This window comes from Undibacterium sp. TC4M20W (assembly GCF_049340245.1).
Classification (GTDB): domain Bacteria; phylum Pseudomonadota; class Gammaproteobacteria; order Burkholderiales; family Burkholderiaceae_D; genus Undibacterium.
In genome coordinates this window covers 221,542-279,212 of the sequence record NZ_JBMPPI010000005.1, presented here as the reverse complement: position 1 = coordinate 279,212, position 57,671 = coordinate 221,542, and the positions used below count along the sequence as shown (strand labels likewise).

The 57,671-nt window shown below is 51.5% G+C and carries 44 protein-coding genes and 2 riboswitches (2 of these 46 only partly in view); of the genes, 24 read left to right on the top strand and 20 right to left on the bottom strand.

Annotation, left to right across the window (positions count from 1 at the left end; all coding sequences use genetic code 11):
• From ACO0LL_RS09335 to ACO0LL_RS09310, 6 genes are all read left to right on the top strand, one after another.
• Positions 1-2,684 carry the 3' portion of an efflux RND transporter permease subunit gene (locus tag ACO0LL_RS09335; RefSeq protein ID WP_422950575.1) on the top strand. 457 nt of this gene lie to the left of the window's left edge, so only the last 2,684 of its 3,141 coding nucleotides appear in the window; its start codon lies beyond the left edge, outside the window; its stop codon occupies positions 2,682-2,684.
• A gap of 313 nt (positions 2,685-2,997) precedes the next feature.
• Positions 2,998-4,524, top strand: a complete 1,527-nt coding sequence (locus tag ACO0LL_RS09330) for an alpha/beta hydrolase (RefSeq protein ID WP_422950574.1) — start codon at positions 2,998-3,000, stop codon at positions 4,522-4,524.
• 14 nt (positions 4,525-4,538) lie between these two features.
• Entirely contained in the window at positions 4,539-5,213 is a 675-nt protein-coding gene (locus ACO0LL_RS09325; protein WP_422950573.1) for an OmpW/AlkL family protein, read from the top strand.
• A 262-nt stretch (positions 5,214-5,475) separates the two neighbouring features.
• Positions 5,476-6,084, top strand: coding sequence for a TetR/AcrR family transcriptional regulator (locus ACO0LL_RS09320; protein WP_422950572.1), 609 nt, complete (start codon positions 5,476-5,478; stop codon positions 6,082-6,084).
• Between the two features lie 119 nt (positions 6,085-6,203).
• Positions 6,204-7,013, top strand: a complete 810-nt coding sequence (locus ACO0LL_RS09315; protein WP_422950571.1) for an oxidoreductase — start codon at positions 6,204-6,206, stop codon at positions 7,011-7,013.
• Between the two features lie 120 nt (positions 7,014-7,133).
• On the top strand, positions 7,134-8,135 hold the full coding sequence (locus ACO0LL_RS09310) for an NADP-dependent oxidoreductase (protein WP_422950652.1): 1,002 nt from the start codon (positions 7,134-7,136) through the stop codon (positions 8,133-8,135).
• Positions 8,136-8,357: 222 nt separating this feature from the next.
• Here the strand turns inward: ACO0LL_RS09310 and ACO0LL_RS09305 are convergent, their stop codons facing one another.
• On the bottom strand, positions 8,358-9,914 hold the full coding sequence (locus ACO0LL_RS09305) for a transglycosylase SLT domain-containing protein (RefSeq protein ID WP_422950570.1): 1,557 nt from the start codon (positions 9,912-9,914) through the stop codon (positions 8,358-8,360).
• Between the two features lie 367 nt (positions 9,915-10,281).
• Between ACO0LL_RS09305 and ACO0LL_RS09300 the strand changes: the two genes are divergently transcribed.
• Positions 10,282-11,946: an amidohydrolase gene (locus ACO0LL_RS09300; protein WP_422950569.1), complete on the top strand. Its 1,665-nt coding sequence runs from the start codon at positions 10,282-10,284 to the stop codon at positions 11,944-11,946.
• 48 nt (positions 11,947-11,994) lie between these two features.
• Here the strand turns inward: ACO0LL_RS09300 and ACO0LL_RS09295 are convergent, their stop codons facing one another.
• Positions 11,995-13,215 (bottom strand): MFS transporter, encoded by a 1,221-nt coding sequence (locus ACO0LL_RS09295; RefSeq protein ID WP_422950568.1) that lies wholly within the window; start codon positions 13,213-13,215, stop codon positions 11,995-11,997.
• Positions 13,216-13,327: 112 nt separating this feature from the next.
• On the opposite strand from ACO0LL_RS09295, the gene ACO0LL_RS09290 reads away from it, so the two are divergent.
• Positions 13,328-13,903, top strand: a complete 576-nt coding sequence (locus ACO0LL_RS09290) for a TetR/AcrR family transcriptional regulator (RefSeq protein ID WP_422950567.1) — start codon at positions 13,328-13,330, stop codon at positions 13,901-13,903.
• Between the two features lie 58 nt (positions 13,904-13,961).
• On the opposite strand, the gene ACO0LL_RS09285 is transcribed toward ACO0LL_RS09290, so the two are convergent.
• Entirely contained in the window at positions 13,962-15,785 is a 1,824-nt protein-coding gene (locus tag ACO0LL_RS09285; RefSeq protein ID WP_422950566.1) for an ABC transporter transmembrane domain-containing protein, read from the bottom strand.
• A gap of 201 nt (positions 15,786-15,986) precedes the next feature.
• Between ACO0LL_RS09285 and ACO0LL_RS09280 the strand changes: the two genes are divergently transcribed.
• Positions 15,987-18,392, top strand: a complete 2,406-nt coding sequence (locus tag ACO0LL_RS09280; protein WP_422950565.1) for a penicillin acylase family protein — start codon at positions 15,987-15,989, stop codon at positions 18,390-18,392.
• 62 nt (positions 18,393-18,454) lie between these two features.
• Entirely contained in the window at positions 18,455-18,727 is a 273-nt protein-coding gene (locus tag ACO0LL_RS09275; RefSeq protein ID WP_422950564.1) for a hypothetical protein, read from the top strand.
• Positions 18,728-18,820: 93 nt separating this feature from the next.
• Here ACO0LL_RS09275 and ACO0LL_RS09270 read toward each other — a convergent pair whose 3' ends face one another.
• On the bottom strand, positions 18,821-20,191 hold the full coding sequence (locus ACO0LL_RS09270; protein WP_422950563.1) for a pectate lyase family protein: 1,371 nt from the start codon (positions 20,189-20,191) through the stop codon (positions 18,821-18,823).
• Positions 20,192-20,639: 448 nt separating this feature from the next.
• Positions 20,640-20,728, top strand: a riboswitch (glycine riboswitch).
• Positions 20,729-20,739: 11 nt separating this feature from the next.
• Positions 20,740-20,878: riboswitch (glycine riboswitch) on the top strand.
• Positions 20,879-20,958: 80 nt separating this feature from the next.
• Between ACO0LL_RS09270 and gcvT the strand changes: the two genes are divergently transcribed.
• The 3 genes from gcvT (at position 20,959) to gcvP (ending at position 25,568) form a co-directional block, all read left to right on the top strand.
• Entirely contained in the window at positions 20,959-22,089 is a 1,131-nt protein-coding gene (gene gcvT / locus ACO0LL_RS09265) for a glycine cleavage system aminomethyltransferase GcvT (RefSeq protein ID WP_422950651.1), read from the top strand.
• 93 nt (positions 22,090-22,182) lie between these two features.
• Complete coding sequence (gene gcvH, locus ACO0LL_RS09260; protein WP_211324161.1) at positions 22,183-22,560, top strand: glycine cleavage system protein GcvH; 378 nt, start codon at positions 22,183-22,185, stop codon at positions 22,558-22,560.
• A 119-nt stretch (positions 22,561-22,679) separates the two neighbouring features.
• Entirely contained in the window at positions 22,680-25,568 is a 2,889-nt protein-coding gene (gene gcvP, locus ACO0LL_RS09255) for an aminomethyl-transferring glycine dehydrogenase (protein WP_422950562.1), read from the top strand.
• Between the two features lie 67 nt (positions 25,569-25,635).
• On the opposite strand, the gene ACO0LL_RS09250 is transcribed toward gcvP, so the two are convergent.
• The 4 genes from ACO0LL_RS09250 to ACO0LL_RS09235 form a co-directional block, all read right to left on the bottom strand.
• Complete coding sequence (locus ACO0LL_RS09250) at positions 25,636-25,881, bottom strand: Imm32 family immunity protein (RefSeq protein ID WP_422950561.1); 246 nt, start codon at positions 25,879-25,881, stop codon at positions 25,636-25,638.
• Between the two features lie 62 nt (positions 25,882-25,943).
• Complete coding sequence (locus tag ACO0LL_RS09245) at positions 25,944-28,067, bottom strand: EAL domain-containing protein (protein WP_422950560.1); 2,124 nt, start codon at positions 28,065-28,067, stop codon at positions 25,944-25,946.
• A 306-nt stretch (positions 28,068-28,373) separates the two neighbouring features.
• Positions 28,374-28,826 (bottom strand): cache domain-containing protein, encoded by a 453-nt coding sequence (locus ACO0LL_RS09240; protein WP_422950559.1) that lies wholly within the window; start codon positions 28,824-28,826, stop codon positions 28,374-28,376.
• Positions 28,827-28,960: 134 nt separating this feature from the next.
• Complete coding sequence (locus ACO0LL_RS09235; RefSeq protein WP_422950558.1) at positions 28,961-29,137, bottom strand: hypothetical protein; 177 nt, start codon at positions 29,135-29,137, stop codon at positions 28,961-28,963.
• On the opposite strand from ACO0LL_RS09235, the gene ACO0LL_RS09230 reads away from it, so the two are divergent.
• Together ACO0LL_RS09230 and ACO0LL_RS09225 are read left to right on the top strand one after the other, a co-directional pair.
• On the top strand, positions 29,136-29,471 hold the full coding sequence (locus ACO0LL_RS09230) for an energy transducer TonB (RefSeq protein WP_422950557.1): 336 nt from the start codon (positions 29,136-29,138) through the stop codon (positions 29,469-29,471). The two genes, ACO0LL_RS09235 and ACO0LL_RS09230, sit on opposite strands and share 2 nt — an antisense overlap.
• A gap of 184 nt (positions 29,472-29,655) precedes the next feature.
• The gene (locus ACO0LL_RS09225) at positions 29,656-31,248 is read left to right on the top strand and encodes a hypothetical protein (protein ID WP_422950556.1); all 1,593 of its coding nucleotides are present in this window, start codon (positions 29,656-29,658) and stop codon (positions 31,246-31,248) included.
• Positions 31,249-31,259: 11 nt separating this feature from the next.
• Here ACO0LL_RS09225 and ACO0LL_RS09220 read toward each other — a convergent pair whose 3' ends face one another.
• The 4 genes from ACO0LL_RS09220 to ACO0LL_RS09205 form a co-directional block, all read right to left on the bottom strand.
• Entirely contained in the window at positions 31,260-32,873 is a 1,614-nt protein-coding gene (locus tag ACO0LL_RS09220) for a methyl-accepting chemotaxis protein (protein WP_422950555.1), read from the bottom strand.
• A gap of 310 nt (positions 32,874-33,183) precedes the next feature.
• Complete coding sequence (locus ACO0LL_RS09215) at positions 33,184-34,434, bottom strand: cyanophycinase (RefSeq protein WP_422950554.1); 1,251 nt, start codon at positions 34,432-34,434, stop codon at positions 33,184-33,186.
• Between the two features lie 129 nt (positions 34,435-34,563).
• Positions 34,564-37,278 (bottom strand): TonB-dependent receptor, encoded by a 2,715-nt coding sequence (locus ACO0LL_RS09210; protein WP_422950553.1) that lies wholly within the window; start codon positions 37,276-37,278, stop codon positions 34,564-34,566.
• A gap of 92 nt (positions 37,279-37,370) precedes the next feature.
• A complete protein-coding gene (locus tag ACO0LL_RS09205; protein ID WP_422950552.1) occupies positions 37,371-38,324 on the bottom strand; it encodes a MurR/RpiR family transcriptional regulator in 954 nt (317 codons plus the stop codon).
• Between the two features lie 318 nt (positions 38,325-38,642).
• On the opposite strand from ACO0LL_RS09205, the gene ACO0LL_RS09200 reads away from it, so the two are divergent.
• Positions 38,643-39,761, top strand: a complete 1,119-nt coding sequence (locus ACO0LL_RS09200) for a succinylglutamate desuccinylase/aspartoacylase family protein (RefSeq protein WP_422950551.1) — start codon at positions 38,643-38,645, stop codon at positions 39,759-39,761.
• Between the two features lie 13 nt (positions 39,762-39,774).
• Entirely contained in the window at positions 39,775-41,166 is a 1,392-nt protein-coding gene (locus ACO0LL_RS09195; RefSeq protein WP_422950550.1) for a YfcC family protein, read from the top strand.
• A gap of 41 nt (positions 41,167-41,207) precedes the next feature.
• Here the strand turns inward: ACO0LL_RS09195 and phnE are convergent, their stop codons facing one another.
• From phnE to prpR, 8 genes are all read right to left on the bottom strand, one after another.
• The gene (phnE, locus tag ACO0LL_RS09190) at positions 41,208-42,011 is read right to left on the bottom strand and encodes a phosphonate ABC transporter, permease protein PhnE (protein ID WP_422950549.1); all 804 of its coding nucleotides are present in this window, start codon (positions 42,009-42,011) and stop codon (positions 41,208-41,210) included.
• Positions 42,008-42,847 (bottom strand): PhnE/PtxC family ABC transporter permease, encoded by an 840-nt coding sequence (locus tag ACO0LL_RS09185; protein WP_422950548.1) that lies wholly within the window; start codon positions 42,845-42,847, stop codon positions 42,008-42,010. The genes phnE and ACO0LL_RS09185 overlap by 4 nt, the downstream gene beginning before the upstream one ends.
• Positions 42,848-42,852: 5 nt before the next feature.
• A complete protein-coding gene (locus ACO0LL_RS09180; protein ID WP_422950547.1) occupies positions 42,853-43,719 on the bottom strand; it encodes a phosphonate ABC transporter ATP-binding protein in 867 nt (288 codons plus the stop codon).
• Positions 43,719-44,552, bottom strand: a complete 834-nt coding sequence (locus ACO0LL_RS09175; protein WP_422950650.1) for a putative selenate ABC transporter substrate-binding protein — start codon at positions 44,550-44,552, stop codon at positions 43,719-43,721. Before ACO0LL_RS09175 ends, ACO0LL_RS09180 begins: the two co-directional genes overlap by 1 nt.
• 122 nt (positions 44,553-44,674) lie before the next feature.
• Positions 44,675-45,697, bottom strand: coding sequence for a diguanylate cyclase (locus ACO0LL_RS09170; RefSeq protein WP_422950546.1), 1,023 nt, complete (start codon positions 45,695-45,697; stop codon positions 44,675-44,677).
• Positions 45,698-46,309 (bottom strand): chemotaxis protein CheX, encoded by a 612-nt coding sequence (locus ACO0LL_RS09165; protein ID WP_422950545.1) that lies wholly within the window; start codon positions 46,307-46,309, stop codon positions 45,698-45,700.
• On the bottom strand, positions 46,306-46,671 hold the full coding sequence (locus ACO0LL_RS09160) for a response regulator transcription factor (RefSeq protein ID WP_422950544.1): 366 nt from the start codon (positions 46,669-46,671) through the stop codon (positions 46,306-46,308). Before ACO0LL_RS09160 ends, ACO0LL_RS09165 begins: the two co-directional genes overlap by 4 nt.
• A 116-nt stretch (positions 46,672-46,787) precedes the next feature.
• The gene (prpR, locus tag ACO0LL_RS09155) at positions 46,788-48,437 is read right to left on the bottom strand and encodes a propionate catabolism operon regulatory protein PrpR (protein WP_422950543.1); all 1,650 of its coding nucleotides are present in this window, start codon (positions 48,435-48,437) and stop codon (positions 46,788-46,790) included.
• A gap of 207 nt (positions 48,438-48,644) precedes the next feature.
• On the opposite strand from prpR, the gene prpB reads away from it, so the two are divergent.
• The 7 genes from prpB to ACO0LL_RS09120 all read left to right on the top strand — a co-directional run.
• The gene (gene prpB / locus ACO0LL_RS09150; protein WP_422950542.1) at positions 48,645-49,535 is read left to right on the top strand and encodes a methylisocitrate lyase; all 891 of its coding nucleotides are present in this window, start codon (positions 48,645-48,647) and stop codon (positions 49,533-49,535) included.
• Between the two features lie 85 nt (positions 49,536-49,620).
• On the top strand, positions 49,621-50,769 hold the full coding sequence (prpC, locus tag ACO0LL_RS09145) for a bifunctional 2-methylcitrate synthase/citrate synthase (RefSeq protein WP_422950541.1): 1,149 nt from the start codon (positions 49,621-49,623) through the stop codon (positions 50,767-50,769).
• A 71-nt stretch (positions 50,770-50,840) separates the two neighbouring features.
• Entirely contained in the window at positions 50,841-51,314 is a 474-nt protein-coding gene (locus tag ACO0LL_RS09140; protein ID WP_422950540.1) for a GNAT family N-acetyltransferase, read from the top strand.
• Between the two features lie 66 nt (positions 51,315-51,380).
• The gene (acnD, locus tag ACO0LL_RS09135) at positions 51,381-53,975 is read left to right on the top strand and encodes a Fe/S-dependent 2-methylisocitrate dehydratase AcnD (protein ID WP_422950539.1); all 2,595 of its coding nucleotides are present in this window, start codon (positions 51,381-51,383) and stop codon (positions 53,973-53,975) included.
• Positions 53,976-54,053: 78 nt separating this feature from the next.
• Positions 54,054-55,244, top strand: a complete 1,191-nt coding sequence (gene prpF / locus ACO0LL_RS09130; RefSeq protein WP_422950538.1) for a 2-methylaconitate cis-trans isomerase PrpF — start codon at positions 54,054-54,056, stop codon at positions 55,242-55,244.
• A gap of 146 nt (positions 55,245-55,390) precedes the next feature.
• Complete coding sequence (locus ACO0LL_RS09125; protein WP_422950537.1) at positions 55,391-56,104, top strand: hypothetical protein; 714 nt, start codon at positions 55,391-55,393, stop codon at positions 56,102-56,104.
• Between the two features lie 52 nt (positions 56,105-56,156).
• Positions 56,157-57,671: the 5' portion of a propionate--CoA ligase gene (locus ACO0LL_RS09120; RefSeq protein WP_422950536.1), read on the top strand. Its footprint extends 375 nt past the window's final position; the window shows 1,515 of its 1,890 coding nt (coding positions 1-1,515); its start codon is at positions 56,157-56,159; its stop codon lies beyond the right edge, outside the window.

Genomic DNA, 57,671 nt, shown 5'->3' with positions numbered 1-57,671 from the left:
ATTTGTCGAATATAACTGACCAGATCATCGTCAAGAAATTGCAAAGCGTGCCAGGTGTGGGCAGGGTCGATGTGCGTGGTGCTGTCGTGCGCCAGGTGCAGGTCAAGCTTTTGCCTGACCGCATGGCAGCAAACCATATAGGCGTCAATGAAGTATTGGCTGCGATACAAAGCACCAATCAAAACATGCCGGCAGGTTTGATCACGCGTGGTTCGCAAGATCAACTGGTCAGGCTGGAAGCCAAGATAGCGGACACCCGTGGCTTCAATAAAGTCATCGTCGCCCGCCGTGCTGGCGCACCTGTCTATCTGGAGCAGATTGCAGAAGTGCAGGATGGTGAGAAGGAAGAATATTCCATCTCACGCGTGAATGGACAAAGGTCCGTTGCGGTCGCGATCAGCCGCATACAGGATGCCAATATTGTTGAGGTAGGCGATGGCATTATGGAGGCGATTGCCGATCTCAAGACGCGCCTGCCCAAAGACGTGCAAATGACCATCAGCGAAAACAATGCTGACTTTGTCAGGCATTCCCTCGACGGCGTCAAAGAAACCATACTCGAAGGTGCGGGTCTGACGGTGTTGATTGTTTTCCTGTTCCTGCATTCCTGGCGCAGTACCATCATCACTGGCCTGACCCTGCCTATCTCGGTGATTGCGACTTTTATTGCACTCAAGGCCTTTGGCTTTACCCTGAATTTTTTGACCATGATGGCGCTGTCACTCTGCATAGGTTTGCTGATTGATGATGCGATAGTCGTGCGGGAAAACATAGTCCGACACCTGGGCATGGGTAAGGGGCACAAGCAGGCGGCAGAAGATGGCACCAATGAAATTGGCCTGGCGGTCATGGCGACTACCTTTGCCATCGTCGCCGTGTTCGTGCCCGTGGCTTTCATGCAGGGCATGATAGGCAAGTTCTTTTTCCAGTTCGGCATTACCGTGACCGTGGCCGTGCTGGTATCGCTGTTTGTCAGTTTTACGCTAGACCCCATGTTGTCATCAGTATGGCGTGATCCTGAGCAAGACCGTTTCAAACGTCTGCCATGGCTGGCCAAATTCATGAATGCCATAGAACATGGCATAGAAAAACTGCACGTCATTTATGGCAAGTTGCTGCAACTGGTTTTGCGCAAACGTAAAACCACCTTGCTGCTGGCGACTTCTTTATTTGCAGGCAGTTTTTTTCTGGTGCCCATGATAGGTACTGAATTTGTACCTGAGGCAGATGAAGGCCAGATCACGATCAATCTGAAAACTCCGGTCGGCTCCAGTCTGCAATATACCGACGATAAAACTCACCAGGTTGAGGCTGTTTTGAAGGAAATGAAGGACATCCAGACTATCAACACCTCAGTCGGTATTGAGAATGAAAGAAATACTGCACAAATCAATATGAAGCTCAGTGAAAAGCGCATCAGCCATCGCAAATCACAAAAGCAGATGGAGATGCAAATACGTGAGCGTCTGAAAAGCATACCCGGCATAGAAATGGCAGTAGGTTTCGACAAGCCTATCTATGTTGCGATACTCGGCCCCGATGCGGACAAGTTGCAGGACGTTATCGATAGTGTCATGAAAAAAATGGCGGGCATCAAAGGTATTGCCGATCTGGAGAGCAGCCTGACAGGCGCTAACCCTACTGTCCTGGTGAAGGTCAATAATGAGCTGGCAAACGACCTGGGCTTGTCAGTGCAGCAGATAGGCGCCGCACTACGCCCCTTTGTTGCGGGCGACACGCTGGGCCAATGGCTGGCGCCGGATGGCCAGAATTATGAAATCAATGTGCAATTGCCCAAATCAGGCAGGCAAAAAATTTCTGACCTGGGTGACCTGTCGCTCGCGAGTAGCAAGATCGATGCAAACGGCAAACCCATGATGGTGCCTTTGCGTCAGGTGGTGCAATTTATTCCCAGCACCAGCCCGCGCGTCATCAAGCGTCAGGACTTGCAACGCCGGGCAGCGATCTATGCCAACGTCGAAGGCCGTCCAGCCGGTGACGTAGGTGCTGAAGTGCAAAAACTGGTGAAGACCATAGAGCTGCCGCCAGGCTACCGCTTTGATATCGGTGGGCAGACCAGGGAAATGCAAGAGTCTTTCCAGGCTGCCGTGGCAGCGCTGGGTATCGCGGTGATCTTTATTTACCTGATTCTGGCTTCGCAATTCGGCAGCTTCCTGCAACCACTGGCGATCATGACGGCCTTGCCGTTTTCATTGATCGGTGTGTTGCTGGCTTTGCTGATTACTGGCAGCACCCTGAATATTTTCTCCATCATCGGCTTCATCATGCTCATGGGCCTGGTGACCAAGAATGCGATCTTGCTGGTTGATTTTATCAACCAGGCGCAAAAGCAAGGCATGAGCCAGTTTGATGCCGTGTTGGCTGCCGGGCAGGTGCGCTTGCGCCCCATCATGATGACAACGCTGGCGATGATATTTGGTATGCTGCCCATGGCCATGGGGATTAGCGATGGTGCAGAAACCCAGGCGCCAATGGGCCGGGCAGTGATAGGCGGCATCATTACATCGACGCTGCTGACTTTGCTGGTAGTGCCTATCGCCTATACTTATCTGGATAATCTCGGCAAAAAGGCGAAAGCTTATTTTGCTTATCGTGAACCAGCGCTTGAACCAGCACGTGAACCAGCACCAGTGACCGCAGCTGTGCCCGTGGTGCAGGATTAAAGCAAAAAAATTCTATCTTGAAGCAGGTATTTGCGTATCGAAAAAGGTATACTTGCCGCCCGGAAAAAGAGAAGCCTGCGAGATCTCTTTTTCACTGATTTTTTAAGAGTGTTGTATTTGCCCCGCATGGAAAATCTTTGGGGCAAGTTCAGGCTAAATTTTTAAGAGTGTTTACTCTAGATGTGAAATTTTCGCTATTCACCAAATTGCGTAAATGACATACTGTTTGCTAAGTTTTAGAACGCTCGTTCCATTTTATGTGGTACTGGTTAAATCTACTGACTTGCAAAAAAATACTTAACAGGAGACAACAATGCGTCAAACTCACATAGCACTGGGTCTGCTTTCTGCTGCCGTTTTAACGGCTTGCGGTGGCGGCGGTAGTGCTGGTCCAGTCATCGATAACACACCTGCCCGCGGCACTCTGGTCGCTAACCCACCTGTACTGGTGCCTATTCCTCAGGCAAGTGGCCCGGCATTGACCAAGCTTGATCCGGTCGTTTTCAAAGCTTCTCTGGATGCTGCCAAACCAGGTTTGACACAAATCACTGGTGCTCCCAAGTGCGAAATCAGCACTTACTACATGAAATACACCACAGTCGGTGGCGCTAATGAAGCGACTGACGCAACTGGCGCCATCATGGTTCCATCTGGCAGCGATCCTGCATGTACAGGCCCACGCCCAGTTATTCTGTATGCCCACGGCACGACAGTAGAAAAATCCTTCAACATGGCCAACCTGCGTGACAACTCGGAAGCCATTTTGATGGCAGCCATGTATGCCGCACAAGGTTTTATCGTGGTTGCACCTAACTATGCTGGCTACGACACTTCTGCACTGACTTACCATCCTTACCTGAACGCTGAACAGCAAGCCAATGACATGGTTGATTCCCTGCGTGCTGCACGCAAGGCTTTCGCGACTATCGGCGCGCAGGATTCTGGCAAGCTGGTCATCAGTGGCTATTCTCAAGGTGGTCACGTTGCCATGGCAACGCAACGCGCGATGCAGACAACTTACGCATCCGAATTCAAGGTAAGCGCATTGGCTGGTATGTCCGGTCCGTATGCTATGTCCTTGCTGGGTGATGCCACTTTTGCTGGTAGCCCGAATGCAGGTGGCACGGTATTTATCCCGCTGATCACCACTAGCTGGCAAAAATCCTACGGTGGTTTGTATTCCAGCCCGAACGAAATCTATGAAGACAAATACGCTACCGGCATAGAAACACTGTTGCCAGGCGCATTGACTTTCAATGACCTGTTCACGACTGGTAAATTGCCAGCGTATGCGATGTTTGCCAAAGACTCTTTGCCAGGTCCATCATCTCCTGCATTTGCAGCCTTCTTTGGTGACGGTAACCTGGTGAAAACCAGCTATCGCAATACCTATCTGGCTGATGCACAGAAAAATCCTTGCAACGTCAATCCTGCGGATCCTTTGAACTGTACTCCTGCCAATCCTTTCCGTAAGGCTGGCGTAAAAAACGACTTGCGTAACTATGTACCTAACGTACCAGTGTTCCTGTGCGGTGGTAACGGCGATCCTACCGTGTTCTTCGCAAGCACACAGGCAACAGCAGGCTTCTTCCAGGCTAAAGGCTTGCCAGCAGCAGCGCTGACAGTATTGGACGTCGATTCTTCCCCAACCAGCGCAGCTGATCCATTTGCTGCAGCTAAAGTTGGCTTTGCACAAAGCAAGCAGGCAGCAATCAATGCTGCGATTGCTGCCAAAGTAGATCCAACGACAGCAGTTGCCAGCCAGTACCACGGTACTCTGGTGCCACCGTTCTGTAACGCTGCATCCCGCGCGTTCTTCCAACAAGTTTTGGCTAAATAAGAAAGGACGACTCCATGAAAAAAATTCATTTCGCCGTCAGCGCACTGTTTGGTCTGGCTTGCGTTTCTTCTGCTCATGCCTATGAAAATTCTGTGCGTGCAGGTGTTCTCAATGTTCAGGTGCATTCTGAATCACCGGACTTTACCAGCAATGGCCCGGCATTTCTGACACCACAGCCAGCAGGCCTGGTCGTCCAGAATGCAACTACGGTCGTATTTGGTTACACCCGCCGTATCAATGATCATCTGGATTTTGATTTCGTTGCTGGTATCCCGCCTGAGCATGAAGTGACAGGTCGTGGCACGTTGGCACCTTATGGTGTGATTTCCAAGGTCAAACAACGCGCACCTACTTTCTTCCTCAATTACAATTTTGGCGCACCGACTGATGCATTCCGTCCGTTCGTTGGTCTTGGTTTGAATTACACGCAGTTCTTTGATGCCAAATCAACTGCTGTAGGTAATATCGCTACTGGCGGGCCAACAAAAATTGAATTGAAAGATTCCGTTGGTTTGGCGGGGCAGGTAGGTGTCAATTACCATTTCAATGACCGCTGGTTTGTCAGTGCTTCTATTGCAGCTGCCAAAGTCAAATCCGATATGACAGCAACGACAGGCAGTATCGAGCGCAAAACGTCGATCGATTTCCGTCCGGTTGTATTCGGTGTAGCTCTGGGTTACAGTTTCTAATCAGGTACTGATCACTTAATCTGCCTGGTTTGACAGGGGGTTCCAGCGAAAGCTGGAGCCCTTTTTTGTATGTCATTGATAAGCAGCTATAAGCAGCTATAAGCAGTTATTAGCAATTCTTCAAGCGTGATGCATCTGGCCTTGTCAATCTGATTGCTTGAGGCTGTGCATCGCCAGGCAAGGTGCGCAGGCCGCACGCCTTGTGCGAGTTAACGTTCAGGCCTTTCTAAGGGCAGTTCAGCATCTTGCTCCAAAATGGTATATGATGACCATCATGGGAAATAATTCATCAAAACTAAAAGGCGCGAGTCGCAAAGAAATAACGCACGATCGTATCGTTGAAGTTGCTGCGCGTGCAATACGGCGCAGTGGTTATGATGGCACTGGTGTCGCTGACCTCATGAAAGAAGCCGGTTTGACGCACGGCGGTTTTTATAGTCACTTTGCATCACGCGAAGCATTGCTGGCAGAGGCTGCAGATAGAGCGGGTGCAGAGGCAGTAGCTGCTTCTACCCGCATTGCTGCTGCCGCGCCGCCTGAGCAGGCACTGCAGGCTCTGGTGCAGGCTTATTTGTCGCAAGAGCATTTCGATAGCATAGAGACCGGCTGCCCTGTGAGTGCTCTGGGTTCAGAGATGCCCAGGCAGGCACCGGAGGTGCGGCGTGCGGCTACCCGTCGAATCAAGGAAATGATAGACGTAGTTGCACGCCAGCTGCCAGACTGGGGGCAGCCAGGTGCACACGAGAAGGCGCTGATGATGGTTGCTACCATGGTCGGCACCATGCTGATGGCGCGGGCTGTTGATGACCCCAGGTTGTCTGAAAGCTTTCTTGCGGCCGCGCGGGAAAAACTCGCCCCGTCTGGAAATTGAATCCCGTGGATGTCCACGGGTTTTTTGTTTTTATAAAATATGATGATTATCATATTTTAATGTTAAATCTAAGCATTGCCGTTCATTAAATGCTTGCCCCATATAGATTGGAGAATATGATGAATATCAAAATAGCACTTGTGACAGGCGCTTCGCAGGGTATAGGCGCAGCTACTGCCGAGAGACTGGTTAAAGCTGGTTACAAGGTTTACGGTACCAGCAGGCGCGGGGCAGCAAAAGGTGAACGATCCTTTGAGATGCTGTCACTGGATGTGACCAGCGATGAGTCTGTCACGGCAGCTGTCAATGAAGTCGTGCGTTTGAGTGGACGTATAGACTTGCTTGTCAATAATGCCGGAATAGGCATAGCTCCTGCCGGGGCAGAAGAGGTCTCGATCGCGCAGGCCCAGGCAATTTTCGATACCAATTTTTTCGGGCTACTGCGGGTAACGCAGGCAGTCGTGCCGCACATGCGACGCCAGGGAGTGGGTCGCATTATTAACATAGGCTCGGTGCTTGGTTTTTTGCCTATGCCTTACGGGGCTTTGTATGCTGCGACCAAGCATGCGGTCGAAGCTTACTCCGAATCCCTGGACCATGAACTACGCACCAGAGGTATTCGCGTCACAGTGATAGAGCCTGCATACACCAGGACCGCATTCGACGCGAACATGCTGGAGCCCGACACCAAGATGGAGGAGTATCGTGAAATTCGCGCTACAGTGAATAAGAGAATTAAAGAAGTAATGGAAACAGCTGAGGGATCCGGGGTCGTGGCGGAGGCTGTATTGAGGGCTGCCAGTGTGCAGCATCCCAAATTGCGTTACACCGCAGGCAATCTGGCGAAACGCTTGCGCTTGCTGCGCACATTTGCACCGGACGGCATGATGGATGCAGGGATACGGAAAGATCTGAGGCTAGAAGCATAGTTGCGGTTTTTATGTCTTGTTTCTTGCGCAGGAATTGCATGAAGCTGCCAGATCACATCAACAGTTAGCAAGCAGATTTTTCCCGATAATTATTGTAAACAAATTGGAGGCACAATCATGATGAAGGCTGTCATTGTCGATCGCTACCAAAAAAAGAGTGCGCTGCGAATTGGCCAGATGCCAGTTCCTGAGACAGGGGAAAATGAAGTCCTGGTGCAGGTTCATGCAGCAGCAGTCAACCTGCTGGATGCGAAGATACGGGATGGTGAATTTAAGCTCATCCTGCCTTATCGCTTGCCACTCATCCTGGGTCATGATGTTGCCGGAGTCGTCGTTAAAGTGGGTTCCAAAGTGCGGCAGTTCAAGCTGGGTGATGAGGTTTCCGCCAGGCCAGATGACTTCAGGATCGGCGCCTTTGCAGAATTTATCGCTATCAAGGAAGATTCGCTGGCGATGAAGCCGGCATCACTGAGCATGGAAGAAGCTGCATCCATCCCGCTGGTAGGTTTGACGGCATGGCAGGCGCTGGTTGAAAAAGCCAATGTGAAACCAGGGCAAAAGGTATTCATCCAGGCTGGTTCAGGTGGCGTAGGGACATTTGCAATTCAATTGGCGAAACACCTTGGAGCATTCGTCGCCACCACAACCAGTGCTGCGAATATTGATCTGGTGAAAAGCTTGGGCGCAGATGTCGTGATCGATTACAGGAAAGACGATTTCGAAAAAATCTTGCACGATTACGATGTGGTATTGAATAGCCAGGATGCAAAGACGCTGGAAAAATCATTGCAGATACTAAAACCTGGTGGGAAACTCATTTCAATTTCCGGGCCGCCAGATGTAGCGTTTGCAGAAGAAATTGGTGCTCCCTGGTTCGTGAAATTAATCATGCGCCTGCTAAGCTTTGGTGTGCGGAGAAAATCTGGATGGCGCGATATAAGTTACTCTTTCCTGTTCATGAGAGCGCATGGCAGGCAATTGCGTGAAATTACTACTCTCATCGATGCCGGGGCAATACGTCCAGTCATAGACAAGGTTTTTCCATTTGAAGCCAGTAATGAAGCGGTGGCTTATGTCGAAAGTGGACGGGCAAAAGGCAAGGTTGTCATCAAGATTCTATAGGTTGTGCAAGAGCTGATTGCAGGTGGTGCAAAGTATGGTGCTGGCTATTACTGGCACTTGCAGCCAGATCTACTTGCCTGCGATATTGTATGGAAGTCTGTAGAAATGAGCAGCCCCCACATTCACATGTGAGGGCTGCTCATTTTACGTTGGAAATATCAGCTTGAACTGCTCACCCGATTTGGGTGAGCCTGTTCGGGCGACCCTATCCAGGGGACCTGATTAACTATGTTTTTTCTTGCCCAGTTTCAGGTTGGCAAGCAAAGTCTTGCCATGACGTGCAGGTGCTGCTGTGTGATGGGTGACTTTAGGTGTTGGTGCAGTGCGGCGGCTACCTGCTGCTGCCAGCAAATTGGTCTGGTTGACTTGAGTGACGATAGGAGTCTGTATGTGCAGAGTCTGGCCGTGGGCGACATTTTCACGTTTCAGGTGATTCCAGGTCTTCAATTCTGCAACGCTGACGCGGAAGCGTTTGGCGATTGCTGCCAGATTGTCGTGCTTGCTGACCTTGTAACTGACCTGGCGGGTAGAAGTTTTTTCTATAACCAGTTGCGCTTTTTCTGCAATTTCCAGAGAGATGTCATTATCTGGTGCCTTGGTTGACTTTGGTACCAGTAAGGTCGAGCCCGCCTTGACCATCATTTTTGCGGGAATGAAATTCACTTCGCGCACCACTTCCGGCTTGAGCCCCAGTTTGCTCGCCAGCGCTTCTACACGTTCGGTTTTTTGTACGGTGTGAGCAGACCAACTGGATAAAGGACCTTGCCACTTGTTCAGATTTTCTTTGAACAGGGCAGCATTATCCGTAGGCAGCAAAATTTTTGTGCCTGTACCGCCGGTAATAACAGGGCGGCTGAATTGCGGGTTCAGTGCCGTGAACTCATCCAGTGGCAGCTCTGCCAGTTGGGCAGCAACGCGCACGTCGATATCGCGGGTTTTTTCAACTGAAACAAAGTAGGGCTGGTTGTCCAGTTTTGGCAGTGCAAGATTGAATTGCTCAGGATGGCCAATGATGTTTTTAACTGCCTGCAGTTTTGGCAGGTAATTTTTAGTCTCATTTGGCATATGCACTGACAGACTCTGGAAGTCTATCGGCAAGCCTTGCGCCTGTTGTTTCTTGATGGCGCGCTGGACTGAGCCTTCGCCCCAGTTATAAGCTGCCAGCGCTAGTTGCCAGTCGCCGAACATGCCATACAGTTTTTCCAGGTAATTCAGGGCGGCATCGGTAGAGTCGATGACGCCGCGCCTGTCATCCTTGAACATGGTTTGCTTCAGGTTGAAGTCGCGGCCTGTCGCTGCCATGAACTGCCACATGCCAGTTGCTTTGGCAGTGGAAATGGCTTGAGGATTAAAAGCGGATTCTATGAAGGGCAGCAGGGCCAGTTCAGTGGGCATGCCGCGTTTTTCCAGCTCTTCGACCACATGATACAGATAGCGTGAACCACGCTGTACAGTACGCAAGATATATTCAGTACGGGTGCCATACCAGGCCAGTTGATTGGTGACCAACTGGTTTTCAAGATCAGGGATGGCGTAACCTGCACGTACCCGTTCCCATAAATCTGCGGCTTTGTCATCGATGGGAATGACGGCTGCTTCAGGAGGCAATTCCTGCGGAATGACTGGATTGGTGGCGGCTTGTACTGCGTTGGTGGTTTCTGGTGCTGACACCAGGGAAAAAACCGGGGGAATTGCGTCTGCAAGACATATTTGTGGTGCCAGGCCAGCTAACAGAGCTGCTGTCAATATGCTTGGAGAGTGAAGTCGGAATCGTTTCATAGGCAATGAATTGTCTAATCGACCATAGTCGACGTGGATTGCAGAATCGTGTGAGTGTACGCAAGTGCGGTTTGCAGCGTCAAGAAAAATGTCAGCTGAATGACATGTTTTACATCTGTTACATGGGGGCTCCTTCAGATTTTACTTTTTCCTCAGTGGAAAATCTGTAAATACCATCTAATGTCGCTTTACATGCATTTATATATCTCTAATTCCGTCTTTTATCATAATTTTACTGGCGCTGATTTCCGGTTTTAATTTATATGACAAGGAAATATAGGGGCGGCGTTAAAACCCTTGTTGCCAAAGAATATTGAAATACAATACACATCCTCATCGACGTATCTATTCAATCTGGACGTGGTCTATGCAAAGCACATTGAAACCCTTGATATTGGCAATTGCCAACATGAGCGCAGGTCTCGCAGCGGCCGACACGATTATCGATAACGTCCGGGGCTACACTCTGAATCAAGAGGGAAAGCTACAGCACTTTGAATCGCTGGCTTTTGATGATGCAGGCAAAGTGACAGGGGTTGGTAAAGCGAAAGAGCTGGTCACCAGATTACCCGGGGCCAGGCATATCGATGGCGGTGGTAAAACCTTGTTGCCAGGCATGATAGATGCACATGGTCATGTATTGAGTCTGGGGGCAAGCCAGATGCAACTCAGTTTGCGCACTACCGCCAATCTCGCAGATGCGCAAAAGACTATTGCTGATTATGCAAGCCGCTTTCCTTTGAGCCAGTGGATCATGGGTGGTGAGTGGAATCAGGCGAACTGGAAGCTGGGTCGCTTTCCCACTGCGCAAGAGATAGATGCAGTCGTCAAAGACCGCCCGGTCTGGTTGTCACGGGTAGATGGTCATGCCGGTTGGGCCAATAGCAAAGCCTTGCAACTGGCAGGCATTACAGAAAATACGCCTGACCCTGCTGGTGGCAAGATAGAAAAAGATGCCCAGGGAAAGCCTACCGGCATACTCGTTGATGCGGCCATGCGCCTGGTCGATAAGGTGGTACCGCCTGCGTCGAATGCCGAGCAAAGAGCGGCCCTGGACCTGGCTTTGCAGGAGTTGGCCAAGGTCGGCGTCACCAGCGTGCATGATGCGGGGGTTTCGGAATCTGCCGATCAATTATTCCGAGAATATGCAGATCAGGGCAAATTGACGACGCGCATCTATGGCATGGTGCGTGGTACCGATGGTTTTTTCGATAAAGTGTCGCAACAAGGTCCTTTGCTGACCTATGGACGTGATTTTTACTCCCTGCGAGCGGTAAAACTGTTTGCTGATGGCGCACTCGGCAGCCGTGGCGCGGCCTTGATGGCGCCGTATTCAGATGCACCGCATACCCATGGTCTGCTGTTCAAGACTGCTGACGAGATGTACGCGATGATAGAAAAAGCCGCTAGCAAAGGTTATCAGGTGAATGTGCATGCGATAGGCGATGCCGGTAACCGCCAGATACTGGATGGCTTTGCCCGCTTGCCAGCATCAGCATCTGCCAGCCTGCGTCACCGCATAGAGCATGCCCAGGTCGTCGCTTTGGATGATATTCCACGCTTCAAGCAACTGAGTATCTTGCCTTCCATGCAACCCACCCATGCGACATCTGATATGAATATGGCTGAGGACAGGGTAGGGTCTGAGCGCATCAAGGGCGCTTATGCCTGGCGCAGCTTCTTGCAGCAGGGTTCACGTATAGCCTGTGGTTCTGATTTCCCTATAGAATCGCCCAATCCATTCTGGGGTGTGCATGCAGCGGTTACGCGTCAGGACATGGCAGGCAAACCTGCGCAAGGCTGGTACGCCAACCAAGCAATGACGGTGCAGGAAGCCTTACGCTGCTTTACTGTTGATGCTGCCTACGCCGCGCACCAGGAAAATACGCTGGGCACGCTGGAGGCAGGCAAGTGGGCAGACTTTATCCTTATCGATCAGGATATGTTGAACATGCCTGCCACCGATATTTACAAGATCAAGGTCTTGCAAACCTGGGTGGCAGGCAAGCAGGTTTATTCAGCTACTAAATAAACTAAGTAAACTAAATAAGGCCTGCTTTCATGATGGCTGCAGTGCGGTTCAAGCCGCCTGCAGTCGCAATTGTTTTTCCTGTATGGGCAAATGTATCAGGGCTGCGCCCACTGCCAGCGTGATATCGATATACCATAGCAAATTGAAGTTGCCATTTGCCTCCAGCACTTTCCCGCCCAGCCAGACACCGAGGAATCCACCGATCTGATGCGTCAGCATGACGATGCCAAACAGGCTGGCCATATTGGCAGGTCCAAACAACTTGGCAACCAGGCCAGCAGTCGGCGGCACAGTGGACAAGAAAGTCAGCCCCATCACTGCAGCAAACACCAGTACAACGGCACCAGTTTTAGGTGCCAGCAAAAACAGGATGACGGCCAGTGCACGTGTCGCATATAGCAAGGACAGTAGTGACTTCATGCGCCACTTGCCAACGGCCCAGCCCATGGAGATGCTGCCTATGATGTTGAACAGGCCCAGCATGGCCAGCGCCCAGCCACCAAACTCTGCAGGCAAGCCACACAGGCTGATCACGCCAGGCAAATGGGTGGCAAGAAAAGCCACATGGAAGCCGCACACAAAAAAGCCTGCCGCCAGCATCAGGTAACTGGGGTTTTTCAGGGCGATAGCGATTGCTTTGGATGTGCTGACCGGTGCCTGTCCTGTACTGGCGGCCTGTACAGGTTTGCCGCGCAACAGATAGGCCGCGGGCAGGGCCAGCAAAACCAGAATGCCCATGATCTGCATTGCATTATTCCAGCCATACAAACCCATGAGCGTGATGGCGATTGGTGCCATCAAAAACTGGCCAAAAGATCCACCCGCATTGACGATGCCGGTAGCGATGCCACGCTTTTCTGCCGGGATCATGCGGGTGGCAGTTGCCATCAACACCGCTGGCCCGGCCATGCCTGCACCACCTGCCGCCAGCATGCCTATGGCAAAGATCAGGCCAGCCGTTGTTGTCATCAGCGGCGTGATGAAAGTGCCCACGGCCACCAGAATGATACCTACACACAAGACACGGCCAGCGCCCATTTTGTCAGCAAAGGCCCCCGCAAATGGCTGCGTCAGACCCCACCACAATTGCCCAAAGGCGAAAGCCAGGCTGATATTGCCTACACCCAGGCCAGTGGCAGTATTCATGGGGCTTAAAAACAGCCCCATGCTTTGCCGTGCCCCCATGGTCAGAGCAAAAGTGCCAGCAGTACCCAATAGCACCAGCCAGATGGCTGGATATTTGTGCAATAGATTGTTCCTGGTATCCATATTGTTTTCCGTGAATGAAAGGGCGGACTTAATTTAAATGATGATCATCATGATTGTATATATTACGTTTATAATCTATGATGTCAAGAGAAATTATTAATGGAGTGGTGCCATGAAAGTGAGCAGAGAGCAGGCTAATGAAAATCGCCAGCGCATCCTTGATGTAGCTTCACAGCTATTCCGCGAGCACGGCTATGACGGTGTCAGTGTAGTTGATCTGATGAAAGGGGCAGGCTTGACCCATGGTGGTTTTTATGGAAATTTTTCTTCCAAAGAAGACCTGATTGCGCAAACTTGCGCATTGAGTCTGGGGCGTTCGGCAGAGCGGTGGAAGAAGTGGCAGACAGAATCCCCAGACACTGCCTTGTCGCGCATCGCCAATGATTATCTGTCTCCTGCGCACAGGGATAAGCCAGGCAGGGGTTGTGCCCTGGCGGCTCTCGGGTCAGATATGGCCAGGCAAAACGACACTGTACGCAAAGTTGCCGACAAAGGCGCGCGGGATTTAATGGCAGTGTTGACGGATTTACTGCCTGGTGACACGAAAGAAAAAAGAGAAGACAAGGCCATGCTGGCTTTAGCCAGTATGGTGGGGGCAGTTGTGCTGGCGCGCGTGGCGGAAGATGAAGGATTTTCTCAGCGTATTTTGCAGGCGGTTGCTGCTAGCCTGGAACAAACATCTGCCTGATATATATAATCTACAGGACAGGGCTGTTGTAAAGCCATGCAACAGCCTGCCTGGATTTTTAGTCTTCGTTTCTATGCAGATCAAATTGCAATGCCGCCAGTTTTGCATAAACCCCACCTTGCTCTACCAGCGAAGAATGAGTGCCGGTTTCCACAATACGGCCATGCTCCATGACGATAATACGGTTGGCACGCTGTACCGTGGCCAACCTGTGCGCAATGATCAGGGTAGTGCGTCCCTGCATGGCCACTTCCAGTGCGCCTTGCACCAGGCGTTCTGACTCTGCATCCAGCGCGCTGGTGGCTTCATCCAGCAATAGCAATGGCGGGTTTTTCAGCAGGGCGCGGGCAATGGCTATCCTTTGCTTTTGTCCACCGGACAGGCGTACACCACGCTCACCAAGGAAGGACTGATAGCCTTCAGGTAGTCTTTCTATGAACTCATGCGCTGCTGCCATTTTTGCTGCTGCTATCACTTCTGCATCACTGGCATCGGCGCGGCCATAGCGTATGTTTTCCATGGCATTGGCTGAGAAGATGACGGTATCCTGAGGTACTACACCTATCGCGCCACGCAGTTCATGCAAATTCAGTTCGCGGATATTAATACCGTCAAGAGTGATCCGGCCTTGTTGAGGGTCATAAAAACGCAACAACATCTGGAACAAGGTGGTCTTGCCCGCGCCGGAAGAGCCAACGATAGCGACAGTTTCACCAGGTTGTATATCCAGGTTCAGATTCAGCAAGGCGGCAGTATTGGGGCGCGAAGGATAGTGAAATTCTAGGCCCTGCAATGACAGTGCGGCACCCCTTGGGTCATGCTCGGCGCGGGTAGGCAAGCTCAGTGCCTGTGCTGGATTTTGTATCGGTGATTTGACCTCGATCAATTCCAGCAGGCGCTCGGTTGCACCGGCGGCACGCTGGGCATCGCCCATGACTTCAGACAGTGCCCCAACAGCACCCGCGACGATGGAGGCATACAAAATAAACTGACCCAGTTCACCGCCACTCATACGGCCTTGCATGACTGCATGCGCACCCAGCCACAATACAAACACGATAGCTCCAAAGATCAACAGGATGGCCATGACAGTCAGTAGCGAGCGGGCACGTATGCGGCGCATGGCAGTGCTGAACGCGCCTTCCACCGTACCAGAGAAACGTTTCGCTTCTATGTGCTCATGGGTGAATGCCTGTACAGTCGGCATGGCATTCAAGATTTCACCAGCGATTGCCGATGCATCAGCAATCCTGTCTTGCGAATCGCGCGACAACGTACGTACACGACGTCCAAACAGGATGATGGGCAAGACCACCACCGCCAGCATGACAATGATGATGGATGACAGTTTAGGGCTGGTGATAAACAACATCACCAGGCCGCCCAGGAAAAGCAGAAAGTTACGCAAAGCCATGGAGATGCTGGTCCCTACGACGGTTTGTATCAGCGTGGTATCCGTAGTCAGGCGCGACAGTACTTCACCGGTTTGCGTGGTTTCAAAAAATTCCGGGCTTTGCGTGACCACATGCGAATACACCGCATTGCGTATATCTGCCGTCACTCTTTCACCCAGCCACGACACCATGTAAAACCTGGCTGCCGTCGCGATGCCCAGCACACAGGCTACGCCAAACAAGGCAATGAAGGTCAGATCTACATGTTTGATATTGCGGTCGCCAGCACCAAAACCCAGGTCTATCATCTGGCGAAAAGCATAAGGTATTGCCAATGTGGCACCGGCAGCGACAAGCAAGGCAATACCTGCCAAGACAAATTGCATCTTGTATGGTGTGAGAAAGGGCAGCAAGCCTTTAAGCGTCTGGAAACTGCTACGCTGGGAAATATCAGCAGTGGAGGTGGGTGTTGGTGGGGAAGTGGTCATGCGCAGTCCAGAATAGTGGGCAAGCGTGGGCTAAGCAAATAGCAAAACGTATAGATGATGATAGGTGAGCCAAAATCAATAGTCTATGAGGCTCTTTTTCTGATGATAAATTATTGATAATATTAATGGCAGCCCGCTCTCAGCGTGATTCTTGCGACTGAGTGTAGAATCTGATTACTATGCCACATTGAAAGCGAACGAATGAAACGCCTGCTGAAATGGAGTCTGCTTGTATTGTTTGGCCTGCTGTTGATCACTATCACCGCAGCCGCTGTCCATCTGTATGGCAAGCGTGTGCAGCGTTCAGGCAATCAGGTGATCACGGGTTTGCAAGCCGAAGTGACGGTGCAATATGACGAGCGCGGTGTGCCGCATATAGAAGCGAAAAACGAAGCAGATTTATATCGTGCCCTGGGTTATGTGCATGCGCAGGACCGGCTGTTTCAAATGGAAATGGTGCGCCGCCTCGCTAAAGGGGAGCTCTCTGAAATACTTGGCCCCAAACTGCTGGATACTGACCGCCTGTTCCGCACCCTGGGTTTGCGCAACCATGCAGCTGATTATGCGGCCAGACTCGACAAAAATTCCCCCGCAGTCAAAGCCCTGAATGCCTATCTCGATGGTATCAACCAGTATCAGGCTACCCACGCAGTGCCACTGGAATTTGAATTGCTGGGCATACCCAAGCGGCCATTCACTGCAGAAGATACAGTTGCTGTATCCGGTTACATGGCCTATAGCTTTGCAGCGGCTTTTCGCTCTGAACCAGTATTGACGCAGATACGTGACAAGCTGGGTGCAGATTATTTGCGCATTTTTGATTTTTCCTGGCATCCCGAAGGTGTCATCAAACCCTTGCAATTGAGCGCGACAGACTGGAACAGGATGAACCGCATCGCAACGACGAGCCAGCAAGTCATGGAAGAATTTGGCTTGCCACAGTTCGAGGGCAGCAATGCCTGGGTAGTCGCTGGCAAAAATACTGCCAGTGGCAAACCCCTGCTCGCAGGTGATCCGCACATCGCTTACTCGGCACCCGCAGTCTGGTATGAAGCCCATCTCAAAATGCCGGGCTTTGAATTATATGGTCACCATCAGGCGCTCAATCCCTTCGCTTTACTCGGCCATAACCAGAACTTTGGATGGACGTTGACCATGTTCCAGAATGATGATGTTGATTTTATCGCTGAAAAAATCAACCCGCAAAATCCCAATCAAATCTGGATCAAAGGGCAATGGGTGGATATGCAAAGCCGCGAAGAAGTTATCAAGGTCAAAGGCGCAACAGCAGTTAAGCTGCAATTACGGACATCTCCTCATGGCCCCATCATCAGCGATGCCTTCCGTCAGGCCTGGGGTGACGATATGACGGCCAAACCCATCGCCATGTGGTGGGCATTTCTGGAAACTGAAAACCCTGTGCTCGATGCATTTTATGAATTGAACCGTGCTGGCACCAAAGACATTGCAGCCCATGCTGCCAGCAATATCCATGCACCTGGTTTGAATGTGGTGTGGGCGAATGCGCAAGGCGATATCGCCTGGTGGGCGGCGGCGAAGCTGGTCAATCGGCCAGCTGATGTGAATCCGGCTTTCATCCTTGATGGCAGCACTGCAGAAGCTGACAAGCCTGGCTTTACTGATTTTGCTGATAACCCGCATGAAGTCAATCCTGCCCGTGGTTACATCGTGTCAGCCAATCAGCAACCTTTGCCATCCGCTGATTTTGCCATCCCCGGTTATTACAACTTGAACGAACGCGCCCGCAGGCTGGAAGCCTTGTTGTCGCAACCTGGTATCAAGTGGAATACCAAAAACAGCCAGGCGCTGCAGCTTGATAACAAGACAGCTTATGCCGCGCAGATTTTGCCATCCATATTGCCGATTTTGCGCAAGCAAGTAAAGGATGCAGATGGCAAGCGACTGCTGGAACAACTGGAGAAATGGGATGGCAGTTACCAGGCGAATAGCATAGCACCCACCATCTTCAGCCAATTGCTGTACCAGATCATTTATGCGGCAATGGCCGATGAAGTGGGCGAAGTGCAATTCAAAAATCTCTTGCGCACCCGCGCCCTCGATGATGCTTTGCCACGCCTGCTTGCAGACGCGAATTCTCCTTGGTGGGATAATCGCTCAACAGCATCGGTAGAAACTCGCGACGATATCCTGGCACTGGCCTGGCGCGACAGCATTGCACATTTACAAAAAACTTTTGGCGCAGATAGCAAGCAATGGACCTGGGCCAAGGCACACACCCTGACACACAAACATCCGCTTTCTCAACAAAAACCGCTGGACAAAATATTCAACATCGGCCCGTTTGAAGTTGCTGGCGGGCGTGAAGTGCCGAATAACCTGGCGGCAGCAATAGGCCCTGCACCATGGGATGTGGTATATGGCCCATCTACACGGCGCCTGATCGATTTTGCCGATGCCTCAAAAGCTTTAGGTATCAACCCGGTAGGGCAGAGCGGGGTGTTGTTTGATGTGCATTACAATGATCAGGCCAAAGGCTTTGCGGCTGGGACTTATGTGCCGCAGTATTTGAGTGAGAAGGATGTTGCTGCTCACGCTACTAGTACGCTGACATTAAGAGCGAAATAATGAAGGAAATCAAAAACCTCAACAATACTATTTGAAATCTTTTTTGACGGGTTTTTAAAATAATGAGTAATAGTATTTTTGCCTGTCTTGACTGTAAGAAGTTGCAGCGCAAGGATCAAAATATCCCGGCCTTTTTTTGCCCGCATTGTGGCAAGGAGAGCATTCGTGTGCACTGGAAGCTGCGTGTGCCTTCTCCCAGGAAAATCAAGAAATGGAATTCATTCTGGAGTCGCTATCTTTCAGAACTGAGGCAGTTGAAAGAATTTTATACTGGGCGAGGTGCGGCTACGCTTTATCTTCCTTTACTCAATCAGGAGCATCGTCGTCATGATTAGGCAAAAACTGGACGGCATGATTGCCGCCCAGTAGGTGCTCACTCAATCAGACTTAATCAGACTCAATCAGACTCAATCAAGATATAGTCAGATTCATTTACAACTCAGTTTTGCCAGAGAAGTGCCAGCACCCGCGAACGCAGGCAGTTTTTGCTTGAGGCAGGCAGGTGCATCTGGTGTATAGCTATACGGTATGCCAACTGGTAAATGCGATGTCGTTACCCAGTCTGTGGCATCACGACTGGGCTTGGAGTCACTCGCTACCCAATTGATGCCATAAGTGTTGAAGTCGGCAGGCGTCTTGATATTATTGTTGCGCAATTCCCAATAACCAAGCACATCACTGTCGCGTGAGGTGACGGGGTTTTGTGAGTTTTCGAAGTAATTGCTTTCGATCAGTGAATAGCCCTGCATGCGCACATTGATGCCCGAGGTTTTGATATCGCTATACAGATTATTATAAATATGGGTATAACCACCACGCTGCAGCGGCAGGCGTGAGCCTACGTTTTTATAATAATTGTGATGGAAAGTGATGTAGCGGTCACTTGCATCGCTGTCGCTGGAACCGATCAGGCCTACTTTGTGATGATCATGGATGTAGTTATAAGAGTAGGTGATGTGATGCGCACCTGCCTTGTTATCCACCAGGCCATCAAACTCCAGGTCACCCGCGCCAGGGCATTCGGCAAGTGAGCTGAACAGGGTGTTGTGGTCTATCCAGACATAGCCAGGGAATTTGCCGCTCTGGCCTTCAATGCCTATGGCATCGATAGAACCAGGCAGCAGGCCTATGGTCATATTGCGGATGATCACATTGCTTGCGCCACCCTTAACGGCGATGCCAAAATTAGCTGCCGAGCCATTGCTGCCTTCTATCGTGACATTGCCTTTATTCTTGATTTCGACTATCGCGCCTTTGGCTTTTTTCCATTGAGTGCAGGCGTCAGGAATAGTACGGAAATCAAAAGTACCGTTATAGCGTATCACCAGGCCACCAGTGCCATTGTACGCATCCAGCGTTGCCTGCATTTGTGCCGCAGTAGTGACTGTTACTGCTGTAACTGTGCCACCACCAGTGACCAGCCCGGCAAAGCCGCCGCTGTGTCCGGCTGGCGCGGTTCCTGAGCCCGTGCCTGAACCTGAGCCATCATTTGAGCCACTGCCGCCGCCAGTATCTGGCGTGCCAGCTGGGCCAACGGCACATTTTTCTTTGGTGTCGGCAGTTGCTGCCACGCCAAAGGTGGCAGCTGTACAACTGACATTGCCCGACAGGGATTTGATGACCCATTTATCTTTCAATCCAAATGATACCTGCAGTGCTTTGTCGCCTACTTTGCAGGTGCCGCCTTCATCGGCGCATTTAGAAAAGCCCGAGGGCCAGTCTGCTGCAAAAACATTCCCTGCACTGCCAGATGCCGCAATGATGGCAAAGGCGATCAATTTCAATTTCTTGTTATTCATTTTCCCTCCGGGTTTTTGTTTCGCTGGTTAAAAAAAATCGCTTACCAAAACATCTGCGCAACTGATCTCTTTTGAACCAAGAAATCTGGGTTGGCTTTCAATTTGGTGAAGCGAATATTTGCACTATAGAAATAAAATGCGAGGCTAGAGTAACAAGGGATGCTGATCATTCTCGTGATTGTTTCCTCTCCAAACAATAGTTACAAATTAATACAGAGATGAACGTCAAAACGGATAGTGGTCTGGTTGAATGCGGTTTTGTTTGTCAGACTTTCATAGTAAGTTTCGTGTAAGTTTTACGTAATTTTTATAAGTGGTTTTATGGCTCGCAAACTTGCTATATTTGTCGCCACTTGTCGTTTTAATCATTTTTTAACTATTCCATAGGCTTTTATGTAAATATTTCCACGCTCAACTATCCAAGCCCTTGCAAGCCTTATATAATCGCGCTACTTGATCGGGAGAGCGTGACGAAAGTTACCGCCGAAGGGGCTAATACCCAAAAAACTCTCAGGCACAAAGGACCGATCAACGGGGTAGTTAAAAGTTGCCCCAACTCTGGAGAGCGGTAGCGGCAGATACGTTTATTTTCATGAATATTCGCCGGACTACCCACCGAAGGTGCGCGCGGGCAGCAAACATACATGGCTCCCGTAATCTCTCAGGTACCAGGACAGAGGGGTATGCGATTTCAGCGCATGCGGCGTTTATTCGTCGGCGTGCGTTTGTTCGTCCCTTCAATCTGGCAATCTGGTAATGAGGCACTCATGACGCAAGCAGCGACATCACTCAAGGCAACTCCCCTCAATGCAGCCCATCGTGCGGCTGGTGCAAAAATGGTTGATTTTGGCGGCTGGGACATGCCCGTCAACTATGGTTCCCAAATCGAAGAACATCATGCAGTGCGCACTGATTGCGGCATGTTTGATGTATCCCATATGTGTGTCGTTGATCTGCAGGGCGAGAATGTACGCAGTTTCCTGCGTGGCCTGGTGGCGAATAATGTTGATAAATTGCAGGTCGCGGGCAAGGCCCTGTATTCCTGCATGCTGAAACCTGAGGGCACGGTCATCGACGACCTCATCATTTATTTCTTCAGCGAACACTGGTTCCGCCTGGTCGTCAATGCCGGCACGGCAGAAAAAGACATTGCCTGGATGAATGCCCGCAATGCAGAAACCAACAGCGGCCTGACCATTACCCAGCGCCGTGATGGTGCTAACGCTTTTGCCCTGGTGGCAGTGCAGGGACCTAACGCCCGTGCCAAGGCATGGGAAGTCTTGCCAGAAGCCAAGGCAGCCAGTGCAGAAATCAAACCTTTTAACGCAGTCATCGTCGCTGATACTTCCTTTGGTGAAGTCATGGTGGCACGCACTGGTTATACCGGCGAAGATGGTTTTGAAATTGCAGTGTCTGCCGATCGCGTCACTGATTTCTGGAATGCCCTGGTCGCTGCCGGTGTCAAACCTGCTGGCCTCGGTGCGCGTGATACTCTGCGTCTGGAAGCTGGCATGAATCTGTATGGCCAGGACATGGACGAAACAGTCAACCCGCTCGATGCTGGTCTGGCCTGGACCATAGACCTGGTCAGTGAACGTGATTTCGTCGGCAAGCAAGCGCTGCAAACACAAGGACAGAACACCCAGTTCCTGGGCCTGATCCTTCGTGAAAAAGGCGGCATCCTGCGCGCCCATCAAAAAGTCGTCTGCGCGCAAGGTGAGGGCGAAATCACCAGTGGTACTTTCAGCCCCACCATGGAACAGGCAATTGCGCTGGCACGTTTGCCTATGGGCGCGTCGATAGGCGATACTGTGCATGTTGTTATCCGTGACAAGCAATTGGCAGCATCTGTTGTCAAACTGCCTTTTGTCCGTAATGGCAAAATCCTGGCCGTATAATTTGATCTGCAGTCGGTACGGCGTAACAGTACTGACTACTATTGATTAGCCACTCATTATTATTTAAAACAATTTATTTAACTGGAGCCCATCATGAACGTACCAGCAGACCTGAAATACACGACATCCCACGAATGGGTACGCACAGAAGCAGACGGCACGATCACTGTCGGCATTACTGAATTCGCTCAGGATGCATTGGGCGATATCGTTTTCGTTGATCTGCCTAAAGTTGGCACAGCACTCGAAGCTGGCAAGGATTGCGCAGTGGTTGAATCCGTCAAGGCAGCTGGCGACATCTATGCACCAGTGACTGGCGAAGTTGTGGCCATCAATGAAGAACTGGCCGATGCGCCAGAATCCATCAATGCTGATGCATTTGCTGCATGGCTGTTCAAACTGAAACCAGCCAATATTGCTGATGTTGATGCCTTGATGAATGCTGAAGCTTACGCCAAGAACATCGCTTGATTATGTAGTTGAAAGAGGTGGCCCTGTGGCTGCCTCTTTTAATATGGATTTGCCTGTTGCGGTTTACTCCGCATAGCTACACCTGATATTCCACGTTACTCTTCTGTACCCCATATACCATGACCCGTCCTTCACTGACCCAACTGGAAGCGCATGACGCTTTCATCGCTCGCCATATCGGCCCTTCTGAAGCAGAACAAGCCGCCATGCTGAAAACCCTGGGCTATGCTGACCGCACAGCCCTGATAGATGCCATCGTCCCGGCCAATATCCGCCGTCACGATGTGCTGCCACTGGCGCAATTCACAGAAGCCAAGTCCGAACAGGAAGCACTGGCTACATTGAAGGCACTGGCGTCAAAAAACCGTGTACTGAAGTCCTTGATCGGTCAGGGTTATTACAATACGCATACGCCTGGCGTGATCCTGCGCAATATTTTTGAAAACCCTGCCTGGTATACCGCTTACACACCATATCAGCCAGAGATTTCCCAGGGCCGTCTGGAAGCCATCCTGAACTTCCAGCAAGTCATCACTGACCTGACTGGCATGGACATCGCCAATGCCTCCATGCTGGATGAAGGCACGGCTGCGGCTGAAGCCATGACGTTGATACAGCGCGTAGGCAAATCCAAATCCAATGTGTTTTATGTCGCTGCCGATGTTTTGCCACAAACCCGCGAAATCATAGAAACCCGCGCCAAGCCGCTGGGCATAGAAGTACGCACATGCGCTGGCAATGAAGCGCTGGACAATGATTGCTTTGGCGTCCTGTTGCAATACCCTGGTGTTGATGGTTCCATCGTGGATTACCGCGAATACGCGGCAGCCTTGCATGCCAAGGGCGCTATGGTCATCGCTGCTGCTGATCTGCTGGCACTGACACTGATCGCTTCACCAGGCGAGTGGGGCGCCGACGTTGTCGTTGGTAACAGCCAGCGCTTTGGCGTACCACTGGGCTTTGGTGGCCCGCACGCGGGTTACATGGGTACGCGCGATGCATTCAAACGCAGCATGCCTGGCCGTCTGGTTGGCGTGACGGTTGATGCACAAGGCAACAAGGCTTATCGCCTGGCCCTGCAAACACGCGAGCAACATATCCGCCGCGAAAAAGCCACATCGAATATCTGTACCGCACAAGTATTGCTGGCAGTGATTGCCTCCATGTATGCTGTTTATCACGGCCCTGCAGGCTTGCGCCAGATCGCCTTGCGCGTACACCGTCTGACGGGTGTTCTGGCTGGCGGCCTGAAACAACAAGGCCTGGCTATCGCCAACACGACTTACTTTGACACGTTGACAGTCAATGTCGCCAATGCGGCTGCCTATCACCAGGCCGCCGAGGCTGCTGGCTACAACCTGCGCCAGATCAGCGCAACGCAAGTTGGCGTGTCTCTGGATGAAACAGTCACACGTGCTGATGTTGAAGCGCTGTGGGCGATTTTTGCCAAGGCCAGCGGCGTAGCTACAGCACCAGATTTTGCAGCGATAGAAGCTGGCGTCAATGATGCTTACCCGGCAGCGCTGACACGTGGCACGACTTACCTGACACACCCAACTTTCAATCGCTATCACGCAGAACATGAAATGCTGCGTTACCTGCGCAGCCTGGCTGACAAGGACCTGGCGCTGGACCGCACCATGATACCCCTGGGTTCATGCACAATGAAACTCAATGCCACCAGCGAAATGATACCCGTGACATGGCCAGAATTCTCCAGCATCCATCCGTTCGCGCCAAATGACCAGACCATCGGTTACCGCGAAATGATCGACCAGCTGGAAGCCATGCTGTGCGCTGCAACTGGCTATGACGCTGTATCCCTGCAACCAAATGCCGGTTCACAAGGTGAATACGCAGGCTTGCTGGTGATCCAGGCTTACCATGCTTCGCGTGGTGAAGCACACCGCAATATCTGCCTGATTCCATCTTCTGCTCACGGCACCAATCCAGCATCTGCCAGCATGGTAGGTATGGACGTGGTCGTGGTGGCCTGCGATGACAAGGGCAACGTTGACCTCGCTGACCTGCAAGCCAAGGCAGAAAAACACAGTGCCAACCTGGCAGCAGCGATGGTGACTTATCCATCCACGCATGGTGTGTTTGAAGAGGGTATACAGCAATTGTGCGAAATCGTGCATAGCCATGGTGGCCAAGTCTATGTCGACGGTGCCAACATGAATGCGCTGGTTGGTGTAGCAGCACCAGGCAAGTTCGGTGGCGATGTCAGCCATCTGAACCTGCACAAGACTTTCTGTATCCCTCACGGTGGTGGCGGCCCAGGTGTAGGCCCGGTTGCAGTTGGTGCACATCTGGCGAAGTTCCTGCCTAACCAGAAATCCACTGGTTATGTCCGTGGTGAAGATGGCATTTCTGCTGTTAGTGCAGCACCATTTGGCTCTGCCAGTATCTTGCCTATCTCGTGGATGTACATCGCGATGATGGGTGCAGAAGGCTTGAAGGCAGCGACAGAAACCGCGATCCTGGCAGCGAACTACATCGCCAAACGCCTGGCCCCGCATTACCCTGTACTGTACAGTGGTCATGATGGTCTGGTTGCGCATGAGTGCATCCTGGATCTGCGTCCATTGACAGATGCGACTGGCATTTCCAATGAAGACGTGGCCAAACGCCTCATCGACTTTGGTTTCCACGCACCGACCATGAGCTTCCCTGTGCCTGGTACTTTGATGATAGAACCGACAGAAAGCGAATCTCAGGCTGAACTCGATCGCTTCATTGATGCCATGATCAGCATCCGTGAAGAAATCGCCAAGGTAGCCAGTGGTGAATTTGATGCCAAGGACAATCCGCTGAAACATGCACCACACACGGCAGAAGTATTGATCGCCAATGACTGGCCACATGCTTACAGCCGTGAAGTGGCAGCTTACCCTGTAGCTTCGCTGCGCAAAAATAAATACTTTGCACCGGTTGGCCGTGCAGACAATGTCTATGGTGACCGTAATCTGTTCTGCTCTTGCATACCAGTTAGTGATTACGAATAAATATTGACGGCTTTGCTCAAAAATGAAAACGGACATGCTTGCATGTCCGTTTTTTCCTTATTGCAGTTCAGTTCTGAGAGCTTGGTTTGTACAATACGAATTGTGGTGAACCTTCAAAACTCTTGTCTGCATCTGACAAATGTCTGTGCTCCCAATTTGAATTGTCACGTTCCATATCATCAGCGGCAGAATTTATAAACCTTGCTATTTTGCGTAGTTCTTGCACCGAGGCTACCAACGTGATTTCTGCGAGCTCATCAGGAACTATGTCTTCTGATGCCAGTTCTGTATTTTTATATCCATAAATTTTCAATGCGTGCTCCTGACAATTGCTGATATTTATATAATCAACGATATATCAGAATTATGCACTCTTCAATTCGGCATCAACACGGGAATAGGGGCATGTGCAGTAATCCCAAGACGCAGCATTTTCGCAAATTGCTCAGCCGCCAGTGGCCGGCTAAAAATATAGCCTTGTCCTTCTTCACAATGCTGTGCTTTCAAGAAGGATAATTGCCCCTGTTTTTCTATACCCTCTGCAATGACTTTCTGTTTCAGGCTGTTGCCCATGGCAATGACGGCGCTGACGATAATGCCATCACCATCGGTTTTGCTGGCACCGATTTCACTGACAAATGACTGGTCAATTTTCAAGACATCAATAGGAAATTGATTCAGGTAACTCAGGCTGGAATAGCCAGTACCAAAATCATCGACAGCCAGTTGTATGCCCATGTCTTTCAATTGCTGGAGTATGGCGATGCTGGTCTCTGCATCTCGCATCAATACACTCTCGGTGATTTCCAGTTGCAGGCAATTGGGAGAAAGCCCGGTTTCCTGCAAGATGGCGCGTACAGTTCCAACAAAATCCTGGCGACGAAATTCGACGGCAGAAATATTGACGGCAATTTCAGCAATCGTTAATCCTGCATCCTGCCATTTCTTGGTCTGTATGCAGGCCTCACGCAAGACCCAGCGGCCTAGCGGGATGATGACGCCGCAGTCTTCTGCAATGCCGATAAAACGTATCGGTGGCACCATGCCCCATTGTGGATGTGACCAGCGCAACAAGGCTTCGGCGCCGGTAATTGCACCGCTTTTGAGGTTGATCTTGGGTTGGTAATGCAGAGAAAATTCATTACGTATCATTGCCAGCCGCAAGTTGGCTTCTATGACTTGTCGCTCAACGGCACGCACATTCATTTCTGGCTTGAAGAACTGGAAGTTGTTACGGCCTTTTTCCTTGGCCTGGTACATCGCCGTATCAGCATTTTTTATCAAGGTATCTGCATCTGCACCGTCGGCTGGATAGGAGCTGATACCTATGCTGGTGGTGACATACAGTTCATGGCCATTGATGCTATGTGGCGTTGCCAGCGACTTCAATAACTTCTCGGCAGTGAAGGCTGCATTTTCGGCAGACTTGTCATCTGTCACGAGTATGACGAATTCATCGCCACCCTGACGGCTGACCGTATCAGAACTACGCACGCAGGCACACAAGCGTTCGGTTACCGATTTCAACAACAGATCGCCAAGGGCGTGACCGAGGGAGTCGTTGATATGCTTGAAGTTATCCAGGTCCAGGAACAGCACCGCAAGATGAGTCTCTCGTCTTTTGGCAAGGCCTATGGCCTGCGCAATACGGTCATTCAGCAGCGCACGGTTGGGCAGGTTGGTCAGGAAGTCGTGTTGTGCCAGATGCGCCATTTTTACTGCCATGGCCTGGGTGGCTGTGATGTCACGAAACACCATGACTGCGCCGGACAGTTTGCCGTAGGCATCATGAATGGGTGCTGTAGAATCTTCTATGGCTACCTCACTGCCATCACGTCTCAGTAGTATGGTGCCTGGCGTCAGTGTGGTGGCGGTATCTTGCTGCAATACCTGCATGACAGGATTGGCTTTGACCTGCCTGTTTTCACTTTGTATCAACGGCATGACGGCACTGATGGGCTGTCCCTGAGCTTCTTCCCGTTTCCATAAAGTGATGTGTTCTGCGGCGACATTGAGGTAATCAATGTTGCCATCCATGTCTGTACCTACGACGGCATCGCCAATAGAGTTAAGCGTGATTTCTGCCCGCGCTTTTTCCAGGTAGGCTGCATCTTCCACAGCTTTGCGCTGAATAATATTGCGCAGTGATTGCGGCACCAGGTAACTGGAAAAATGACCGCGTGTTAAGAAACCCTGTGCACCTAGTTCCACCGCAGCTATCGCCAGCGTATGATCTGTGTCGCAGATAGTCAGTATCGGGATTTTGGGCACAATGGCAAATAAATGCTGGAAGCTGGCTATGCCTTTGCTGTCGGGTAAGGTGCAGTCGAGCAAGATGATGTCGATAGGCTTGCTCTTATCTTGTAAATGTTCCACGGCAGCGAACATGCTGTCTGCGAACACGGTTTCGTAATAACCGTCACGGGCTTTGAGAAGCGCCTCCTGCAGTGCCAGGGCATCGGCAATGACAGGGGTAACAACGAGAATTCGCTTGACCATGAATAGCTTCCTTATCAACATTCGCGAGTGGGGCAAGCAGCGGCAATTGCCAGCCAGGCCGTACACCATCCGCCATCAACTCTTGCAAGGGCAAAAACTTTCTTTTTGCCATCTAAGCTGAGGCTAACCTGCGGGAGAGCGCTGCGTCTGTGCGATACCGTACAAAATGCGAGGGGAAGGGGCGATGCGCACGTATGCCGGGGGAGTTGTGGGGCAGGGACAAGAAAATACAGTTTGAAGCCACCCTGTTGCTTGCCGGCGTGAACAATAGAGTGTAAGGGTGTAAGGGTGCAAAGATGCCCTGAGTTATTTTCCTTTATAGATGCCAGCTTCAAGTATCACGTCATTATTGCGGAAAATATAGGTAGTCTTGTTTTCTATCTGCTTGCTGACAGGATTATTGTAGCGGTAATCTACCCAGCCTTTACCCTTGCTCTTGGCCAGCGCAATAATCTCTTTGCGATAGTATTTGCCATCAGCATCTGGCAAATCCAGCATGTTCTTGCCTATCAATTTGGGATTGATAGGGTGAGCAATGACGATGCCATCAAGACCGCGTACATACAGGTAAATCGAGCCATTGATAAAGTCGGGATTTTTATTATTGATTTCCTGTACCAGTGCATCCTTGCCATTTTTTTGCATATAGGCCAGGCCCTTTTCCACCATGGCGATGGCATCGACGGGATTGTCGTCGGCCATGACAAATTGCCATGGGGCTGCCAGTAGCAATGCCAGCATTAATTTGAGGATTTTCATGCCTTCTCTCCCTAAAACATTCTGTTTTTATCATCAACTTCTTTGGCAGCAAGATGTCTGATTTAAGACTAGTGGAGATAGGGCATAAAAGCAAAGCCGCTATGCATGGAAGCAACAATTCTTAACGAGTATTGTCATAGCGCAAAGGGAATGATTCCAGATAATAAGCAGGCACAATCTTTAACATTCCAGCTATGAATTTCCTCATGAAAATATTGCGCTGCGGAAAAAATGTGCAGTAAAATACGCACCTGTTTCCATGTGGCAATATCAAACTTTTCCCTGAATTCTGTTTCTAATTTTACTCCCATGAAAAAATTACTTCTCGCTACCGCTATCCTCGTTTCTTCTTTTTCCGCATTTGCCAGTGAAGTTGCTCCTGCTCTCGACAAGCAAACTTGCGAAAAACCTGTTTATCCAAAATCAGCCCTGATGAATGAAGAAACCGGCACCGTTGTATTGTCCGTGTTGATTGGCCCTGACGGCGCGGTAGTTGATTCCAAAGTGGAAAAATCCAGTGGTTCCAAGGCTTTGGACAAGGCAACACAGAAAATTTACACTTCCTGCAAATTCAAACCAGGTGCTAAAGATGGCAAGCCACAACAAGCCTGGACCAAGCTGGAATATGTCTGGAGCCTTTCCTGATCAGGCATGCTGTTTGCTGATCAGTTGGTAAAAACAAGAGAGATGCCCTGGCATCTCTTTTTTTATGTGCAAAGCAATATGAATTTTTCTGATTTTTCATACTTGTTTGCTAAAGAAATAATGAACATTGTCGATAATCAATTGAAGATTAAGCAAGGATTTATTTCAAGGACGTAAGCAAGCCATGTCAACTATCTCTACCAGTTTGAATACGGTGGTAAGCCCTGGCGTTGGTCAGGCACAGATTCAGACGCAGAATGTGAACCCTCAGCTTGCGCCTGCCTCATCCGCCCCTGCATCAACGTCGGTGGTGCCGCCTGCAAGTTCTTATCAAGTCAATCTACGCTCCTCTGCTAGTGGCACGGTAGGGCAGACTTATAATCAGGCCGGTGTTGTATCTGCATCTGCATCCGCAACCGTGGCTCCTACGGCATGGTGGGAAAACAAGGGCGATGATCATTTCAGTTATCTGCTTGAACAAAATGCCGTGTCGGCGACGACCACAGCAGGGCGTTTCAATGGTCTTGCTAGCGGGCTTATAGAACGCCTGCATGTGACAGGTGCTAACGTGAAGCAGGCATATATCACAACCTCGGTGGATGCCGATGCAGGCAGCAAGGCTGTGGCTGAAGCAGGGCAGGTCAGTTTGAGTGACCTGCGTGACCGTCCTGACCAAAGCCTGGGGCTGAGTGTCAAACTCGCTTCCGGGCAGAAGGTCAGCCTGTCTATCAAGAGCAATGCCGGTGGCCTCAGTGTAGAGGCCAGCAGTGATACAGAGTTGAGCGAGACTGACAGCAAGGCGCTTGAGAAGCTTGCGGCCGGTCTGGAGGCCGCGGCGCAAAGTTATTTTGGCGAGCAGAAGATCAACCTCAATGCCTTGTCTGGCTTTGATACTTCCGTCGTCAGTTCGCTGGAATTGAATATCAAGTCAGGTGACAGGCAAGTCGATTTCCGGATAGATCAGTCACATCATCAGCTCAAACTGACGTCACCCAGTGGCGTGATTGATATTGATGTCAAGCACGACAATGCGGGCCTCAGGGGAAATGCGACTCAAAGGGAGCAGGCTATCCAGCAATTCCTGGGGCAAATCGATAGTGCTGCCAAGCGTGGTCATGCAGATGAAGGCTTGATAGCGCAGTACAAGGAAGCTTTTTCTGCCGTACAAAAAATCAATACCACAGATGATGCTGACAATCTTTCAGCGCTGACACCTGCCAAAGCTCCATCGTTCTGGGATGCCGGCGCCGGTTCCCTGCTCACTGGACTGGCAGATTTTGACGCAAAGATTACAGGTGAGACAACGACGCCAAATCCTTTGCGTTTGCAGGAAAACGATTATTTCAATTTCCAGACCAGCCAGAAGACGACACAGGAAGGTCAGTTATCGAGTGGAAAAATCAGCCAGAAGCTGGAATCCAGCCTCAGTGCAGCTTTCCACCTTGAGTTAAAGTCTGGCAAAAAACCGGAGTTAGGCGAGAGCAAGAACTCGCAGAATTATCGCTACTTCAAAGTAGATGATCATGAGAGCAGCAAGCTCGAATTAGGATTTGAAAAAAATCAATTGAATAGTGCGCGGCTGGAAAAAAGCCATGACCGCAATCTGAGCATCTCCAGTTATGAATTCGGTAAGCTCATTGATAGCACAACTGTGCCGGATAAACAGACAACCGTGATTGATTTCTCAGCCAATGCGACCCGCGACAATACGGCAACTGAGCAGGCTTTGCAGCGCCAGCGCATCATTACCGGATTGAGCGGGACAATCTTTCTCTAAGTGATAGTTCCCTAGCGCAAGCGGCGTGGCTGATTCACCTGGCTAGTTGGCGCTGGACGCACGCTGGCACGGCTGATTTGAGGCTGAGGCGCAGCACCAGCTTGTTGCTGCACCTTGAAAATATTGACCACCTGCGCCAGCGCAGCAGCCTGTTCATTCATGGCCTGGGCAGCAGCAGATGCCTGTTCTACCAGTGCGGCATTTTGCTGCGTCATATTATCCATATCCACAATCGCATGATTGACCTGTTCTATGCCTGAGCTTTGCTCCTGGCTGGCTGATGCAATCTCGGCGACGATGTCGGTCACGCGCTTGACGCTGGCCACCACCTCATCCATGGTGGAGCCGGCGATGGCAACCAGCTTGCCGCCTTCTTCTACTTTTTCTGCCGAGCTGTCTATCAGGGTCTTGATTTCTTTGGCGGCAGAGGCCGAGCGTTGCGCCAGGTTACGTACTTCGCTGGCAACTACGGCAAAACCACGACCCTGTTCACCGGCACGCGCAGCTTCGACGGCAGCATTCAAGGCGAGGATATTGGTCTGGAAGGCAATGCCGTCAATCACGCTGATGATATCGACGATTTTTTTCGATGACTCATTGATAGAACCCATGGTAGCCACCACTTTGCCTACGACGCTGCCGCCCTGGGTTGCTACTTCAGATGCCGAGATCGCCAATTGATTTGCCTGTCTGGCATTGTCGGCATTTTGCTTGACGGTGGAAGTCAGTTCTTCCATGGTGGATGAAGTTTCTTCCAGTGCACCTGCCTGTTGCTCGGTACGGTTAGACAAATCCAGGTTGCCTGAGGCAATTTCACCAGATGCCGTGGCGATGGATTCTGAGCCTGTACGCACTTCACTGACGACAGAGGCCAGCTTGTCGCGCATGCTCTTGATCGCAAACAGCAGGCTGGACTGGTCATTATCCTTGACTTGTATATCCGCAGTCAGGTCACCTTCGGCTATATGGCCCACTACCTCGGCCGCATAAGCGGGTTCGCCGCCCAGTTGACCGAGAATCGTGCGTGTCATGTGCCAGGCAAGGGCACCGACCATGGCCATCATGAGAGAGCCCAGGCCGAGCAGGATGCCAGCCTGCTGCCAGAAGGCTTCGTTAATATCGTCCAGATAAGTACCGGTACCCACCAGCCATTCCCACGGGGCAAAGCGCATGACGGCATAGATTTTCTCTACCTGTCCTTGCACGCCAGGCCGGGTGCCCAGGGCCTGCACTACACCTATTTTATTTTTTTCAAGGGCAGCACGATAGCGGTCTCCGGATTCCTTCATATCCTTTTGCGGCACGCCAATGCGGTCTGCCTTGGGGTGCACGAGCAACAAATCATCGTTATAGCCGCGCACGAAGAAATACATTTCATCTTTATGAAAACTGGAAATCGCCAGCTTGGCCTGCTTTTGCGCATCTTCCCGTGAAAGTTTGCCTGATTGTTCCAGTGCATAGGCCTTTGCTATGGCGGCATCGGCCATTTCCACCATATTGGAAATCTGCTCAGTGCGCTCCTTGGTCATGGTCTGGCGCAGGGAATATAGCGAAATGGCAGAAATAACGGAGATGCCAAACAGGGTGATGGCGCACAGCAAGATGATGCGGGTGCTGAGTTTCATGGTGTGGTCTCACTGGTTTGCTGCAGTATGCCGCGATGCCGGACGGAAGCAAGAGAGAAAAACGGATATCACCTCGGGCTCCCGCCTGCATCTGAGGCAGGCCTGCATAGTTTATTAATTGGCGATCACGCAATGTGGCCCGCAAGGTGCAGGGTAAGCGTTATCTGGATTGTAAGTGAAGCCAAGATGCCTGAGAGGAAGAATTTGCAAACAAACGACAAATCAGAGCATGGATCTTGTGCTATGGGAGGGAAACAGGGTGGCGTCAAAGCCACCCACCCTGCTTGCTGGAGCCTGCTGTCAGGCTTGTTTATTTGTAAAGTGGCAGGTTCATGCTGACTGGTCTTATGTCCAGACGCAAATTGTGCACGGTATAACTTTCCGCACCAGAGGCATTGGAATAATAGCCCTGACTGTCCGCCACTTTGCTGAAGTTGAATTCAAAACCCAGCTCAGGCTGTGTATCCATGCCAAAAGCCAGGCCAATCGCGCGTTCCTGCTTGCTGTCAATCAAATGAAACATGAGGTCGGTGACTACGGTATTGGCCAGGATATCAGGATAAAAACGCTGGTCGGTATTGTAGGCCTGTGCGGGATTGAGCTTGTTTTGCAGCTTGTCAACTGAAGGCGTCAGTGTCCTGGTGTGTAAATTAAAGCGGTCACCCCTGTCCAGATAACTGATGCGGGCATTGCTGATATTGAAATTCTTTTGTGCACCATCGGTCGATGCCTGGCTAAGGTCAAACAGGATCGCGCCTTTATAGCCTATGACCTCAACTTCACCCTGATTGCTGACCACCATGGCAGTATTTTCATCAACACCCAGGCCCAGCTTGTAATTCTTTTTGAGCATGACAGGCAGCATGCGGGCAAAGCGGCCACGGATGATCAGGTGCTGATCTATGAATACATCAGGGCCGATGAAGCCCAGGCCAGCGGCAATCTCTTTGCCATCAGTGACGCCCAGCTTGAGAGTAGGCAGCACAGGCTTGGCATCATAAAACATCGTGGTACTCATGATGGCGGCACCAGCGCTACTGCCAGCGATGACGCCACCGCGTTGATATAGCGCCCAGATCGCATCCAGCATCGCTGTCCTGCTGCCATCTGGCTTGACCAGCGCCTGCAGGATGCGACCCTGGTCGCCGCCGGTGAAAAATACGCCACTGGCATTGTTGAGCTTGCCTAGCCAAGCCGAGTCGTTGACGATGTCTTGCGGCTTGAATTGCGCGTGCTTGACCGACAGTGGAACCAAAAAAGCCTGGGCGCCATGCTGGTTCAGGGATTCAACCGCAAAGCCCCCAGATTTTTCCGGGCTGCCAGCCGCCGCCGGGATGACTGCAATCCTGGCTCCCTTGCCACCAGCCTGTTGCACGATACGCTGCCAGACTACAGAATTATCAACCCGCAAGGCACCCCCTATGATGACGAGTGAGCCTTTTGATTGTTGCTGGGTGTTGTCTTCTGCGTGAGCATTCATGGGCAATTGCCAGATTAAAAGAGTTAGCCAGCTTAGCAAACTACGCAATAGCCAACTGGAGTTTTTCAGAGAAATTGTCATTATTTTCATCCTGATTTTTTGATATTGTAAGTGATTCAATTCAACACTATCTGTGTGAATTTAAAAAAAGGGGACAAGCAAAAATCTTGTCCCCGAACGCGCTGCTTTGGAAGTGATTATTGATGCTACTTATTTAAACGAATAATTACCCGAGATATAAACGAAGCGGCCACGTGGGTCGGTATAGCTGGGGTCATAACCAGCGATGAAGCTATATACCTGGTTGGAACGTGGCGGATTGGTATCCAGCAGGTTTTTGATGCCTGCACGCAGGCTGAATGCCTTGCTGAATTTATAGCTGCCACTCAAATCCCACAAGACATAGGCGGGCACGTCACGGGTACTGCCATCAGCCAGGGCATTCTGGTCGTGATAGCCCTGGTAGTAAGTCTGTTGCAGTGTCGCGCCCCATGGGCCACGGTCAAAGTCGAATGTCAGGGTATGTCTCCAGCGTTGTACTACCTGGGTGTCGGTATAGATGCCGACGCCATTCACTTCGGGGCTGGCAGCTGTGTTACGGGTCTTGTAGTCGATGACATAGGTGCCGTTCAGGCTGACATTGAATTTGCCCAGGCTGTTTTCTGGTAATTTCCAGTTGACGTTGATATCCACACCTGAGGTTTTCAGCGAACCTATATTTTTCACACGACCATCGACGGACAATATAGGGCCGGGGATGCCTGGCAGGCTGGGGTCAGCCGCGCCACGTATCGCGTAGCCTGGGTTGGACTTGGGGTCGCTGAAGTAAGCACCTTCGTTGGCCAGCAAGGTGTCAGACTTTTCTATGCGCCAGTAATCGAGGGAGGCGGTCAGGCTGCGGCTGGGTTCGACCACAAAGCCTGCAGAGAACTGCTTCGATGTCTCAGGCTTGAGATTGGCCGTACCACCCTTGATCAGGTCTGGCTGTATGCCACAGTAATCAGGGTTCTTGGTATTGTCGATATTGCCGGTCTTGATGCAACCAAGCGGGTCATTATAGATACCGCTGGTCTGGCCTGTACGTGCTAGTTCATTGATGTCAGCCAGGCTGGGTGCACGGAAGCCGGCACTATAAGAGCCGCGTACCACGACTTCTTTGGCAGGTGTCCAGCGCAGGCCAAATTTTGGATTGGTAGTGCTGCCCACATCGTTATAGCTGTCATGGCGTACGGCGGCCTGGGCTTCGAGGTTGCTGAGTATGGGCAAATTCAATTCGGCAAACAGGGCTTTGACTGTACGGCTGCCACCATAGGCGGATGCAGCACCGTCACCGCGTATCTCGCCAGCAGCCAGCAGGGCAGAGGGAGTGAATTCCAGTTTCTCACGACGGTATTCTGCTCCTATCGCCAGACCGGCATTGCCACCTGCCATGGCAAACAATTCGCGTGAAGCCTTGATGTCAAAAGCATCGGTCGTGGCTCTGGACTGGCGCGCAGCATCGCTGATTTTTGCTGCGTTCAACAGACTCGTACCTTCAGTCCCTGATGGGCCAAAAGGATTGATCTTGCCTGTCAAAAAGGCGCTGTCAAAAGCCGATGTCCTGACGTAGCCATCGACATATTTGTCATCAACCTTGCTGACGCTATGATTCAGGGCAGTATCATAATCCCAGCCAGCAATTGTGCCTTTGGCACCAACTATCAGGCGTTGCGCAACCGCATTCACTTCATTGGTGCGTGGGCCTGCCGCACTGAGGCGCAAGCCTACGCGCAAAGGTGTTTTGTTGGTCGTGATCAGGTCATTCGGATAGTAAATTCCAGTGACAGGGTAATTCAGATTAGTCACCGTTAGCGGGCTGATGCGGTAAGTGGTTTTGGTGTCGCTGTGGAGCACTTCTGCAAACAGGGTATTGTCAGCATCAATGGCAAACTGGGCTCGGCCTAGCAGTGACGCACGCTGGGATTCAGGGAAAATCTCGGTGTCATGCATGTAATCATACAAACAGGCTTTGCTGCCGACAAAGCTGTCTGCCGCAAACACTGTGGCTGGTGGGTTGCAAGTTGGGGCACTGGGGTTCAGACGAGAACCGGTAGCACCACCACTGGCTGTAGTGCGGCGTACATTCGCCGGGAAAGTATTGGAGCTACCGACATCCAGATTGATGTCGGGCTGATAGGCGGAACCTATCCATGAACGTTGGGTAGAACGCAGGCTGCCGGTGTTCTGGAAATTGGCCACACCCATGAGGTTATACCTGTCCTGGCTCAGGTTGCCTATGCCACCAGACAGGCTGATGATTTTTTTGTCTGCACCACCATGTTGGGTATTGCCCGCATAGGCAGATATTTCTGCCCCCTGGTAATCAGGGCGGGTAATGAAGTTGATGACACCGCCTATCGCATCAGCACCATAGATCGCTGACGCACCATCTTTCAAGACTTCGACACGTTGTATGGCAGCAGATGGGATGGAATTCAAATCCACTCCGGAAGATGTGCCGGGCGAAGCGAAGTTGGCAAGGCGGCGGCCATTCAGCAAGATCAGCGTAGATGACACACCTATGCCACGTAGGTTGGCACCATTGAAGCCGCGTTGCGTACCCCCGTTGTCGCTGAAGCTGGCACCATCAGTCAGGCCAGCAGTGCTGGCCGACACTTTGCTCAATAATTCTGCCGCTGTGGTAACGCCAGACTTTTCTATCGATTCACGGCTGATGATTTGCACAGGCAGGGCAGTTTCTGCATCAATGCGCTTGATTGACGAGCCGGTAATCTCTACTCGCTGCGGTTTGTTGGGATCATTCTCAGTTTGCGCCCATGCGCTTTGCGTACTCATGCCCAGCATCGCCATGACGCTCAGTGCCGACCAGGTTGCGACAGCCAATTTCTTGGGTATGGGCTGACATGCTTGTTTTTTCGTTGCCATTGCCTTCTTCTCCTCAGGTTTTACAGAAATTTAAAAAAAGCATACCCCTCAGGCACTCCGGGGAGTGACTGTGATTCGCTAATTTTGTTTATTTACTTCTTGGGTTTATTGCTATCCGGCTGTGTGTATTTGACGTTGTTGTCAGCGCTATGCAGATAGGCTGATATGGCTTCGGTCAGGCGCATGGCCTTCTCTACGTTCTTTTTATTCGACACCATCATGCTGCTGACCAGGGCTTCGATGACGGCGATCGCGGCACTCGCACTGCTGGGCAAGACACCGTGGGTGCTTGGTGCCAGCAGCAGATAATTACCCAGTTGCGCGATAGGTGAGGCAGGTGAATCGGTGATCGTGACTATGCAGGCACCGTGGTCGCGTACAAACTGCGTGAGCTTGATGACGTCCAGCGCATAGCGTGGGAAAGAGATGACGATGAGTACATCCTTGTCAGTAATATTCGCCAAGTGACCAGCCGCGACTTCAGTACCGCCATACCCCACCACTTCCACCACATGCGAGCAGAATGGCTGCAAATGCAGGGCCAGCATGCCGGCCAGATGGGCGCTGAGTCCAAAGCCCATGACATACACGGTTTTAGCCTTGGCGATGTGGCTGACTACCTCGTTCAGGTCTGATTCAGACATGCCTTGGTTTGCTGCATCAATATTTGCAGCAGCAAACTGCATGCTGGTATGGGCAGGTGAGGGCGCATTCTTTTTTGCTTCTATGGTATTGCGCAGTTTTTCTACTGGCTGAAACACAGCTTGCACCACTTCTGCAATCTGGTTACGCAGCCCCGCATAATTATTAAAGCCCATGTCACGCGCAAAGCGGCTGATGGTGGCGGTTGATACATCACATTGTTCTGCCATGTCTTCTATACCGAGCGCCGTCACCTTGACCTGGTTACGCAAGAGGAAATTGGCAATACGCTTATAGGATGCAGAGCCTTCCTGCAAGACCAGCATCAGTGATTCACCCAGCGTGGATTTGGCAAAGACCATTTCCGGCGAGGCAGATTCAACAGGGGTATTTAATTTTTTCATGTGCCGTATTCGGTAAAGCATTCAGTAAAACATTCAGTAAAACATTGAGTAAAACTTTTTTCGATGAATGAACTGTAGCCCTGTTTAAAAATATTTTCAATACTATTTGTCGTTTTATTTTCATAAATGTAGAATATGTAAAAAATCGTTCATAAACTGCAGTGGAGACGGGTTCAGACAGTGTTGTATTTTTCTGCTTGCAAAAACTGCCATTGTAAAAAACGATGTGACGGCGAGAGTAAAGTCTGCACTATGGGATAAATACTGCATGGGCCAGTTTTTGGGCCTTACCATTACCAACAAAAGAAAAGAGTTTTTATGCAAATACAAAGCCATGCCTTGCCAGATATCAGTAGCGGGACAGTGCGGGAATTGCGGAGTTTTCATTACGGCACTCCAGGCCTGGGCCGCAAGGTGTATATACAGTCGTCCTTGCACGCAGATGAGATACCCGGCATGCTGGTGAATCACTATTTGCGCGAAATGCTGGACCAGTATGAAAAAATTTCTGCGATTGTGGCTGAAATCGTACTAGTGCCAGTGGCCAACCCTATAGGTCTGGCACAAGACATACAGGGCACGGCTTTTGGCCGCTTTGATCTGGCGACAGGCGTCAATTTCAACCGCGGCTATCGCCATCTGACACCGCATCTTTTACCTCTGCTGGAAGGCAGGCTGGGCACGGATGAAAAAGAAAATGTAAAGCTGATACGCGAGCAGGCACTTGCAGCGCTGCAGGCATGGCAGCCAGAAACAGCAACAGAACAGCAAAAGAAAATCCTGCAAACTCTGGCAGCCGATGCTGACATCGTGCTGGACCTGCATTGTGATAATCAGGCTGTCATGCACTTATATACGGGTACTCCGCTGGCGCACGATTGTATGCCGCTGGCAGCTTATCTGGGCGCGCAGGCAGTGCTGGTGTCGGTATTGTCTGGCGATGATCCATTCGATGAATCCTGTTCACGCCACTGGTGGGAGCTGGCGCAACAATTTGGTCAGGCGACGCCTGTTCCAAATGCCTGCCTGTCCATCACGGTGGAATTGCGGGGAGAAACCGAGGTCAGCCATGAGCTGGCGCAGGCAGATGCCACGGCCATCATCAATTTTCTCAGACATGCGGGTTACCTGCGTGGCAAAGCATCGGCCTTACCTCAGGCCTTATGCCAGCCTACACCGCTAGAAGGTGTGGAGCCTCTGCGCGCCCCGCATGCAGGCATCCTGGTATTTACCAGAGAAACAGGCGATCAGGTCAAGGCAGGTGAGAGAGTGGCCGACATCGTTGACCCGATCAGCGCGAAGGTGACGCCAGTACTGGCGACTGTATCCGGCATTTTATTTGCCCGTGTCGCCAGACGCTACGCTACGCACGGCATGCGCATCGCCAAGATCGCTGGGCCTGTTGCCTATCGCAGTGGTAATTTACTGTCCTTGTGACCAGGAGCGCATCATGCTGAAAAAACTCAGATTGCCGAATACCTTTGTCCTGCTGTTTTCCTTGCTGGCACTGATAGCGCTGGCTACCTGGCTGGTACCCGGTGGTAAATATGATACCCATGCGGTGAACGGCAAGACGCTGATAGATCCTGCCAGTTTCCATTACGTCACCAGCAATCCGCAAGGTGCGGTGGCTTTGATGATGGCGCCGATCAAGGGTTTTGTTGAGGCCGCATTGATCATAGGCTTTGTACTCATCGTTGGCGGTGCTTTCGCGGTCTTGCAAAAGACTGAAGCAATAGATGCCATGATCAAATCTGTCGCTCGTGCGCACACGCATTCCAGTCTCGTCAGGGCTGGCATCATTCCCTTGTTCATAACGCTATTTTCTCTGGGTGGGGCGACCTTTGGCATGGCAGAGGAAGCCATACCCTTCGTCATGATCTTTATCCCGCTGGCGCTGGCACTTGGCTATGACTCGGTGATTGGGGTATCAATCCCCTTCGTTGGCTCGCAAGTCGGGTTTGCAGCGGCGTTCCTGAATCCTTTTAATGTTGGTATTGCCCAGGGGATTGCAGGAGTACCGTTATTTTCTGGCATAGGATTCCGGCTTGTTGCGTGGTTGCTGGCGACAGCCGTGACTATTGTTTTTCTCAGCTGGTATGCCGCACGTATCAAGAAAAATCCACAATTAAGTCCGACCTTTGTTCTTGATGAAGAAAAACGCAAAAATCTCAAGATCGATGAATTCACCAGTTTCACCGGCATGACAGCTACTCACAAGGCGGTGCTATGCATGTTTCTGTTGACTCTCATTACCATGGTCGTGGGTGTCGTTAAATACAGCTGGTATATAGAAGAGATTGCTGCCCTGTTCCTGGTCATGGCCATCCTGGTAGGCATAGTCGGCAAACTCAATGCTGATAGTTTTGTCGAAGCCTTTATGCAAGGCGCGAAAGACCTGGTGACCACTGCACTGGTGATAGCCCTGGCACGCGGCACCATGATACTGGCGCGGGACGCGAATATCATCGACACGATGTTGAACTTTCTCATGCCTTTCGTGCAGTCCTCACATCCCATTTTTGCGGCTCACAAGATGTTTGTGATCCAGTCTGTCATCAATTTCTTTATCCATTCCGGTAGCGGGCAGGCGGCACTGACCATGCCCATCATGGCACCGCTGGCTGACCTGGTTGGTGTGACCAGACAGACGGCGATACTGGCATTTCAGTTTGGTGAATTCACGACGCCGATGATACCAACGTCAGGCATCACGGTTGGCGTGCTGGCGCTGGCGCGCATACCATGGGCGACCTGGGCAAAATGGATGATACCCTTGCAGTTACTATACTTTGTCCTGGCCCTGGGATTGCTGGCTTTGTCTTGTGTGATCAGTTGGTAGTGTTAATGGATAATGCTAATGGGCAGTGTTAATGCGTGGTGTTATTGCATCAACCAGCGCCGCACCGCAAAGCTCAATGCATCCACCAAGGCAACCAGTATCAGCATGGCGACGATGACCGTGGCGGCGGTCTGCATCTGGAATAGCGACAGATGGTACTTCAACATCTGTCCTAGGCCGCCAGCACCGACGACACCTAAGATGGCAGCAGCGCGGATATTGTTTTCCCAGCGGTACAGGGTGTAAGAAAGCATTTGCGGCAGGCTTTGTGGCAGCGTCGCATACAGAAAGGCATTGATGGCAGATGCACCGTTCAGGCGTAATGTGGATTCCGCATGCGGCGCAGCGTTTTCCAATACTTCTGCAAACAGACGGCCAAGTACGCCTGTGGTATGGGCGGCCAGCGCAATAGTACCTGCAAATGGGCCCAGGCCAGCTGCGATGAGCATGATGGATGCCCACACGAGTTCGGGTATGGCACGCGCTACATTTAAAAATAAGCGCGTGCTGCTTTTTGCAGTTTTGCCGAAGCGGCCGCTGGCTGGCAGGGCCAGTAACAGACCCAGCATGGCGGCAATCAGGGTGCCCAGTGCCGACATGGCCAGGGTTTCAAAAGAAGCCAGGGCGGTTTTTGTCAGCAGGGCAGGGCTGACATCAGGCGGCGCAAAGCCTAGCAGAAACTCCCAGGTTTTGCCTGCGGCATCGTCGCTGAACAGGGCGCGCCATTCGATATTCAGGCTGACAAAGCTGGCGACGACCAGCAAGATGATGCCTGCACTTAATGCCAGCTTCAACGGACTGAATAGTGCCGGTGCAACTGGCATCTCCTTATCAAGTGCACTCATGCCAGTGCCTTGCGGAATAATTTACTGGCCAGGTCTGCAAGACCCACCAGCAGCACGAACACGATGAGCATGGTGGATACTTCCGCGCCAGACAGCATTTTCATGGATTCATCCATACGCTGACCCAGGCCGCCAGCACCGACAAAACCCATGACGACAGAGCCGCGTATCGCGCATTCCCAGCGATAGATGGTGTAGGAAATCAGTTCTGGTGCAGCATTTGGCAAAGCACCATACAGAAATGCTGTCAGGCGGCTACTGCCATTCCTGAGCAGGCTATCGGTGGCGTGGGCATCACTGGCCTCCAGTATTTCGGCATAGACCTTGCCCAGCATGCCGGCATAGGTCAGGGCGATGGCAAATACGCCCGCAGTCGGCCCCAGCCCGACCAGACGCACTAGCAGCAGGGCCCAGACCAGCTCAGGTACGCTGCGTAATAAAACCAGCTTCCAGCGCATGAGCTGACGCAACAGTCTGGCCATGCCATGCATGCGCCCGCTACCTATGCGTGAGATCGATAAATGCTCATTGACGATCAGGGTCATGGGGATTGCCCCCAGCAGCGCCAGCGTCAGGCCTGCCGTTGCAATGGCGATGGTTTGCCAGCTTGCCTCCAGCACGATGAGTAAAAATTCCGTGGAATGCGCTGGTGGAAAAAAGCCGGATAGGAAGCGCCATGCTGCGCCCAGGCTTTGTGCATCAATCAGTTGCCAGGGTTTGAATTCAGTGATTTGCAGCATGGGCCAGAGCAGCACCAGCATGCACAAGCTGATTGTTACCCGCATGCGCCATGCGGGATCATGTTGTATCTCTGGATGGCTCGCCTGCTGTGTCATCGTGCTTAAAAACAGCGGGGCGCGTCAGAGAAATCAGCCTGATCCGGCGCAGCCATATCCACAGGCTGTTGCCCGGGACTGCCCGCATTCTGGTACAGGTCGGCGATCATCTGGTCATTGACCTTGTCGCTGTCGAACAGGATTTTACCGGCGCGCAAGCCTATGATGCGCGGGAAGTGCTGGCGTGCCAGCTCCATCTGATGCAGGCTGCAGATCAGCGTCGCATTGCGTTGCTTTGCTTCTTGTTGCAGTGTGTTCAGGGTTTGCTGGGCCAGTGTCGGATCCAGTGCAGACAATGGTTCATCTACCAGCAAGAGGCTGGCGTCGGACAAGAGCAGGCGTGCCAGCTCACAGCGCTGCCGCTCACCGCCAGACAGTTTATCGACCCTGGCATAGAGCTTATGTTGCAGATCAAATCGCTGCAAGGCTTGCCAGGCGGCCAGCGGGTCTGCGGGTTTGATCAGATTGCGTAATGCCTGTGTCAGCGTCCAGCGAGGCAGGCGTCCGGCCAGTACCGCAGTCACGACGCGCTGACGTGCAGGTAATGGCGGTGTTTGTGGCGCCAGAAACAAATGAGGGCGCAAGGCATGGCGCGCTGTGTGCGACAGGGCCCAGACATCCTGGCCCATGAACTGGAATTGTCCGCTGGCCGGTTGATGGGCTGCAGCCAGGGTATGCAGCAGCGTGGTTTTGCCTGCACCGGAGGGACCGATGATGGCAATCTGCTCACCCTGGGCCACGGTCAGGTCAAGATTTTCCAGTATGTATGGCTGTTGCCCTTGCCCTGCTAGCGGCACAGTGTGTGCTGCACCGGGAAACGTCACACAGAGCTGCCGCAAGCGTAGCGCTGTTGCCGTCATTGTTGCTGGCATTACTTCAGCAGGCCAGCATTATGAGCTGCCGCTTCTATGGCCTTGTAGTTGTCTGCCCTGGTGGGGATGAAGCGGGTGGCACGTTGCAGCTCAAGTATTTCTTTGTCTTGCGGGTTGGCCGGATCAAGGTTCAGGAAGGCATCGCTGATCTTCTTGCGCAAGTCTGCAGGCATGTCGGCACGTACTGACCAGTTATAGTCATAGTAGCCTGGGGTAGTGTAGAACACATGTACCAGTTTAGTATCGACCTTGCCTTGCGCCAGCAGTTTTTCCCAGACTGAGATATTCAGTGCGCCAGCATCTACCTTGCCACCAGATACGGCAGTGACAGTCGCATCATGGGCGCCGGAAAAAGCAATGCGTTTCATGTCCGTATCAGGGTTGATCTTCGCGGCCAGCAAATAAGACCGTGGCATCAAATGGCCGGAAGTGGATGACTCAGAACCAAAGGTGAAGGTCTTGCCCTTGAGGTCTTCCAGTTTGGTAATATTTTTATCGGTAGTAATGAAGACCGATTTGAATTTTTCATCTTCTTCACGTTGCACCAGCGGTATGACCTGGTCTTTGCTGCGTACCTTGGCTTGCACGAAAGTGAAGCCGCCAAACCAGACCATGTCCAGTTTCTTGTTGATCAGTCCTTCGACCGACGCGGCATAATCAGTGACGGGTATGAATTCTACCTTCATGCCCAGTTTCTTTTCCAGCATGGCACCCAGTGGTTTGAACTTGCGTTGTAATTCAGTCGGTGCTTCGTCAGGTATGGCGGATACACGCAAGACCTGTTGTGCTTGCGCCAGGCCAGCAAACGCCAGCAAACCTAAGGCCACGATCATGCTGCGACGGGATACGGAAAAGCATGAAACAGAATTCGTCATAATATGTCCTAATGTGGTTTGAAAAGCGCGGGGCAATCAATGGCAGGCCCGCATTAGTGGCCTGTATTCAATGACAGTTGTTAATGACTGATAGATTTATGCAAGGTACCTGCGGGTGCTGTAGTTTGGGTATTGAATTGCTGCAGGGGCAGGAAATAGCTTTGATTGCGGCCAGCCTTTTTGGCTTCATACAGTGCTGCGTCAGCGCACTTGAGCAAGGCATTGGCATCAACGTCTGGATGCTTGTGGTAATTGCTAAAGCCTATGCTGACGCTGATGCGCTGGCTGATGTGTGATTTGAAATGCGGTATGTTCAGATCCCAGACTGCGGTACGCAGTTTTTCTGCAAACTGCATGGCTGTGTCCGGTGCCATATTAGGCAGCATCAGGATGAATTCTTCGCCACCGAAACGCGCCAGCACATCAGTCGCCCTGAGTAATTGCTTGCGCAGGGCTGCGGCCACCTGTATCAAGGCTTTATCACCGGCCACGTGGCCGTAGTTATCGTTATATTCCTTGAAGTAATCTATATCGACCATGAAGACAGTCAGAGGAACATGATGGCGAACTGCATGGCCCATGGCCATCTTGTAATGTTCATCAAAGAAACGGCGGTTATAGATGCCGGTCAGGCTATCGGTCGTGGCTTCACGCTTCAATGCTTCAGAATGCGTGCGCAGGATTTTTTCGCGCTTGATCGAGGTCGTTGAATCACTGATCTGTATCAGGCACTGGCGTGCGCCGTCCTCTGCCGTAATCGGCGTGATGGTGACGGACTGGTCTATGCGTTTTTTCTCAACATCCTGTTCGCTACGCTGGAACAGGGGTAAAGGGGAGCGGTGCAGGGCGTTCGACAAGACGACGGGCAAGCCATAGCTCAGGGTGTTGGTAATTGCGCTTAATATGGCACGGCTGGGCAGTTCTTCAAAGGCTTCTGAGACATGCTTGCCCAGGGCCTGGCTGGCTGGGATGCCGCTATATCTTTCTACCCAACCATTCCATAAGAGTACAGTCTGGTCAGCATCAAGCACAATCAGCCCCAGGCTGATTGTATTTAATATCTCATCTACCCGATAGGCAGAAGCAGGCATCAACTGCGCCATTTAAACAGCTCCCAGAAAGCGATCAAGCTGCGTCACCAAATCTGTCAGGGAAGTCGAACTCAGCAAGAAAATCAAATGTCCTTCTGAATGACGGCTTTCTATCGCCAGGTCGATATGCAGCAGCAGGACATAAGGCTGCTGTAGATCATTGCTGACGCGGCGGAAAATTTCTTCTGTGCTGGCCACGGAGTAATCTGGCAATGAACAGTTCAAGGGAATATTGAGCATATCTGCCATCGCCGACAGGCAGGCATTGAGGATGATATTACCCAGCTCGCACATCGCTTCCTGTTCAAATTCAGCCAGATCTTCGAGGCTGATTTGCGAGCCCATCATGTCGCGCACGATTTTTAGTGCATGTTCTTCAGTGAACAGCAATATGGCTTCTGCTTCAAACGAGCCGCTGAATGTCTGATGCACCGCACCAAAACGGTCACTTTGCAAACCCATTGACGAAACATCAATCTCTGATGATTTGCGGATTTCAACCGAGGGGACAGACAGGCGAACTTCTTCACCGACAATATCGCTGAGGCTGGCAGCAGCCCTGCCAGCACCGACATTGAAGACCTCGCTTAAAGCATCGAGATGAAGTTCGGTCAGGGAATTCATTTTCCGCTCGCGAAATAGTTAAGGACAATCGTGATGGATTTCTCTGTCACCGGTTTTGCCACAAAAATGGTGCCTATTGAGGTCGCACGGTTTTGCATAGTGTCTTGCACATTCGCTGAAAAGATGGCGATGCGCACTTCAGGATGTTGCTGCAAAATTTGCTCTGCGGCATCAGTGCCCAGCATGCCTGGCATGTTGATGTCCATCGTGCAAAAATCGGGCTTGTTTTCTATGACTGACTTGATGGCTTCTTCGCCACTGCCCGCCTCAAAAAATTCCCATTCCGGGTGCGCTGCTTTGACGTGTGCACGAATTACCATGCGGGAGACTTTACTATCGTCAACAATTAGTATTTTTTTCATAATATTTTTTATGCAAGATAAATGCACCCAAAGATTGTGAGTGGCAGCGTAAATTCATTCTACCTTAGAGCGACACAAAATTCGCCCTCCAGATGATCAATTAATGTTTCAAATGATTACGCTTTTTGCTTCAAACGCCGCCACAAAGTCGTCCTGCTGATACCCAGATAGTCTGCCGCTGCTTCACGATTGTGCTTGAATTTTTCCATGATCAGTTCCAGGGGCTCTGTTGTAGCCAGATCGCCAATGTTGCCTGATCTGCCTGCCATCTCTGTGGTGGTCTGTTGTATAGGCTGTTGTATAGGTTGTTGTATAGGTTGTTGTATATGCAGTTCAGGCAAGATTTTCGCCACGAAAGCGGGTGTCAGTGCTTGCAGGGGTTCTGCCGCCAGGAACAGGGCCAGGCGCTCCATGAGATTGCGTAATTCTCTTACATTTCCTGGCCAGTCATAGGTTTGCAGCAGACTGCTGCAAGTGGCTATTTCAGCATGCAGGTTGGCGTGTGGCCTGGCACCCATGGCAGCCAGCGCATGCTTGAGGCACCATACTGCGAGGGGCAGCAGGTCGTCAGGACGCTGACGCAAAGGAGGCAAGTGCAGGCGCAGTACGGCAAGGCGGAAATACAGGTCAGCACGAAACTTTCCTTCTTTTACCCGGCTTTCGAGGTCGCAATGAGTAGCGCTGACGATACGCACATCTACGGGTATAGGGCGCATGCTGCCCACTCGGTTGATCTCGCGTTCTTCCAGCACCCGCAACAGGCGGGTTTGTAAAGTCAGTGGCATTTCGCCTATCTCATCGAGGAATACTGTCCCTCTGTGGGCAATTTCAAACAAACCTGCATGGCCGCCACGTTTTGAGCCGGTGAACGCACCTTCTTCATAGCCAAACAGTTCAGATTCCAGCAGGCTTTCGGCAATTGCACCACAATTCACGGCGACGAAAGGCTGGCGTGCCCGCGTGCTCTCCCTGTGTAGCGCCTGAGCCGCCAATTCCTTGCCTGTGCCTGTTTCACCTTGTAACAACACTGTTGCTGGGGAACGGGCAAACAGGGAGATGGACTTGCGGGTGGCTTGCATAATAGCGGAGTCACCCCGCAAATCGTTCAGACCATGCTTGGCCCGTAATGATTCTGCCGCAGGGTGATGTCTGCCTCTGGCTGATTCCAGCCTGGTGAGGCGGGCAATTTCCAGTGCATCGTCAAAAGCCTGCCGTATCGATGTGGCGGAATACATGAAAATGCCGGTCAACCCCGCTTCTTCAGCCAGGTCAGTAATCAGCCCTGCACCGACGATGACCTTGATACCACCCGCCTTGAGTTCACTGATCTGGGCACGCGCATCTTCTTCTGTGACATAGGTGCGCTGCTCCAGCGGGAAACCGAAAGTGGTTTTAAAATCCGCCAGCTCAGGCATGGTTTCCTGGTAATTGATGAGACCTATCGCTGGCGACACCTTGCGCGCCCTTGCCAATGCCTGCATGACATCAAAGCCGCTGGCCTTGGCAATGACGACCGGGACGGGCAGGCGGTTCTTGAGATAAGCACCGTTAGAGCCCGCTGCAATGACGGCATCACACCGCTCGGTCTGCAGGCGTTCTTTCAGGTATTGTGCAGCTTCTTCAAAACCCATGTGTATAGGTTCGATGTCAGCGCTGACGTCGTATTCAACCATGATGTCACGGAACATATCGAACAGGCGCGAGATGGAGACTGTCCAGATGACAGGTTTGTCGTGGGTATCGCGTAATGCAGAAGGTTGTTTCATGTGCGTTTCAATTGATGTTTCAAAATTCAATATGAAACATCATTATGAAACAAATCTACGCCCTTGCACAGATTTTATTCTGGCATCGACGCGAATAAGTAGTTGATTTATATACATATCAGCCTGAAACATCAGTGAGAGTGAAAAGCTGGCACGTTGATTGCAATATGCTGCCCAGAATCTGTTCATTAACCTGAAAGCATACATATGAGTACATACTCCGCAGGTGCCGCCTTCCGTAAGGCGATGCAGGAAGAAACCCCTCTGCAAGTCGTCGGTGCAATTAACGCCAATCATGCCTTGCTGGCAAAACGTGCCGGTTTCAAGGCGATCTACCTGTCTGGTGGTGGTGTCGCTGCCGGTTCACTGGGTTTGCCTGACCTGGGTATTTCCAATCTCGATGACGTATTGACCGACGTACGCCGTATCACCGATGTCTGCGATCTGCCTTTGCTGGTCGATGTGGATACCGGTTTTGGTTCCTCTGCCTTCAATGTGGCACGTACTGTCAAATCCATGATCAAGTTTGGCGCCGCTGCCATCCATATTGAAGACCAGGTAGGTGCCAAGCGTTGCGGCCATCGTCCCGGTAAAGAGATCGTCAGCAAGCAGGAAATGGTAGACCGCGTCAAGGCTGCAGTTGATGCGCGTACTGATGACAACTTCGTCATCATGGCACGTACTGATGCGCTGGCAGTTGAAGGCCTGGAGGCGGCGATAGACCGTGCCCTGGCTTGCGTAGAGGCAGGTGCCGACATGATCTTCCCGGAAGCGATCACTGAACTGGCGATGTACAAGCAATTCGCCAATGCCGTCAAAGTACCTATACTGGCGAATATCACTGAGTTTGGTGCGACGCCCCTGTTCTCGGTTGAAGAACTGGCTGCGGTGGATGTGGGTCTGGTGCTGTATCCTTTGTCCGCTTTCCGCGCCATGAACAAGGCAGCAGAAAACGTCTATGGTGCGATACGTCGTGACGGCACGCAAAAGAATGTCGTCGACACCATGCAAACTCGCATGGAATTGTATGAGCGCATCAATTACCACGATTTCGAGCAAAAGCTCGATGCCTTGTTTGCGCAGCAAAAATCCAAATAAAAAATAAATATACTTTCCCGCCCTTGTGCTGCATCAAGTCAGCAGGTGGGAATAGCACTTCTAATGTATCAATGGAGAAATAATCATGACTGAAGCAGTTCCTTTCAAACCAAAGAAATCGGTTGCCCTGTCTGGCGTAACTGCTGGCAATACTGCCCTGTGTACCGTTGGCAAAACTGGTAATGACCTGCATTACCGTGGCTACGATATTCTGGACGTGGCAGATGCCTGCGAGTTTGAAGAAATTGCCCATTTGCTGGTGCACGGCAAATTGCCTACCGTCGCAGAATTGAATGGTTACAAGATCAAGTTGAAAGCTTTGCGTGGCTTGCCAGCCAATGTCAAGGCAGCGCTGGAATGCTTGCCAGCATCGTCCCATCCTATGGATGTCATGCGTACAGGTGTATCGACGCTGGGTTGCGTATTGCCAGAAAAAGATGATCACAATCACCCCGGTGCTCGCGATATCGCTGACCGCCTGATGGCTTCGCTGGGATCCATGTTGCTGTACTGGTACCACTATAGCCATAATGGCAAGCGCATAGAAACAGAAACTGATGATGATTCCATAGGTGGTCATTTCCTGCACCTGCTGCATGGTAAAAAACCAAGCGCGTCGTGGGAAAAAGCCATGCATACATCGCTGATCCTGTATGCAGAGCATGAGTTCAACGCGTCCACCTTTACTGGCCGCGTCATCGCTGGCACAGGCTCTGACATGTATTCCGCCATCACTGGCGCGATTGGTGCCTTGCGCGGCCCTAAACATGGTGGCGCGAATGAAGTCGCGTTTGAAATCCAGAAGCGTTACGACAATCCTGATGAAGCAGAAGCCGATATCAAGAAGCGTGTAGAAAACAAGGAAGTCGTGATCGGTTTCGGTCACCCTGTGTACACGATCTCTGATCCACGTAACAAGGTCATCAAGGAAGTGGCGCGCAACCTGTCCAAAGAAGCTGGCGCAATGAAGATGTTTGATATCGCCGAACGTCTGGAAACAGTGATGTGGGATATCAAGAAAATGTTCCCTAACCTTGACTGGTTCTCTGCTGTGTCTTACCACATGATGGGTGTGCCGACTGCCATGTTCACGCCTTTGTTCGTGATTGCGCGCACGTCCGGTTGGGCTGCGCACATCATAGAACAGCGTATCGATAACAAGATCATTCGTCCAAGTGCCAATTATGTCGGCCCTGAAGATCTGAAATTTGTTCCATTGAACAAGCGTAAATAAGCGCAAATAAATCAACGAGAATAAATCAACGAAAATAAATCAACGAAAATAAATAAGCCAGAGGTTGTAATATGAAAGTGCAGGCAGACCTGTCCAGACTCAGCATCAGACGCGCTGTGAGGCAGGATCTGCCGCGCCTGCTGGAACTCATCGCCGATGATGACCTGGGCAAGAACCGTGAAGGTGTAGGCTCGGAGGAGGCATGTTATGCCGAGGCCTTTGAGCGTATAACAGCCGACGACAATCAGTTCCTCATGGTGGCCGAGCTGGATGGCCGCATCATCGCCATGCAGCAGGTTACTTTCATCCCCGGTCTGAGCAGGAAAGGTTCTACCCGCGCCATGATAGAAAGCGTGCGGGTTGATGGCTATCTGCGCGGGCAGGGCATAGGCCACTGGTTCATACAGCAGGCCATACAACTTGCACGCGAGCGTGGCTGCCAGTTGGTACAACTGACCAGCGACAAGAAGCGCATACAAGCGCACAGGTTCTACGGGAGCATGGGCTTCACAGCATCACATGAAGGCTTCAAATTGCAACTCTGAGTTGCTCTATGAAATCTTCTAAACACCGAATACTAATATTAAAAAAATAGCGAAAAATAGCGAGCCATGAATACTCAATTCCGCAAGCCACTACCTGGCACTACTCTGGATTACTTTGATACACGTGAAGCAGTAGATGCCATCGTGACAGGTGCCTATGACAAGCTGCCATACACCTCACGCGTGCTGGCAGAAAACCTGGTGCGCCGCTGCGACCCGGCTACGCTGACTGATTCACTGCGCCAGTTCATAGAACGCAAGCGCGACCTGGATTTTCCGTGGTTCCCGGCTCGTGTGGTTTGCCATGATATTTTGGGCCAGACTGCGTTGGTCGATCTGGCGGGTTTACGCGATGCGATTGCCCTGCAAGGTGGTGACCCGGCACTTGTGAATCCTGTCGTGCCTACCCAACTGGTAGTCGATCATTCGCTGGCGGTTGAATGCGGTGGTTTTGATCCCGATGCGTTTGACAAGAATCGTGCGATTGAAGACAGGCGCAATGAAGATCGCTTTGACTTCATCAACTGGACCAAAAAGGCATTCAAGAATGTTGATGTGATCCCACCTGGCAATGGCATCCTGCACCAGATCAATCTGGAACGCATGTCGCCAGTCGTGCAAGTGACTGATGGCGTAGCTTATCCAGATACCCTGGTCGGTACCGACAGTCATACACCCATGGTCGATGCGCTGGGTGTGATCGCGATTGGTGTCGGTGGACTGGAAGCAGAAAGCGTCATGCTCGGTCGTGCATCCTGGATGCGTTTGCCAGACATCATCGGTGTTGAACTCACAGGCAAACCGCAGGAAGGTATCACCGCAACAGACACAGTATTGGCATTGACAGAATTCTTGCGCAATCAAAAAGTCGTATCGTCTTATCTGGAATTTTATGGCGAAGGAGCATCCCACCTGACCCTGGGTGACCGCGCCACCATTTCCAACATGGCACCTGAATTTGGTTCCACTGCAGCGATGTTTTATATTGATGAGCAAACCATCAAATACCTGAAACTCACAGGCCGCGATGATGAACTCGTCAAGCTGGTAGAAACCTATGCCAAGGAAACTGGCCTGTGGGCAGATACCCTGAAGAATGCGGAATACGAACGCGTGTTGACGTTTGATCTGTCTTCAGTTGTGCGCAACATCGCTGGCCCGTCTAACCCGCATAAACGTGTACCAACGTCTGAGCTGGCAGCGCGTGGCATCAGTGGTACGGTAGAAAATGAGCCTGGCCTCATGCCTGACGGCGCAGTTATCATCGCTGCCATCACCAGTTGCACCAATACCAATAACCCACGCAATATGGTTGCCGCAGGTTTGCTGGCACGCAATGCCAACAAGTTCGGACTTACTCGCAAGCCCTGGGTCAAGAGTTCACTGGCCCCGGGTTCCAAGGCTGTGACCCTGTACCTGGAAGAGGCTAATTTGATGCCGGAACTGGAGCAACTGGGCTTTGGCGTGGTTGCTTATGCCTGCACATCCTGCAATGGCATGTCCGGTGCGCTTGATCCTGTCATCCAGAAAGAAATCATAGACCGTGATCTGTATGCGACGGCTGTATTGTCGGGTAACCGCAATTTTGATGGTCGTATCCACCCTTATGCGCAACAAGCTTTCCTGGCTTCACCACCACTGGTCGTGGCATACGCGATTGCTGGCACTATCCGTTTTGATATCGAGAAAGACGTGCTGGGTCTGGATGCAGCAGGCAAGCCGGTGACCTTGAAAGACATCTGGCCTACAGATGAAGAGATTGATGCGGTGGTTGCTGCCAGCGTCAAGCCTGAGCAATTCCGTAAAGTGTATATCCCCATGTTTGCCAAGCAGGCAGATGATGGTAAAAAAGTCAGCCCCTTGTATGACTGGCGTCCACAGACCACCTATATCCGCCGCCCACCGTATTGGGAAGGTGCACTGGCGGGCGCGCGCAGCATGAAGGGCATGCGTGCGCTGGCGGTATTGGGTGACAACATCACGACTGACCATCTGTCACCATCGAACGCCATCATGCTTGACAGTGCTGCTGGTGAATACCTGGCCAAGATGGGTTTGCCGGAAGAAGATTTCAATTCATATGCGACCCACCGTGGTGATCATCTGACAGCACAACGCGCCACCTTTGCCAACCCGACCTTGAAGAATGAAATGGTCATCGTTGATGGCAAGGTCAAGGCAGGTTCACTGGCCCGTATAGAGCCAGAAGGCACGGTTACACGCATGTGGGAAGCGATCGAAACTTACATGGAACGCAAGCAGCCTTTGATCGTGATTGCCGGTGCCGATTATGGCCAGGGTTCTTCGCGTGACTGGGCGGCCAAGGGTGTGCGCCTGGCAGGTGTAGAAGTGATTGTTGCGGAAGGTTTCGAGCGCATACACCGCACCAATCTGGTCGGCATGGGTGTCTTGCCACTGGAATTTTTGCCGGGTGTGAACCGCCTGACGCTGAACATAGACGGCACAGAAACCTTTGACGTCATAGGTGATCGCATGCCACGCGCAACCCTGACCCTGATCATCAACCGCAAGAATGGCGAATCTGTAGCAGTGCCTGTGCTGTGCCGCCTCGATACAGCAGAAGAAGTGTCGATTTATGAAGCCGGCGGTGTCTTGCAGCGTTTTGCGCAAGATTTTTTGGAGTCTGCCAAGGCTGCATAAGTTGTATTAACGCTAGTTGTAAGCGCTACTAATCATTGAGTAGCGCTACCTCTGAATCAAATTTTAAAGAGTAGAAACATGGCCCATCTTCCACAGATCAAAATCCCGGCAACCTATATGCGTGGCGGCACCAGCAAAGGCGTGTTTTTCCGTCTGCAGGATTTGCCTGAAGCTGCCCAGCAGCCAGGCGCAGCACGTGATGCCTTGTTGTTGCGTGTGATAGGCAGCCCCGACCCTTATGGCAAGCAGATTGATGGCATGGGTGGTGCGACTTCCAGTACCAGCAAGACTGTCATCCTGTCAAAAAGCAGCAAGCAGGATCACGATGTCGACTACCTGTTTGGTCAGGTGGCGATAGACAAGGCCTTTGTCGATTGGAGCGGCAATTGCGGCAACCTGTCTGCTGCAGTCGGTGCCTTCGCCATCAGTGCTGGTCTGGTCGATGCTGAGCGCATTCCGCAAAACGGCATGGCCACCATCCGTATATGGCAGGCGAATATCAGCAAGGCCATCATTGCTCATGTGCCTATGACCGATGGGGCAGTGCAAGAAACCGGCGATTTTGAACTTGATGGCGTGACTTTTCCAGCAGCGGAAGTACAGCTTGAATTCATGGACCCTGCCGCCGATGAAGAGGGCGCAGGTGGCTCCATGTTCCCGACCGGTAATCTGGTTGATGATCTGGAAGTGCCAGGTGTGGGTACGCTCAAAGCGACCATGATCAATGCAGGTATTCCCACCATCTTTATCAATGCAGATGCAATAGGCTATACAGGTACAGAGTTGCAGGACGCCATCAATGGTGATACGAAGGCTCTCGCCATGTTTGAAACCATACGCGCACACGGTGCATTGCGCATGGGTTTGATCAAGGATATTTCAGAAGCAGCTCAACGCCAGCACACCCCAAAGGTTGCTTTCGTTGCTAATGCTGCCGACTACACTTCATCCAGCGGCAAGCAAGTCCAGGCGGCAGATATCGATTTGCTTGTACGCGCCCTGTCCATGGGTAAGCTGCACCACGCGATGATGGGCACGGCAGCCGTGGCTATCGGCACTGCGGCGGCAATTCCGGGCACGCTGGTGAATCTGGCTGCTGGCGGTGGCGCACGCACTGCAGTACGTTTTGGTCACCCATCCGGGACTTTGCGGGTTGGTGCAGAAGCGACGCAAGTCAACGGCGAATGGAGTGTCACCAAGGCCATCATGAGCCGCAGTGCGCGGGTGCTGATGGAAGGCAGGGTACGCGTACCCGGCGGCAGCTTCTGATTCTTTTGTTGCTGCTAGCGAGCCTGGTAAGGCTGTAGCAAGCAAAGTCATTCAAGATAAACATATCCGACTCTCAGGGGGAAACACCTGAGAGCAGGGCAGGCTTGCGCCCGTGCTTTTGCAAGGTTGTGAAATAAAGGATAGCCATGTGGTACACCCTCGCCGGTAGTTTGAACTCCATCTTCATACTGATCAGCCTGTACGGTATCTGGTCGCAAGTGAAGATGGTTTGGGATAGAAAGGCTACGGCGCGGACTGCGCGTGATGTGAGCGGGGATGAAAGCGAAAAGCCGACTGACTTGCTGTCCTTAAACCAGTTCACTGTCAGCTTTCTGGCATATTGCTCATTCTTTGTTTATGGTTATTCCATACGGCCATTCAATCATTTCATTGTCTGGCCAAGGATGATAGCAGCGATGCTGATTTTGGCTTTGTTGTGGGAAATTTATAGAGACCGCAAGACCAGGCTTGCTTTTGCTTCTTCCATGATGGCTGCCGCCATCATGTTGCTCGCTTTGTCGGGATTGATCTTTGGAGGAACTTTTATAGACGAAGGTCGCAGGGTTTCTCAAAGCCTGATCGTATTGGTTACCTTGTTTTTAGCGCAAGGATATGCGCATCAGATCAGCCTGATCTGGAAGTCAGGCAAGACCGGCGCAGTCTCTTTGAAAATGAGTCAATTCATTTTGGCTATGGATGTGACGACGATCTTGTTTGCCTTCGCCATGGGTTTGCAAACTGGCTGGCCTTTATTGTTTTTGGCGACGGTCAGTGCCATTACCAAGCTGGCCATCATGTACTTGTTTGCATGGGTGAAGTTCAGCATCCTGGCGCTACAGCGCAGGAATGGCTTTGCCTGAGTTCTGATTGCGAAGAATACGGTTTTAGTGATAATAAAATGAAGGAGATACCATGTCTTATGCAGCTTTTTATCAAAAATCCATACAAGAGCCAGAGGCTTTCTGGGATCAGGAAGCCAAACTCATAGACTGGCACAAACCTTATGAGCAGGTGCTTGATCACAGCAAGCCGCCATTCGCCAAATGGTATGTCGGTGGTGAAACCAATCTCTGCCATAACGCGATTGATCGCTGGCTGGCTACCCAGGCAGACCAGCCCGCGCTGATTGCCATTTCTACCGAAACCAATACCGAAAAAACTTATAGCTTTGCTGAACTGCATGCAGAAGTCCAGCGCATGGCTGCCATCATGCTGGGGCTGGGTGTTAAGCAAGGCGACAGGGTCTTGATCTACATGCCCATGATTGCCGAAGCGGCATTTGCCATGCTGGCCTGCGCGCGCATAGGTGCAGTACATTCTGTCGTATTCGGTGGCTTTGCTTCCAAGAGCCTGGGCACACGTATTGATGATGCCAAGCCTATGTTGGTGGTGTCAGCAGATGCTGGCATGCGTGGTGGCAAGGCTGTGCCTTATAAACCTTTACTGGATGAAGCCATCACCCTGGCTGAGTATAAGCCTGCACATGTCTTGCTGGTAGATCGCGGCCTTGATGCCATGCAACTGGTAGCCGGGCGTGATGTTGATTATGCGACTGCAAGAGCGCAGCATATGGATGCTCAGGTACCTGTAACCTGGCTGGAATCGAATGCCATGTCCTATGTCTTATATACATCAGGCACGACAGGTAAGCCCAAGGGCGTGCAGCGTGATGTCGGTGGTTACGCTGTAGCACTTGCTTCATCAATGAAGCATATTTTCTGCGGCAAGCCGGGTGAAACCTATTTTGCGACTTCAGACATAGGCTGGGTGGTCGGCCATTCCTACATCGTCTATGGCCCGCTGATCGCTGGCATGGCGACCATCATGTATGAAGGCACACCTATACTCCCTGATGCAGGCATCTGGTGGAGCATAGTCGAGAAATACAAGATCACGCGCATGTTCTCGGCGCCGACTGCAGTGCGCGTCTTGAAAAAGCATCCGTCTGAGCTGATGCGCAAATATAATCTGTCTTCGCTCAAAGCCCTGTACCTGGCAGGTGAACCGCTGGATGAAACAACGTCGAGCTGGATAGCTGGCGAACTGGGTGTCTCCATCATCGATAATTACTGGCAGACAGAAACCGGCTGGCCTATTTTGACCGTGGCACGTGGCGTGGAGCAGACTGCTACCCGCCTTGGTAGCCCGGGCATTGCCATGTATGGCTACGACGTGCGCATCATCAATGAAAACACCGGGGCTGAGTGCGAGGCAAATGAAAAAGGTGTGGTTGCCATCAAAGGTCCACTGCCACCCGGTTGCATGCAAACCGTGTATGGTGATGACCAGCGCTTCGTCAATACTTACTGGTCCAATTTCTCGCACGAGCAGTTGTATTCCACCTTTGACTGGGGTATCAGGGATGCCGATGGCTATTATTTCATCCTGGGTCGCACCGATGATGTCATCAATGTCGCCGGACATCGC

Excerpts from the sequence above, each read along its gene's own strand:
- ACO0LL_RS09330 (WP_422950574.1), top strand. The coding sequence starts at position 2,998 with ATGCGTCAAACTCACATAGCACTGGGTCTGCTTTCTGCTGCCGTTTTA.
- ACO0LL_RS09325 (WP_422950573.1), top strand. The coding sequence starts at position 4,539 with ATGAAAAAAATTCATTTCGCCGTCAGCGCACTGTTTGGTCTGGCTTGC.
- ACO0LL_RS09320 (WP_422950572.1), top strand. The coding sequence starts at position 5,476 with ATGATGACCATCATGGGAAATAATTCATCAAAACTAAAAGGCGCGAGT.
- ACO0LL_RS09315 (WP_422950571.1), top strand. The coding sequence starts at position 6,204 with ATGAATATCAAAATAGCACTTGTGACAGGCGCTTCGCAGGGTATAGGC.
- ACO0LL_RS09310 (WP_422950652.1), top strand. The coding sequence starts at position 7,134 with ATGAAGGCTGTCATTGTCGATCGCTACCAAAAAAAGAGTGCGCTGCGA.
- ACO0LL_RS09305 (WP_422950570.1), bottom strand. The coding sequence starts at position 9,914 with ATGAAACGATTCCGACTTCACTCTCCAAGCATATTGACAGCAGCTCTG.
- ACO0LL_RS09300 (WP_422950569.1), top strand. The coding sequence starts at position 10,282 with ATGCAAAGCACATTGAAACCCTTGATATTGGCAATTGCCAACATGAGC.
- ACO0LL_RS09295 (WP_422950568.1), bottom strand. The coding sequence starts at position 13,215 with ATGGATACCAGGAACAATCTATTGCACAAATATCCAGCCATCTGGCTG.
- ACO0LL_RS09290 (WP_422950567.1), top strand. The coding sequence starts at position 13,328 with ATGAAAGTGAGCAGAGAGCAGGCTAATGAAAATCGCCAGCGCATCCTT.
- ACO0LL_RS09285 (WP_422950566.1), bottom strand. The coding sequence starts at position 15,785 with ATGACCACTTCCCCACCAACACCCACCTCCACTGCTGATATTTCCCAG.
- ACO0LL_RS09280 (WP_422950565.1), top strand. The coding sequence starts at position 15,987 with ATGAAACGCCTGCTGAAATGGAGTCTGCTTGTATTGTTTGGCCTGCTG.
- ACO0LL_RS09275 (WP_422950564.1), top strand. The coding sequence starts at position 18,455 with ATGAGTAATAGTATTTTTGCCTGTCTTGACTGTAAGAAGTTGCAGCGC.
- ACO0LL_RS09270 (WP_422950563.1), bottom strand. The coding sequence starts at position 20,191 with ATGAATAACAAGAAATTGAAATTGATCGCCTTTGCCATCATTGCGGCA.
- gcvT (WP_422950651.1), top strand. The coding sequence starts at position 20,959 with ATGACGCAAGCAGCGACATCACTCAAGGCAACTCCCCTCAATGCAGCC.
- gcvH (WP_211324161.1), top strand. The coding sequence starts at position 22,183 with ATGAACGTACCAGCAGACCTGAAATACACGACATCCCACGAATGGGTA.
- gcvP (WP_422950562.1), top strand. The coding sequence starts at position 22,680 with ATGACCCGTCCTTCACTGACCCAACTGGAAGCGCATGACGCTTTCATC.
- ACO0LL_RS09245 (WP_422950560.1), bottom strand. The coding sequence starts at position 28,067 with ATGGTCAAGCGAATTCTCGTTGTTACCCCTGTCATTGCCGATGCCCTG.
- ACO0LL_RS09240 (WP_422950559.1), bottom strand. The coding sequence starts at position 28,826 with ATGAAAATCCTCAAATTAATGCTGGCATTGCTACTGGCAGCCCCATGG.
- ACO0LL_RS09230 (WP_422950557.1), top strand. The coding sequence starts at position 29,136 with ATGAAAAAATTACTTCTCGCTACCGCTATCCTCGTTTCTTCTTTTTCC.
- ACO0LL_RS09235 (WP_422950558.1), bottom strand. The coding sequence starts at position 29,137 with ATGGGAGTAAAATTAGAAACAGAATTCAGGGAAAAGTTTGATATTGCC.
- ACO0LL_RS09225 (WP_422950556.1), top strand. The coding sequence starts at position 29,656 with ATGTCAACTATCTCTACCAGTTTGAATACGGTGGTAAGCCCTGGCGTT.
- ACO0LL_RS09220 (WP_422950555.1), bottom strand. The coding sequence starts at position 32,873 with ATGAAACTCAGCACCCGCATCATCTTGCTGTGCGCCATCACCCTGTTT.
- ACO0LL_RS09215 (WP_422950554.1), bottom strand. The coding sequence starts at position 34,434 with ATGACAATTTCTCTGAAAAACTCCAGTTGGCTATTGCGTAGTTTGCTA.
- ACO0LL_RS09210 (WP_422950553.1), bottom strand. The coding sequence starts at position 37,278 with ATGGCAACGAAAAAACAAGCATGTCAGCCCATACCCAAGAAATTGGCT.
- ACO0LL_RS09205 (WP_422950552.1), bottom strand. The coding sequence starts at position 38,324 with ATGAAAAAATTAAATACCCCTGTTGAATCTGCCTCGCCGGAAATGGTC.
- ACO0LL_RS09200 (WP_422950551.1), top strand. The coding sequence starts at position 38,643 with ATGCAAATACAAAGCCATGCCTTGCCAGATATCAGTAGCGGGACAGTG.
- ACO0LL_RS09195 (WP_422950550.1), top strand. The coding sequence starts at position 39,775 with ATGCTGAAAAAACTCAGATTGCCGAATACCTTTGTCCTGCTGTTTTCC.
- phnE (WP_422950549.1), bottom strand. The coding sequence starts at position 42,011 with ATGAGTGCACTTGATAAGGAGATGCCAGTTGCACCGGCACTATTCAGT.
- ACO0LL_RS09185 (WP_422950548.1), bottom strand. The coding sequence starts at position 42,847 with ATGACACAGCAGGCGAGCCATCCAGAGATACAACATGATCCCGCATGG.
- ACO0LL_RS09180 (WP_422950547.1), bottom strand. The coding sequence starts at position 43,719 with ATGCCAGCAACAATGACGGCAACAGCGCTACGCTTGCGGCAGCTCTGT.
- ACO0LL_RS09175 (WP_422950650.1), bottom strand. The coding sequence starts at position 44,552 with ATGATCGTGGCCTTAGGTTTGCTGGCGTTTGCTGGCCTGGCGCAAGCA.
- ACO0LL_RS09170 (WP_422950546.1), bottom strand. The coding sequence starts at position 45,697 with ATGGCGCAGTTGATGCCTGCTTCTGCCTATCGGGTAGATGAGATATTA.
- ACO0LL_RS09165 (WP_422950545.1), bottom strand. The coding sequence starts at position 46,309 with ATGAATTCCCTGACCGAACTTCATCTCGATGCTTTAAGCGAGGTCTTC.
- ACO0LL_RS09160 (WP_422950544.1), bottom strand. The coding sequence starts at position 46,671 with ATGAAAAAAATACTAATTGTTGACGATAGTAAAGTCTCCCGCATGGTA.
- prpR (WP_422950543.1), bottom strand. The coding sequence starts at position 48,437 with ATGAAACAACCTTCTGCATTACGCGATACCCACGACAAACCTGTCATC.
- prpB (WP_422950542.1), top strand. The coding sequence starts at position 48,645 with ATGAGTACATACTCCGCAGGTGCCGCCTTCCGTAAGGCGATGCAGGAA.
- prpC (WP_422950541.1), top strand. The coding sequence starts at position 49,621 with ATGACTGAAGCAGTTCCTTTCAAACCAAAGAAATCGGTTGCCCTGTCT.
- ACO0LL_RS09140 (WP_422950540.1), top strand. The coding sequence starts at position 50,841 with ATGAAAGTGCAGGCAGACCTGTCCAGACTCAGCATCAGACGCGCTGTG.
- acnD (WP_422950539.1), top strand. The coding sequence starts at position 51,381 with ATGAATACTCAATTCCGCAAGCCACTACCTGGCACTACTCTGGATTAC.
- prpF (WP_422950538.1), top strand. The coding sequence starts at position 54,054 with ATGGCCCATCTTCCACAGATCAAAATCCCGGCAACCTATATGCGTGGC.
- ACO0LL_RS09125 (WP_422950537.1), top strand. The coding sequence starts at position 55,391 with ATGTGGTACACCCTCGCCGGTAGTTTGAACTCCATCTTCATACTGATC.